The 57671-nt window shown below is 56.3% G+C and carries 43 protein-coding genes and 4 tRNA genes (1 of these 47 running past the window's edge); 32 read left to right on the top strand and 15 right to left on the bottom strand.

Annotated elements, in window-relative coordinates; genetic code table 11:
- From MARLIPOL_RS00230 to putP, 3 genes are all read left to right on the top strand, one after another.
- Positions 1-31 carry the 3' portion of a helix-turn-helix transcriptional regulator gene (locus MARLIPOL_RS00230; RefSeq protein ID WP_012136028.1) on the top strand. 749 nt of this gene lie to the left of the window's left edge, so the window shows 31 of its 780 coding nt (coding positions 750-780); its start codon lies beyond the left edge, outside the window; the stop codon is at positions 29-31.
- A 200-nt stretch (positions 32-231) separates the two neighbouring features.
- Positions 232-3411, top strand: a complete 3180-nt coding sequence (gene putA / locus MARLIPOL_RS00225) for a bifunctional proline dehydrogenase/L-glutamate gamma-semialdehyde dehydrogenase PutA (protein ID WP_012136027.1) — start codon at positions 232-234, stop codon at positions 3409-3411.
- Positions 3412-3624: 213 nt separating this feature from the next.
- On the top strand, positions 3625-5115 hold the full coding sequence (putP, locus tag MARLIPOL_RS00220) for a sodium/proline symporter PutP (RefSeq protein WP_012136026.1): 1491 nt from the start codon (positions 3625-3627) through the stop codon (positions 5113-5115).
- Between the two features lie 158 nt (positions 5116-5273).
- Here putP and MARLIPOL_RS00215 read toward each other — a convergent pair whose 3' ends face one another.
- Positions 5274-7868, bottom strand: coding sequence for a bifunctional aconitate hydratase 2/2-methylisocitrate dehydratase (locus MARLIPOL_RS00215; protein ID WP_012136025.1), 2595 nt, complete (start codon positions 7866-7868; stop codon positions 5274-5276).
- Positions 7869-8062: 194 nt separating this feature from the next.
- On the opposite strand from MARLIPOL_RS00215, the gene miaE reads away from it, so the two are divergent.
- Complete coding sequence (gene miaE / locus MARLIPOL_RS00210; protein WP_036190446.1) at positions 8063-8671, top strand: tRNA-(ms[2]io[6]A)-hydroxylase; 609 nt, start codon at positions 8063-8065, stop codon at positions 8669-8671.
- Positions 8672-8678: 7 nt separating this feature from the next.
- On the opposite strand, the gene MARLIPOL_RS00205 is transcribed toward miaE, so the two are convergent.
- Positions 8679-9560 carry a LysR family transcriptional regulator gene (locus MARLIPOL_RS00205; protein ID WP_012136023.1) on the bottom strand — a complete coding sequence of 294 codons (882 nt, stop codon included), beginning with the start codon at positions 9558-9560 and terminating at the stop codon, positions 8679-8681.
- 143 nt (positions 9561-9703) lie between these two features.
- Between MARLIPOL_RS00205 and MARLIPOL_RS00200 the strand changes: the two genes are divergently transcribed.
- The 3 genes from MARLIPOL_RS00200 (at position 9704) to MARLIPOL_RS00190 (ending at position 12950) form a co-directional block, all read left to right on the top strand.
- Positions 9704-10474, top strand: a complete 771-nt coding sequence (locus MARLIPOL_RS00200; protein WP_012136022.1) for a ferredoxin--NADP reductase — start codon at positions 9704-9706, stop codon at positions 10472-10474.
- A gap of 111 nt (positions 10475-10585) precedes the next feature.
- Positions 10586-11815, top strand: a complete 1230-nt coding sequence (locus MARLIPOL_RS00195; protein WP_012136021.1) for a nucleoside recognition domain-containing protein — start codon at positions 10586-10588, stop codon at positions 11813-11815.
- A gap of 58 nt (positions 11816-11873) precedes the next feature.
- The gene (locus MARLIPOL_RS00190) at positions 11874-12950 is read left to right on the top strand and encodes a hypothetical protein (RefSeq protein ID WP_012136020.1); all 1077 of its coding nucleotides are present in this window, start codon (positions 11874-11876) and stop codon (positions 12948-12950) included.
- On the opposite strand, the gene MARLIPOL_RS00185 is transcribed toward MARLIPOL_RS00190, so the two are convergent.
- Positions 12926-14032, bottom strand: a complete 1107-nt coding sequence (locus MARLIPOL_RS00185; protein ID WP_012136019.1) for a class I SAM-dependent methyltransferase — start codon at positions 14030-14032, stop codon at positions 12926-12928. The genes MARLIPOL_RS00190 and MARLIPOL_RS00185 overlap by 25 nt on opposite strands.
- Before the next feature lie 222 nt (positions 14033-14254).
- On the opposite strand from MARLIPOL_RS00185, the gene MARLIPOL_RS00180 reads away from it, so the two are divergent.
- From MARLIPOL_RS00180 to MARLIPOL_RS00170, 3 genes are read left to right on the top strand one after another with little or no spacing between them, the layout of a single operon-like run.
- Positions 14255-14875, top strand: coding sequence for a TetR/AcrR family transcriptional regulator (locus MARLIPOL_RS00180; RefSeq protein ID WP_012136018.1), 621 nt, complete (start codon positions 14255-14257; stop codon positions 14873-14875).
- A gap of 38 nt (positions 14876-14913) precedes the next feature.
- On the top strand, positions 14914-16488 hold the full coding sequence (locus MARLIPOL_RS00175) for a PQQ-dependent sugar dehydrogenase (protein WP_012136017.1): 1575 nt from the start codon (positions 14914-14916) through the stop codon (positions 16486-16488).
- Positions 16489-16535: 47 nt separating this feature from the next.
- Positions 16536-17327 carry a TSUP family transporter gene (locus tag MARLIPOL_RS00170; protein WP_012136016.1) on the top strand — a complete coding sequence of 264 codons (792 nt, stop codon included), beginning with the start codon at positions 16536-16538 and terminating at the stop codon, positions 17325-17327.
- A 13-nt stretch (positions 17328-17340) separates the two neighbouring features.
- Here the strand turns inward: MARLIPOL_RS00170 and MARLIPOL_RS00165 are convergent, their stop codons facing one another.
- Both MARLIPOL_RS00165 and MARLIPOL_RS00160 read right to left on the bottom strand, forming a co-directional pair.
- Positions 17341-17775: a hypothetical protein gene (locus MARLIPOL_RS00165; protein ID WP_036190214.1), complete on the bottom strand. Its 435-nt coding sequence runs from the start codon at positions 17773-17775 to the stop codon at positions 17341-17343.
- Between the two features lie 64 nt (positions 17776-17839).
- Positions 17840-18901 carry a PA0069 family radical SAM protein gene (locus tag MARLIPOL_RS00160; RefSeq protein ID WP_012136014.1) on the bottom strand — a complete coding sequence of 354 codons (1062 nt, stop codon included), beginning with the start codon at positions 18899-18901 and terminating at the stop codon, positions 17840-17842.
- Between the two features lie 219 nt (positions 18902-19120).
- Between MARLIPOL_RS00160 and MARLIPOL_RS00155 the strand changes: the two genes are divergently transcribed.
- From MARLIPOL_RS00155 to MARLIPOL_RS00145, 3 genes are read left to right on the top strand one after another with little or no spacing between them, the layout of a single operon-like run.
- Complete coding sequence (locus tag MARLIPOL_RS00155; protein WP_407638031.1) at positions 19121-19666, top strand: LemA family protein; 546 nt, start codon at positions 19121-19123, stop codon at positions 19664-19666.
- Positions 19667-19671: 5 nt separating this feature from the next.
- Positions 19672-20415 carry a TPM domain-containing protein gene (locus tag MARLIPOL_RS00150; protein ID WP_036190437.1) on the top strand — a complete coding sequence of 248 codons (744 nt, stop codon included), beginning with the start codon at positions 19672-19674 and terminating at the stop codon, positions 20413-20415.
- 34 nt (positions 20416-20449) lie between these two features.
- Positions 20450-21067: a TPM domain-containing protein gene (locus MARLIPOL_RS00145; RefSeq protein WP_012136011.1), complete on the top strand. Its 618-nt coding sequence runs from the start codon at positions 20450-20452 to the stop codon at positions 21065-21067.
- A 27-nt stretch (positions 21068-21094) separates the two neighbouring features.
- Here MARLIPOL_RS00145 and MARLIPOL_RS00140 read toward each other — a convergent pair whose 3' ends face one another.
- From MARLIPOL_RS00140 to MARLIPOL_RS00130, 3 genes are all read right to left on the bottom strand, one after another.
- A complete protein-coding gene (locus MARLIPOL_RS00140) occupies positions 21095-23701 on the bottom strand; it encodes a mechanosensitive ion channel domain-containing protein (protein ID WP_012136010.1) in 2607 nt (868 codons plus the stop codon).
- A gap of 144 nt (positions 23702-23845) precedes the next feature.
- On the bottom strand, positions 23846-25654 hold the full coding sequence (locus tag MARLIPOL_RS00135; protein WP_012136009.1) for a glycerophosphodiester phosphodiesterase family protein: 1809 nt from the start codon (positions 25652-25654) through the stop codon (positions 23846-23848).
- Between the two features lie 37 nt (positions 25655-25691).
- Positions 25692-27557, bottom strand: a complete 1866-nt coding sequence (locus MARLIPOL_RS00130; RefSeq protein ID WP_012136008.1) for an LTA synthase family protein — start codon at positions 27555-27557, stop codon at positions 25692-25694.
- A gap of 175 nt (positions 27558-27732) precedes the next feature.
- On the opposite strand from MARLIPOL_RS00130, the gene MARLIPOL_RS00125 reads away from it, so the two are divergent.
- Positions 27733-28560 (top strand): hypothetical protein, encoded by an 828-nt coding sequence (locus tag MARLIPOL_RS00125; protein ID WP_036190212.1) that lies wholly within the window; start codon positions 27733-27735, stop codon positions 28558-28560.
- A gap of 9 nt (positions 28561-28569) precedes the next feature.
- Here the strand turns inward: MARLIPOL_RS00125 and MARLIPOL_RS00120 are convergent, their stop codons facing one another.
- Together MARLIPOL_RS00120 and MARLIPOL_RS00115 are read right to left on the bottom strand one after the other, a co-directional pair.
- Complete coding sequence (locus MARLIPOL_RS00120) at positions 28570-29295, bottom strand: UDP-2,3-diacylglucosamine diphosphatase (protein WP_012136005.1); 726 nt, start codon at positions 29293-29295, stop codon at positions 28570-28572.
- Positions 29292-29801, bottom strand: a complete 510-nt coding sequence (locus tag MARLIPOL_RS00115) for a peptidylprolyl isomerase (protein ID WP_012136004.1) — start codon at positions 29799-29801, stop codon at positions 29292-29294. Before MARLIPOL_RS00115 ends, MARLIPOL_RS00120 begins: the two co-directional genes overlap by 4 nt.
- A 138-nt stretch (positions 29802-29939) precedes the next feature.
- Here MARLIPOL_RS00115 and MARLIPOL_RS00110 point away from each other — a divergent pair, with 138 nt between their 5' ends.
- The 3 genes from MARLIPOL_RS00110 (at position 29940) to MARLIPOL_RS00100 (ending at position 35275) form a co-directional block, all read left to right on the top strand.
- Positions 29940-31619, top strand: coding sequence for a glutamine--tRNA ligase/YqeY domain fusion protein (locus MARLIPOL_RS00110; RefSeq protein ID WP_012136003.1), 1680 nt, complete (start codon positions 29940-29942; stop codon positions 31617-31619).
- Positions 31616-32998 carry a cysteine--tRNA ligase gene (gene cysS / locus MARLIPOL_RS00105; RefSeq protein WP_012136002.1) on the top strand — a complete coding sequence of 461 codons (1383 nt, stop codon included), beginning with the start codon at positions 31616-31618 and terminating at the stop codon, positions 32996-32998. Before MARLIPOL_RS00110 ends, cysS begins: the two co-directional genes overlap by 4 nt.
- A gap of 96 nt (positions 32999-33094) precedes the next feature.
- Entirely contained in the window at positions 33095-35275 is a 2181-nt protein-coding gene (locus MARLIPOL_RS00100; RefSeq protein WP_012136001.1) for a malate synthase G, read from the top strand.
- A 183-nt stretch (positions 35276-35458) separates the two neighbouring features.
- Here the strand turns inward: MARLIPOL_RS00100 and folD are convergent, their stop codons facing one another.
- Complete coding sequence (folD, locus tag MARLIPOL_RS00095) at positions 35459-36316, bottom strand: bifunctional methylenetetrahydrofolate dehydrogenase/methenyltetrahydrofolate cyclohydrolase FolD (protein ID WP_012135999.1); 858 nt, start codon at positions 36314-36316, stop codon at positions 35459-35461.
- 231 nt (positions 36317-36547) lie between these two features.
- Between folD and MARLIPOL_RS00090 the strand changes: the two genes are divergently transcribed.
- The 10 genes from MARLIPOL_RS00090 to MARLIPOL_RS00045 all read left to right on the top strand — a co-directional run bounded on the left by MARLIPOL_RS00090 (position 36548) and on the right by MARLIPOL_RS00045 (position 45920).
- Positions 36548-36624, top strand: a tRNA-Pro gene (locus tag MARLIPOL_RS00090).
- 33 nt (positions 36625-36657) lie between these two features.
- Positions 36658-36734: transfer RNA gene (locus MARLIPOL_RS00085), tRNA-Arg, on the top strand.
- Positions 36735-36836: 102 nt separating this feature from the next.
- A tRNA-His gene (locus tag MARLIPOL_RS00080) sits at positions 36837-36912 on the top strand.
- 79 nt (positions 36913-36991) lie between these two features.
- A tRNA-Leu gene (locus tag MARLIPOL_RS00075) sits at positions 36992-37076 on the top strand.
- A gap of 220 nt (positions 37077-37296) precedes the next feature.
- Positions 37297-38604, top strand: a complete 1308-nt coding sequence (gene tig / locus MARLIPOL_RS00070) for a trigger factor (RefSeq protein ID WP_012135997.1) — start codon at positions 37297-37299, stop codon at positions 38602-38604.
- A gap of 170 nt (positions 38605-38774) precedes the next feature.
- Positions 38775-39410 (top strand): ATP-dependent Clp endopeptidase proteolytic subunit ClpP, encoded by a 636-nt coding sequence (clpP, locus tag MARLIPOL_RS00065; protein ID WP_012135996.1) that lies wholly within the window; start codon positions 38775-38777, stop codon positions 39408-39410.
- A gap of 76 nt (positions 39411-39486) precedes the next feature.
- On the top strand, positions 39487-40770 hold the full coding sequence (gene clpX / locus MARLIPOL_RS00060) for an ATP-dependent Clp protease ATP-binding subunit ClpX (protein ID WP_012135995.1): 1284 nt from the start codon (positions 39487-39489) through the stop codon (positions 40768-40770).
- A 167-nt stretch (positions 40771-40937) separates the two neighbouring features.
- Positions 40938-43355 (top strand): endopeptidase La, encoded by a 2418-nt coding sequence (lon, locus tag MARLIPOL_RS00055; protein ID WP_012135994.1) that lies wholly within the window; start codon positions 40938-40940, stop codon positions 43353-43355.
- Between the two features lie 238 nt (positions 43356-43593).
- Positions 43594-43866 (top strand): HU family DNA-binding protein, encoded by a 273-nt coding sequence (locus MARLIPOL_RS00050; RefSeq protein WP_012135993.1) that lies wholly within the window; start codon positions 43594-43596, stop codon positions 43864-43866.
- Between the two features lie 197 nt (positions 43867-44063).
- Complete coding sequence (locus MARLIPOL_RS00045) at positions 44064-45920, top strand: SurA N-terminal domain-containing protein (RefSeq protein ID WP_012135992.1); 1857 nt, start codon at positions 44064-44066, stop codon at positions 45918-45920.
- A 73-nt stretch (positions 45921-45993) separates the two neighbouring features.
- On the opposite strand, the gene MARLIPOL_RS00040 is transcribed toward MARLIPOL_RS00045, so the two are convergent.
- The 4 genes from MARLIPOL_RS00040 to MARLIPOL_RS00025 form a co-directional block, all read right to left on the bottom strand.
- Positions 45994-46422 (bottom strand): hypothetical protein, encoded by a 429-nt coding sequence (locus MARLIPOL_RS00040; protein WP_012135991.1) that lies wholly within the window; start codon positions 46420-46422, stop codon positions 45994-45996.
- A gap of 30 nt (positions 46423-46452) precedes the next feature.
- Positions 46453-49605 (bottom strand): pullulanase-type alpha-1,6-glucosidase, encoded by a 3153-nt coding sequence (pulA, locus tag MARLIPOL_RS00035; protein ID WP_036190428.1) that lies wholly within the window; start codon positions 49603-49605, stop codon positions 46453-46455.
- Positions 49606-49831: 226 nt separating this feature from the next.
- Positions 49832-51193: a maltoporin LamB gene (gene lamB / locus MARLIPOL_RS00030; RefSeq protein ID WP_012135989.1), complete on the bottom strand. Its 1362-nt coding sequence runs from the start codon at positions 51191-51193 to the stop codon at positions 49832-49834.
- Positions 51194-51470: 277 nt separating this feature from the next.
- Complete coding sequence (locus tag MARLIPOL_RS00025; RefSeq protein ID WP_012135988.1) at positions 51471-52343, bottom strand: MurR/RpiR family transcriptional regulator; 873 nt, start codon at positions 52341-52343, stop codon at positions 51471-51473.
- Between the two features lie 185 nt (positions 52344-52528).
- On the opposite strand from MARLIPOL_RS00025, the gene zwf reads away from it, so the two are divergent.
- From zwf to MARLIPOL_RS18490, 5 genes are all read left to right on the top strand, one after another.
- On the top strand, positions 52529-54004 hold the full coding sequence (gene zwf / locus MARLIPOL_RS00020) for a glucose-6-phosphate dehydrogenase (RefSeq protein ID WP_012135987.1): 1476 nt from the start codon (positions 52529-52531) through the stop codon (positions 54002-54004).
- Positions 53991-54710, top strand: coding sequence for a 6-phosphogluconolactonase (pgl, locus tag MARLIPOL_RS00015; RefSeq protein WP_012135986.1), 720 nt, complete (start codon positions 53991-53993; stop codon positions 54708-54710). The genes zwf and pgl overlap by 14 nt, the downstream gene beginning before the upstream one ends.
- A gap of 33 nt (positions 54711-54743) precedes the next feature.
- Positions 54744-55391 carry a bifunctional 4-hydroxy-2-oxoglutarate aldolase/2-dehydro-3-deoxy-phosphogluconate aldolase gene (locus MARLIPOL_RS00010; protein WP_012135985.1) on the top strand — a complete coding sequence of 216 codons (648 nt, stop codon included), beginning with the start codon at positions 54744-54746 and terminating at the stop codon, positions 55389-55391.
- Between the two features lie 44 nt (positions 55392-55435).
- Positions 55436-56413: a Gfo/Idh/MocA family protein gene (locus tag MARLIPOL_RS00005; protein WP_012135984.1), complete on the top strand. Its 978-nt coding sequence runs from the start codon at positions 55436-55438 to the stop codon at positions 56411-56413.
- 397 nt (positions 56414-56810) lie between these two features.
- Complete coding sequence (locus tag MARLIPOL_RS18490) at positions 56811-57176, top strand: DUF6559 family protein (protein ID WP_145768723.1); 366 nt, start codon at positions 56811-56813, stop codon at positions 57174-57176.
- Positions 57177-57671 lie beyond the last annotated feature (495 nt).

Raw genomic sequence — 57671 nt, 5'->3', positions numbered from 1 at the left:
CAAGTTACGATTAGGTGAAAAAGTCGCCTGATTTTACTAAAAATCAGCAGTTTCGGACGAATTTACAAAAGAATCGTAGGATTTTGTAAGCCTGAGATCCGTAGTAATACTAACTTACACGATGAGTTGACTATCGTCAGGGCGCTGCCGGAATCAAGGAGCCGCTTCCAGACCTGAAAACATCATGTGGGATACCGGAGGACCGTTCCGGAATCTGTAAGGGGTATGCCTATGTTCAGTGCAAGCAAGGTTCTTGAGCCGGCATTCCAGGAGCAGTCGCGATCCTGTTTCTGGGAGGGCATTACCGGAAACTATGCGGTTGATGAAACCTGCTACCTGAACGAGTTAATCCCCCTGGCCCAGAGTGATGCCGCTGAACAACGTGCGGTTACCGAAACGGCCACTGCACTCATCAAACAGGTGCGTGATCAGGATGACGCCGTCCATATGGTGGATGCGTTGCTACAGGAATACAGCCTGGACACTGAGGAAGGCATCCTGTTGATGTGTCTGGCTGAAGCCCTGATGCGAATCCCTGACAAGTACACTGCGGACGCTCTGATTGAAGACAAAATGTCAGTGGCTGACTGGCAGAAACATGTCGGTCGCAGTGAATCCACACTGGTCAATGCCTCCACCTGGGGGTTACTGCTCACCGGGCATGTGGTCAAGATGGACAAGCGCCTGGATGGATCCCCTTCCAGCATCTGGAAGCGGCTGGTCAAACGTAGCGGCGAACCTGTCATCCGCAGTGCCATGTACCGCGCCATGGCAATTATGGGGAAGCAATTCGTGTTGGGGCGGGATATTGACGAAGCCCTGAAGAATGCCTGTGAATATCGTGACATGGGCTATACCTACTCCTTCGACATGCTTGGCGAAGCAGCCTTGACCAAGGCGGATGCTGAGCGCTATTTGCAGGATTACCTGCGTGCCATTGAGTCTGTAGGCAACGATACCTATCCCCGGGACGGGGCACCGGCGCCGTCCATTTCCATCAAGTTGTCTGCATTGCATCCACGTTATGAAGTGGCCCAGGAAGAAAGGGTCCTCAAGGAGTTGGCGCAAACCGTTGGTGGATTGTTGGAAGTGGCGCGGGAAAAGGGAGTGTCCATCACCATCGATGCAGAAGAGATGGATCGACTTGAGCTCTCCCTCAAGCTGTTCGAGAAAGTATATACATCAAGGATTACAAAAGGTTGGGGTGGGTTTGGTCTGGTTATTCAGGCCTACTCCAAACGTGCATTGCCTGTGCTGTGTTGGCTGACCAGGCTGGCAAAAGAGCAGGGTGACGAAATTCCGATTCGACTGGTCAAGGGTGCTTACTGGGACACCGAGATCAAGATCTGCCAACAGCTGGGCCTCGACAGCTATCCGGTTTTTACCCGTAAGGAAGCCACGGACACATCCTATCTGGCGTGCCTTCGCTATCTTTTGAGCGATTACACCGACGGTGCCCTGTACCCCCAACTGGCCAGTCACAATGCCCATACCGTGGCTTCGGTATTGGCAATGTCAAAGAACAAAGGGCGGAAAATCGAGTTCCAGCGCCTGCATGGCATGGGGGACGCCCTTTACAACGGCATTCTCCAGAAGCATGACATTCCGGTTCGTATCTATGCCCCCGTCGGTGCCCACAAGGACCTGCTGCCCTATCTGGTGCGCCGCTTACTGGAAAATGGTGCCAACTCATCGTTCGTACATCGCCTGGTGGATGCCGCTACACCGATCGAAGCCCTGGTGCAGGACCCGGTTCAGGAGCTACAGAAGTACGATTCGCTGCCAAACGATCGCATCCCCTTGCCGACGGAAATCTACGGTGGAGAGCGCAGGAATTCAAAAGGACTGAACATTCACATCGCCGCCCACCTGAATCCACTGATGAGTCATCTGGCGGAGTGGCGTAACACCAGTTGGGACGCCGGTCCGGTTATCAACGGTACTCGCCGTCGGGATGGAGAACGCTCGGAAGTTCGGTCGCCTTACGATCAGACTCAGTCCGTAGGGTATGTGGTGTGGGCCAATGAATCTCATGCAGCAGAAGCTGTGGAGGTTGCTGCATCAGGCTTCCGGAAGTGGAGCGAACGCCCGGTAGAGGATCGCGCACGCTGCCTCGAAAAGTACGCCGATCTGATGGAAGCCCACATGGAAGAGCTCATGGCTATCTGTTGCCGTGAAGCGGGTAAAACCATGCAGGATGGCATTGACGAAGTTCGTGAAGCTGTAGACTTCTGTCGCTATTACGCCATCCAGGGGCGCGCCCGATTTGGCAAAGCCATCGCTCTGCCAGGGCCGACCGGTGAGAGCAATGAACTGTATATGGAGGGGCGGGGCGTGTTTCTCTGTATCAGCCCCTGGAATTTTCCTCTGGCCATATTCACGGGCCAAATCATGGCGGCGCTGGTTGCTGGTAATACTGTGATTGCCAAACCGGCGGAGAAAACAAGCCTGTTGGCCCACCGGGCAACGGAGCTGATGCTGGAAGCTGGATTCCCGCCGGATGTTATTCAACTGTTACCCGGTGATGGCGGAACGATTGGCGGCAAACTGACCCCGGACCCCAGGATTGCCGGCATCGCCTTCACCGGATCTACCCAGGTTGCTCACATTCTCAACCGTACTCTGGCCTTGCGTGAGGGGCCGATTGTACCCCTGATCGCGGAAACCGGCGGTCAGAATGCCATGATTGTGGACAGCAGCGCACTGCCTGAGCAGGTGGTGCAGGATGTGCTGCAGTCAGCCTTTGCCAGTGCCGGCCAACGGTGTTCAGCGCTTCGGGTGCTGTATCTGCAACAGGACGTGGCAGAGCGAATGGAAACGTTACTGGCAGGGGCGATGCGGGAATTGTCTGTTGGTAACCCGGAACTTTACAGCACGGATGTCGGCCCGGTTATTGATGAAGAGGCACAGTCCGCTCTGCAACAACATCTTCAGGAACTGGAAAGCAGTGCCAGATTCATTGCCAGGGCGCCAGTTCCCCCTGCCTGTCAGGCTGGTTACTTTATTGCCCCTTCGGCCTACGGCATTTCCGGCATCCATGAGCTGAAGACTGAGCATTTTGGTCCTATCCTTCATGTTGTGCGTTACAAAGCCGAGAAGCTCGACGAGGTCATCGATGAGATCAACAGCGCCGGTTACGGCCTGACGCTGGGCATTCACAGTCGCAGTGAAAGCACGGCGGCCTATATTGAACAACGGGTAAAGGTGGGCAACTGCTACATCAACCGCAACCAGGTCGGTGCTGTGGTTGGTGTGCAGCCATTCGGCGGGCGTGGCCTTTCCGGCACCGGCCCGAAAGCAGGTGGCCCGCATTACCTGCTGAGGTTCGCCACCGAGCGTACCCGCACCATTAATACCACGGCGGTAGGCGGCAATGCGTCGCTACTGTCCCTTGGAATCGAAAGGGTTTGAAGAGCGCTATGCTCTCAGAGTGGAGCATAATAAAAACCGAACGAAACGGAGGTAAGTATCGAGATTCAGAGGCCGGCGTTAAAGACAGCAGCGCACTATCACGGGATCAGGAAAAAGCGATAAAACAACAAAGGGTGCGACTACCGCAATCAACATGGTAAGCGCACCACACGGGCGGAACGGGTTCCGTCCCATTTGAACTGGAGGAGTTTCATGGCTATTGGTATTTGGATTAGTCTCTTTCTTTATTTTGCGCTCATGATCGCCATCGGCGTTTATGCCATGCGCAGAGCTACGTCGTCATCCGAAGATTATATGTTGGGTGGGCGAGCCCTCAGTCCAAAAGTGGCCGCTTTGTCGGCTGGTGCTTCGGATATGAGCGGTTGGTTGCTCCTGGGCTTGCCCGGGGCGCTGTTTGTATCGGGGCTGGGTTCGGCCTGGATCGGCATCGGCCTGCTCGTGGGTGCGTTCTTTAACTGGACTCTGGTAGCGCCACGCCTTCGTGAACAGACGGTTCACTATGGCAATGCGATTACCATTCCGTCCTTCTTGGCAAACCGGTTTCCGACGCAGGCACTGTCGTTGAGAACGGTATCCGCTGTCGTGATCGTTATCTTCTTCGCGGTTTACACTGCGTCCGGGCTGGTTGCCGGTGGTAAGCTATTCGAAAGTGCGTTTTCCGGAATTTTCAATTTCGGTGGCCTGAGTGACTATGCCGTTGGTATCGTGATCACGCTGGGCGTGGTACTTGCCTATACAGTGGTTGGCGGCTTCCTGGCGGTTAGCATGACGGACTTCGTGCAAGGCTGCATTATGATGCTGGCTCTGGTGATTATGCCGGCGGTTGTGCTCTTTGGCGAAGGCGGCGGCGGCTTTGCCCAGGCGTCACAAACCCTGAATGAAGTCGATCCCACACTACTATCGTGGACAGAGGGACTAACCTTTATAGGTTGGCTGTCAGCAGTTACCTGGGGCCTCGGTTATTTCGGTCAGCCGCACATCATTGTGCGATTCATGGCTATTCGCACTCTGAAAGACGTTCCGATTGCCCGTAACATCGGCATGGGCTGGATGACTATCTCCTTGATTGGCGCTGTCTCTCTGGGTGTGTTCGGTCGGGCTTACGCGATCCGCAACGGTCTGGATATCCAGGACCCTGAAACCATTTTTATCATCCTGTCGGACTTGCTGTTCCACCCTCTGATCACTGGTTTCCTATACGCTGCTTTGCTCGCTGCGGTTATGAGTACCATCTCCAGTCAGTTGCTGGTGTCATCTTCTTCGCTGACGGAGGACTTCTATCGCCTGTTCCTGCGTAAGGAAGCGGGAGACAAGGAATGTGTCAATGTAGGCCGGGTCTGCGTCATACTGGTTGGTCTGGTTGCGGCAGTGATTGCATCTGATCCGAACTCTCAGGTTCTGGCGCTGGTCAGTAACGCCTGGGCAGGCTTCGGTGCAGCCTTCGGCCCGCTGATCATCCTGTCACTGATGTGGTCGCGCACTAACGGCGCAGGCGCTATTGCAGGAATGGTTGCCGGTGCGGCTACCGTTATCATTTGGATCTCACTGGGCTGGAATGGCGAATTTATGGGTGGTCCGGGCGTATACGAGATCATTCCTGGCTTCATCGCTGCCTGGGTTGCCATCATGGTGGTTAGTCTTGCAACAGAAGATGCCGGCGAGTATCAGCACATCACCCGGTAAGAGAGCGCTTACAAGGCTCAGAGTAATGATAGGGGCTCCTTCGGGGGCCCTTTTCTTTGCCTGGGGTGGCTCGGGGGTACACAGGTTTATCTAACACTAATAAAAACGCCAGCCCGAGGGCTGGCGTTTTTGTGGAGTTGAACCTTGAAGGTCAGGTCTTAAGCAACGTTCGCTTCAGATGCCTTCTTGGTGTAGTTCTCCATCTGGTCGAAGTTGAGATACTTGTAGATCTCTTTCGACATGCTGTTCAGGTCCTTGGCGTACTCCATGTACTCCGCCGGGGAGGGGAGTTTGCCGAGTACTGCACCTACAGCCGCCAGTTCCGCAGAGGTCAGGTACACGTTGGCACCATCGCCCAGACGGTTCGGGAAGTTACGGGTGGAGGTGGACAGCACCGTGGACTTGGCAGCTACACGTGCCTGGTTACCCATGCACAGGGAGCAGCCCGGCATCTCGGTGCGTACACCGGCGGTGCCGTAGGTGTTGAAGTAGCCTTCTTCCATCAACTGGGCCTGGTCCATCTTGGTCGGCGGAGACATCCACAGGCGGGTCTTCAGCGGTTCCTTGTTCATCTCCAGCAGTTTTCCGGCTGCGCGGAAGTGACCGATGTTGGTCATGCAGGAGCCGATGAACACTTCGTCCACCTTGTCGCCAGCGACTTCGGACAGGAACTTGGCGTCGTCCGGGTCGTTCGGGCAGCATACGATCGGCTCTTTGATGTCGGCCAGATCGATTTCCACCACGTGAGCGTATTCGGCGTCTTTGTCAGCACGCATCAGCTTCGGATCGGCAATCCACTCTTCCATCTGCTTGGCGCGACGCTCCAGGGTACGCGGATCGCCGTAACCTTCGGCAATCATCCAGCGCAGCATGGTGATGTTCGAACGCAGGTACTCGGCCACAGACTCTTCAGACAGGTTGATGGTACAACCGGCTGCGGAACGCTCGGCGGAGGCGTCGGACAGCTCGAACGCCTGCTCAACGGTCAGGTGCTCAAGGCCTTCGATTTCCAGGATGCGACCGGAGAATTCGTTGATCTTGCCTTTCTTCTCAACGGTCAGCATGCCTTGCTTGATGCCGTACAGCGGAATCGCGTGTACCAGGTCACGCAGGGTGATACCCGGCTGCATTTCGCCTTTGAAGCGAACCAGAACGGATTCCGGCATATCCAGAGGCATAACGCCGGTAGCAGCAGCAAACGCCACCAGGCCGGAACCGGCCGGGAAGGAGATGCCCATCGGGAAGCGGGTGTGGGAGTCACCACCGGTACCGACGGTGTCCGGCAGCAGCATGCGGTTCAGCCAGGAGTGGATGATACCGTCACCCGGACGCAGGGCAACACCGCCACGGGTCTGGATGAAGTCCGGCATGGTGTGCTGCATTTCAACGTCAACCGGCTTCGGATACGCGGCGGTGTGACAGAACGACTGCATCACCAGGTCGGCCTGGAAGCCCAGACACGCCAGGTCTTTCAGCTCGTCACGGGTCATCGGGCCAGTGGTGTCCTGGGAACCGACGGTAGTCATGTGTGGCTCGCAGTAGGTGCCAGGACGAACGCCTTTGCCTTCTTCCAGGCCGCAGGCCTTGCCAACCATCTTCTGGCCCAGGGTGAAGCCCTTGGTGCCGGCTTCCGGATCTGTTGGCAGACGGAAAATGTCAGTCGCGCCCAGGCCCAGAGCAGCGCGCGCCTTGGCGGTCAGGCCACGGCCGATGATCAGCGGAATCCGGCCGCCGGCCTGAACTTCGTCCAGGATCACGTCGGACTTGAAGTTGAACTCGGAGAGGGTTTCGCCGGCTTCGTTCAGAATCTTGCCTTCGTACGGACGGATCTCGATGACGTCGCCCATGTTCAGATCGTCTACCGGGGCTTCGAATACCAGAGCGCCCGCGTCTTCCATGGTGTTGAAGAAGATCGGGGCAACCTTGTTACCGATACAGACACCGCCGGCACGCTTGTTCGGTACACCCGGGATGTCTTCACCGAAGAACCACAGCACGGAGTTGGTGGCAGATTTACGTGAGGAGCCGGTACCGACAACGTCACCCACGAAGGCGACAGGCAGGCCCTTGGCCTTGATTTCGTCGATCTGGCTCATCGGTCCAGTGACGCCGGGCTCTTCCGGCTTCAGGCCATCGCGTTCCATTTTGTAGGCAGCGCGGGCGTGCAGCGGGATGTCCGGGCGGGACCAGGCATCCGGAGCCGGAGACAGGTCGTCAGTGTTGGTTTCGCCAGTGACCTTGAACACCACCATCTTGGTGCTCTCGGGAACCTTCTTCTTGTTGGTGAACCACTCGGCGTTGGCCCAGGATTCAACCACAGCCTTGGCAACGGCGTTGCCGGCGTCCATCTTTTCCTTGACGTCGTTGAACGCGTCAAACATCAGCAGGGTGCGCTTGAGCTGTTCACCGGCCAGTTCGGCCAGTTCGGAATCATCCAGCAGGTCAACCAGAGTGGCGATGTTGTAGCCACCCTGCATCATACCCAGCAGTTTGACGGCTTTCTCTTTGTCCAGCAGGGGAGAGCTGGCTTCGCCTTTAACAATGGCAGTCAGGAAAGCGGCTTTTACATAAGCGGCTTCGTCGACACCTGGCGGAATGCGGTTTTCCAGAAGATAAACGAGAGTTTCTTCTTCACCGGCAGGAGGATTTTTAAGGAGCTCGACCAGTGCGGCGGTCTGCTCTGCATTCAGAGGCTTTGGGGGAATACCCAGAGCTTCACGTTCTGCAACGTGTTCACGATAGGCTTCTAACACGATATGGACCCTCATCAGTTGGAATGTCCCGCGCGGTCGGCATCATTGCCTGGCGGAAGTTTTATACGGAAAAGGTTTTAAACTGGCGCTGCATTCTATAGGAAACCCCTTACAAAGTTAAGATGGACAGAGCTCGGAGTGCTCTGTTATGTGGTGTATACTCCCCGGCCCGTTGTTCCGACCCGATGTTTGCCATGATTGAAGCCCTGCAAGACATTCATGATTTTTTGCCCTGCCGCACGCCTCAGCGCTGGATTGAGAACGCCCTGGCCAATCAGGACCTGATGCTGATTGATCACGCCCATTGTGAGAAAAAAGCCGCGTCGACTGCGTTAAGTCTGATGTACCGGTACGTGGACAATTCCGATCTGCTGAACAGGATGTCGCGACTGGCGCGGGAAGAGTTGCGTCATTTCGAGCAGGTGCTGGCTATTATGAACAGGCGGGGAGTGGAATACGGTCACCTGAGCCCGGCCCGCTATGCCGCAGGATTAAGGCAGGAAGTGCGGACCGAAGACCCCGGCCGACTGGTGGATGTCCTGATTGTCGGTGCCATTATCGAGGCCCGCTCCTGCGAGCGCTTTGCCGCGCTGGCGCTGCATCTCGATGAGAAGCTGGCCGATTTCTATACCGGCCTTTTAAAGTCTGAAGCCCGCCATTACCAGGACTACCTGACCCTGGCGGAGCAGGCCAATAATGGTCCGGTGGATGATCGGGTCAGTGTGTTTCTGGCCCTGGAGCAAAAACTGATCGAAGAGCCGGACCAGGAGTTCCGATTTCACAGTGGGCCGGTAATGGCCTGATACCGGGTTACAATTGCCGGCACAGTTCCATCCAGGCGTCGATGCCGGCACTGCGGTATTTCTGCTTGTGTAGAATAAAGTAGAACTGCCGGTCGAAACGTCGATACTCCGGGACCTTCAACGGCACCAGGCTGCCTCGCCGAAAGGCATCCGACAGGCAGACCAGTGACAGGCAGCCGATACCCAATCCAGCTTCCACCGCCCGTTTGATCGCTTCAGTGTGCTCCAGCTCCAACAGGATATTCAGATCCGGTAACAGACCGTGCACGCCCCTTTCGAAACTTTGGCGTGTACCGGAACCCTGTTCCCGCATGACCCAGGTGGCGTTACGGAGGTCGTCGTCATCCAGGCTCTTTTTCTTCGCGAGTGGGTGGCCGGGGGAGCAGAATACCACCAGCTCGTCCTCCCGCCAGGGAATCACTTCCAGTTCAGGTGCCTGTAGTTCCCCTTCTATCAATCCGATATCCAGTTCAAAGTCACTGACACGCCTGGCGATGGTGCGGGTATTGGCTACCTCCAGGGAAACCCTGGGATGGGTAGGGGTATTCATGTATTGGGCCATCACCCCGACGGCCAGATAGTTACCAATGGTGAGCGTGGCGCCGACTTTCAGCGCGCCGACTTCCGTATGTTTGCTGAATGCCTGCTCAAGCTCGCCCGCCTGGGCAAGCAATGCTTCCACTTTCGGACGGTAAAGGCGGCCAAGTTCATTCAGCTGAAGACGTTTTCCGACACGGTCGAAGAGTTGGATATCGAACTGGTTTTCCAGTTCTTTCAGCGCACTGCTGGCCGCTGATTGCGACATGGCAAGGGATTCCGCCGCGCGGGTAATATTCTGGAAATGCGCAGCGGCGAGGAAAACTTCCAGCTGCCGGAAACTGTATTTCATAAGTGAGCCACTATAATCGATTATTCCGAATAAGGTTATGAAAATATCCCATTTTGTCGATAGGTTAGCTGCGGGTTAGAATTTATTCAATTCGGATCTTCAACTTATTGCGTTCGAGCAAACAGAACAGGCGAGAGTTAACCATGAGCAACCTGATCAAAGAGAAAGTCACCAGCGTACGCCACTGGAACGACACCCTGTTCAGCTTCACTACCAGCCGTGATCCCGGGTTTCGTTTCAAGAATGGCCATTTCACCATGATTGGTCTGGAAACTGACGGCAAGCCCCTGATGCGGGCCTACAGCATTGCCAGTGCAAACTATGAGGAAGAACTGGAGTTTTTCTCTATCAAGGTACAGGACGGCCCTCTGACCTCGCGCCTGCAGAAAATCCAGGTTGGAGACGAGATTCTGGTCAGCCGTAAGCCGACCGGCACCCTGATCATGGATAACCTGCTGCCGGGTAAGAACCTGTGGCTGATCAGTACCGGTACTGGCCTGGCACCGTTTATGAGCATCATCAAGGATCCGGAAGTCTATGAGGCCTATGACAAGGTGATCGTGACTCACGGCGTGCGTTATGTTTCTGAACTGGCCTATCAGCAGGAGATCGAAGCACTGCCGGAAAACGAGTTCTTCGGCGAAATGGTGGATGGCAAGCTGCTGTACTACCCCACGGTTACCCGGGAAGACTTCCGCAACCAGGGCCGTCTGACCGACGCCATGGAAAGCGGTAAGATCACCCGCGAACTGGGCCTGCCGGATTTCGATCTGGAGAATGACCGCTTCATGATCTGCGGCAGCCCCAGCATGCTCAAGGATACCTGCAGTATCCTCAACAACATGGGCTTCAAGGAAGCCCGTGGCGGTGATATGGGCCACTACGTGATTGAACGGGCGTTTGTGGAGCAGTAACAGCCCGCCTATACTGCTGGCCAGGCCGGCCACACAAAGACCCCGGGGTGAGAGCTTCGGGGTTTTTTGTTGCGCCAGTACCCAAGGAAACCTGAGGTTGCCCGGAAACACATGCTCAATGGTATCTGGCTAAGTTTTTTCATCGCCGCGTTTGTCGCAGCGCTCTGGCAATGGTTGGGAGTCGGGGACTCCGAAGTATTCAGCCGCCTGGTGGCCGCGCTGTTCGATATGGCTGAGCTTAGTGTGGAAATCGTACTGGTGCTGGCCGGCACCATGACGTTATGGCTGGGGTTTCTCTGTATTGCCGAGAAGGCCGGGCTTATTCGGTTGATGGCGAGGGTGCTTGACCCGCTCTTTCGGCGGCTGATGCCAGAAGTGCCCAGCGGTCACCCTGCCATGGGGCTGATCAGTATGAACTTCGCCGCCAATATCCTGGGTCTGGACAACGCCGCCACACCCATTGGCATCAAGGCCATGCATTCCCTGCAGAGTCTGAATCCCAGCAAGGATACCGCCAGCAACGCCCAGATTCTTTTTCTGGTGCTGAACACATCTTCTCTGACCCTGTTGCCGGTGACTATTTTCATGTACCGCGCCCAGCAGGGAGCCGCAGACCCGACGCTGGTATTTCTGCCGATTCTGCTGGCGACGACCGCTTCCAGCCTGGTTGGATTGCTGAGTGTATCGCTGATGCAGCGGCTGAAGCTCGGGCATCCGGTGGTGCTGGCATACCTTGTGGCGGGGGCCGCGGCTTTGGGGCTGTTGCTGACCACACTGGCAGGTATGTCGGCTCAGGTGCTGGCGGCAACCTCTACGCTGGTGGGTAATCTGACGCTGTTCAGTATTGTTATTGGCTTCCTGGTCATCGGTGCTCTGCGCAAAGTGAATGTGTATGACGCCTTTATTGAGGGTGCCAGGGAAGGGCTGGGGTTCACGGTCACCCTGCTACCTTATTTGATCGCCATGCTGGTCGCTGTTGGCGTTCTGCGGGCCAGCGGTGTATTGGATGCAGGACTGGATGGCATTCGTTGGGTGGCAGAAGGACTGGGATGGGACACCCGTTTCATCGATGCCTTGCCAACAGCGTTCATCAAGCCACTGTCCGGCAGCGGTGCCAGGGCGATGATGATCGAAACCATGGACAACTTCGGTGTCGACAGTTTTCCCGCGCTGGCAGCAGCGACCATGCAGGGCAGTACGGAAACGACGTTCTATGTGCTTGCGGTTTATTTCGGGGCAGTGGGCGTCAACAAAATCCGCCACGGTCTTGGCTGTGCTTTGCTGGCGGATTTGGCAGGCATGGTGACCGCCATTGGCGTGTGCTACTGGTTCTTTGGTTAGTTATTAACCCGACCTGTGATAAAACAGCAGCTGAACAGGAAGGACCTGAGGTGGGTGTTTGAAGAAATTCATGGCGATTCTGGGTGTGGGGTTGTTGATGGCGGTGCTTGCCAGTTACGCGTCCCGACCGGTGCCGATTGAGCAGAAGCTTGTTTCTATTCAGGCTCAGGAGGCATTGCCGGGCTTTGACCGTATTGGTAATGAGCCGATTGACGTTCAGGCAGCTGTTCTGGATCTGGGAGAAGACCCCCTGCTATTGCTGAAAGCTCAGGCAGCACTACTCGCGTATCCCGACATGGCCCGCACCATTCTGCCGCTTTATGCCTCCGAGGGGGAATTCCAGGAGGTACTGCGCACCTATGGCGAGCACGCCTTGCCCCCAATTGACTTTTTCCTGCGTGAACCGGTCAGGTCCATTGAATGGATGGACAAGGCTGCCCACCAGTATCAGAAAGCAAAGGATTATATTGCCGAACTCAGGGGCGACCCCGCCGGTCCCCCTGCCAAACCAGAAACGCGTGACGCATTGACGCCTGAGGAGCGGGGCTGGTATGCCGTGAATTTCATTCGCGACGAGGGGCATGATTTCCTGGGGCAGTTTGTAGTGGATCCGAACGGTGAGACCCAATGGGTTCAGACTGAGCGGGTGACTGAGGGTGTAACCCGTTTCTTTACCAGTGGGATCCGGCAGTTGGAGGCAAACTACCGTACCGGGGAGGAGATCTCGGCCGGTGATGTCGGTTGGGCGTCGGTGGATGTGCTGGTATTCGCCAGCGCGGTCAAGGTGGTTCGGGCCGGGCGCAATGTGGCCAGAGCCACACAGGGCGCGAAACTTTCAACCCGGTCGGCTGCACTGGCGGCCCGCATAGCAGGCAGCGGCCGCTTGCTACTCAGTAGCGCCCGGTACGCTAAGTGGCCGGTTATCATCGGCGCAGCGTACCTGGTGGTACGCCACCCCAGCGTCATCAATGATTTTTTCGCGGGGGTGGCGGATGTGCTGGGTGTTTCTCCCCGGGCCATCCAGATCGCTGGCTGGTTGATCATTCTGGTTCCAGCGATGTACATCATCAGCTGGTTATTGTGGCCTGCGATTGTCCTGATTCGGGCGGCTCAGGGACGACATACATACCAGTAATTCTGGAAATCATGTTCCAGTTCATGCACGTCAATATTTCCGAAACCTGCCGCACGGAAGTACTCCAGGGCTTTTTCCCGCCCCCACATGGCCCCCAGGCCCTCTCCATCCTGCGCCAGGGAAACCGTCATGCAATGCATGCAGGAAATGGTGTAGAGCAGTGGGCCGATCGGATGGTCCCGGTCACTGTGGTGATGGCTTGATCCCTTGATGTCCTGGGCGAGATAAACGCCGTCATCAGCCAGCGTTTTCCGGATGCCCCGCAACACAGCGAGAGGGTCCTTCTGGTCGTGCACGGCATCGAACGTGGTGATCAGATCGTATGGGGCGGCTTGGTTCGTGTGCTCAAGGTTACTGACGTCAAATACCTCGAAAGTTGCGTTGTCGTTCCCGAGTGCCCTGGCCTCCTGGCCGGCGTAACTGACGGCATCCTCGGATATGTCGTATCCGGTAAACTGGCTGTGAGGGAACAATCTGGCCAGTTTGTTCAGTGCCCGCCCCCTGCCACAACCGACGTCAAGGACACGAATCCCTTTTTTCAGCCGTCCCACCAGGCCTGGTACGAGCGGCAGAATATGAGATTCGAGGGCTGGAACAACGGACTGGCCGCTATCCTCGGCCATGACATCATGGAAGCGCTCAAAACGCTCGTACGGCACCCCGCCACCGTGGCGAAAGCAGTGAATAATGTCATCCTCCACGGAGCCAAGCAGCGGGATATACTGGGCGAACACGGCTATATTGTCTGTCGGTGACTTCCGGCACAGGCTGGCAGCGTGCTCTGGTGGCAAGTGGTAGGTTTCTCTTTCGGGATAATTCTCAACAATGTTGCCGACGGTCATCGCTCCAAGCCATTCCCTGACGTAACGCTCGTCGAGGCCGGCCTTTTCCGCAATCCGGGCGCTGGTTGCTGCTGGCATATCTGCCATGGCGTCAAACAGACCGGTTCGGTGGCCGACGGAAATCATCAGTGCCAACGCACCTGAGTTGAGTGTATCCACCATGCGGTCGCCGAATGCATCTGCCACCGTTTGATCCGTTTCGGTGACGTTGTAAGTGATGGTCTCTGCGTTGCCTGTCATAGTGCTATCCTCCTTCTTATCGTTAACGGGTTGTTTCCTGTCACAGACAGCATGTGCCAGGAAGCAAATGACAACCAGAGAGCACGTGGTACGGTTTTTTCGATACGAGTTGAGTCTTTCTAAAACAATGGGATACAGTATTTCGGTGCTCCCGTGGGCACTGGCGGTCAGTGTTCCCACAAGGCAAACCATACTCGGGGTATGGTTCACCGGAGGTGGCAGATGGATAAAGGACAGGCTACCCGTGAGCGGTTGTTGGATATCACTGAAACATCCGTACTCCGGAAGGGTTTTGGTGCAACCTCGATTGAAGAGGTGATTGCGGAGGCGGGCATCACCAAAAGCGGCTTCCTGTATCATTTTTCCAACAAGAACGCGTTGGCACGTGCTCTATTGTTGCGCTATATGGCGCGTGACGACTCTCTGCTGGATGATGTGTTTGCCCGCGGCCGGGAATTGGCCGGGGACCCGCTGCAGGGGTTTCTGGTGGGGCTCAAATTGTTGGCGGAAATCATGGAAGACTTGCCCCAGGAGTATCCGGGTTGTCTGGTCGCGACCTACTGCTACCAGGAAAGTCTGTTTGATAAAGATGTTCGGGACCTGAATCGACGTATTGTCCTGAGTTGGCGGGCGCGGTTTCGCACGTTGCTGGACTCGATCTACGAACAATACCATCCGCGGGAAGTTATCGACCCGGATGCGTTGGCGGACATGGTGTCAACAGTCATCGAGGGCGGCCTTGTCCTGGGGCGGGCTACCGGAGAACGCACCATCCTGCCAAACCAGCTGATACTGCTTCGCAGTTATATCAAGCTGTTGTTCGAGCCTGGTACTTCGCAGTAACGGGGCGTTGTTCATCCGGTTGAAGGAACGGTACAAAAATGAAAAAGCCTGTTGGGTGGATGAGGGTGCCGGGCGCTTTCTTGATGGCTCTGGTGGTAGGCATAGTGGCTGGCAGTCTTGTTCAGACCCAGTTTAACCTGCTGGCTCTGCAGAATCTGGGCGTTGAGATCGGCATCGGCACGCGTTTACGAACAAGCCTTGAGGATCTGGTGAACTTTGTTCCGGTCTACGCGGCGGTATTTGGCATCAGTTTCCTGATGTCACAACTGGTGACGAGTCTGTGCATCCGGCTGCTGGATCTGCGCTGGCGGGCGTTTTTCCTGCCATTAGGTGCTGCCATTGGGCTTTGGGTAACATTCAAACTGGTGGATTCCCTGGCCCCAATGCCCACACTGATTGCGGCCACCCGGAGTGCCGGAGGAATGGTGGCCATGCTGGCAACAGCGGCGCTTTCCGGTTGGTTGTTTGCTCACTTCTCTCGACGACGGGTGGGGCTTCCTCGTCATCTTGCCATAGGCACCGCAATCATCACCCTGGGGTGGATGGCTCCGCCGGAATCGGTTCAGGCCGATGCGTCCTTGGGGTACCGGGTGGAAACCCTCGCTATCGAGTTGGAGCACCCATGGTCTCTGGCGTTCCTGCCAGATGGCCGCTTCCTGGTTACCGAGCGGCCAGGGCGATTGCGGGTGCTTTCTGCCGACGGGCAGCAGGTGTCTGCGCCCCTGACGGGTGTGCCGGAGGTATTCGCTTCCGGGCAGGCCGGGTTGTTTGATGTCCTCGTGGCTCCCGACTTTGAGGAGAGCCGCCAGATTTATCTGGCTTACGCCTGCGGCACCCGGCGCGCAAACCACACGTGTTTGGCCCGTGGAAAGCTGGTCTCGGGCGGGCTGGACAATGTCCAGGAAATTTTCCGTAGTCTGCCCGCAAAAGCAGGGGATGCCCACTATGGTGGGCGCATGGTGTGGCTACCCGACGCGACGATCATCCTGACGCTGGGAGACGGTTTTGATTATCGCGAGGAGGCACAGAAGCTGACGAGCCACATTGGCACCATTGTCAGGATAAACCGGGATGGTTCAGCGCCGGAGGATAACCCGTTTACGTCGGAGTCCAATGCGCTTCCGGAAATATACAGTTATGGGCATCGCAATGTTCAGGGCGTGGTATACGACTGGCGGAATAACCGCCTGATTACCCATGAACACGGACCCCGGGGCGGTGATGAGATCAATGTTATCGAAAGCGGCGGCAACTATGGCTGGCCAGTGGCTACCCGGGGGCGGGATTATACCGGCGCGCGGGTGTCGCCGTTCACTGACTATGATGGCATGGCAGCACCAGCGTTGCACTGGACGCCGTCCATTGCGCCGTCAGGTATGACCTTGTATGACGGCGACCTGTTCCCGGAATGGCAGGGCAGTCTGTTGGTGGGCGCTCTTGCCGAAAGACGTGTGCACCGCGTTGTCCTCAGCAACGATGGCGCCGTGGATATGGAAACCCTGTTCGACGAATTAGGCGAACGAATCCGGGATGTGCGCACCGGGCCTGATGGAGCCGTGTTCCTGCTGACTGACAGTCAGGACGGGAGGGTAATACGGGTTACCCCGTGGTAAGGTACGCCGCCACAATCATCGTCTAGACTGTTGTATGTCAGGAATCCATGTCTGATCTTGCACTCTACCAATACGCCCTCATCGCGCTGATCTTTGTCTGGAGTGGCTTTGTCCGCTCCGGGCTGGGATTTGGCGGAGCGGTATTGTCGTTACCTTTCCTGTTGCTGGTGCTCGACGAGCCACTGGTGTTCTTGCCGATCATCTCGGTTCACCTGCTGTTCTTTTCCTCTCTGACTATCTGGATGAACAATCGAAAATCGGGCAGGAAAAAGCGCGGCAGCGATGACGGTGTGGCTGCAGAGGGCACGGTAGACTGGCGTTATCTGTGGAAAATACTGGGGATCATGATTGTACCCAAGCTCATCGGTGTGGTGGGGCTGATTACCATGCCGGCTCATATCCTCAGCGCCATCATCTTTACCATCGTTGGGCTTTATTCGGTGTCCTACATTCTCAACAAGCCCTTCCGCAGTGGCAGCCGGACTGTGGATACGGTCTTCCTGATGGCGGGTGGTTATATCAGCGGCACCTCGCTGATCGGTGCGCCTTTGATTATTGCCGTTGCTGCCCAGCATCTGCCTAAAGAGAAGCTTAGGGACACCCTGTTTGCCCTGTGGTTCATTCTGGTTACGATCAAAATGGCGGCGTTCGTCTACGCCGGTGTGGACTTGCAACTGATTCACCATCTCTGGCTATTACCTGCTGCAGCTGTTGGCCACGTTATCGGCCTGAAGGTCCATAACCGGATGCTGCGCGCCGAGACACCGGTATTTTTCCGGGCCCTGGGGACGGTATTGCTGGTGGTGAGTACCCTGGGTATGGTCAGCGTCCTGCTGTAACCGGGGGTTACATTCACCCTCGCGATGACCTGGACAACGTCGGCTTGCAGCCCTTGCCATGCAGGACATCCGTGTGGGCATGGAGGTACCAGCGTATACCTGCCTTTGCAAACTGGTCATACGGAAAAACGACCGTGGTATAGATGGTGCTGTTCTCCTTCACTGTGTTGTCCTGACTGCGGTAAGTGCAGTAGACACCCAGCGAAGTCCGCGAGTTGACCGGTAACTCGATAAACCCGTCTGGTCGCGTTGCTGGTGGATGACCGTTAACGGATTGAACTGTCAGGCAGGGACCAAAATGCACACGTTTCAGATCTTCAATGTAATCGGTCAGGCAATGTTCGCGTTTCAGGAACACCACATCCTTGGCATTGCCCTCATCGCTTGATGGCAGTGACTGACAACCGGTCAGGGCGATTGCAAAGCACAACATGAGGATGGGGTTCATGGCGTTCTCTTGGCCTGTCATCAGAGAGTTTTGCAATTCCGGATAATTGGAATGACAGCCAGCCTCAGATGAGGTTCATTTGTTCCCCGCCCGGGCGGCGAAACAGATCGGTGCGCAGCGGGGCTGTCTCGTATTGATCCATGCCCAGACTCCGGACTTTTCGGTTGAAACGCTGGCGGATCAACTCGGCGTATGGGCCGGTGCCTGTCATGCGTGTTCCATAACGGGCGTCGTAACTCTTGCCGTCGCGTAAATCACGTATACGGTTCATGACGTGATCCGCACGTTGTGGAAAATGCCTTTGTAGCCAGTCGCGGAACAGTTCATCCAGCTCCAGCGGCAACCTCAGCATGATCCAGCTTGCCCGTTGGGCGCCAGCCCCGAAGGCTGTCTCCAGTATGGCCTCCAGTTCCTGATCGTTAATGAACGGGATGATGGGTGCCGCCAGAATGCCCGTTGGTACACCAGCGGCCGACAGTTCGCGGATGACCCTCAATCGTGTGGCCGGGGCGGCGGTGCGTGGTTCCATGACCCGTTTCAGACCGTTGTCCAGTGTAGTGAGGCTGACCCGAACCGAACAGAGCCCCTGGGCAGCAAGCTCAGACAGTAAATCCAGGTCGCGGAGAATCAGCGCACCCTTAGTGATAATCGACACGGGATGGCGGTATTCAGCCAGAACTTCGAGAATTTCCCGGGTGATCCGCCGCTGTTTTTCAATGGGTTGGTAGGCGTCGGTATTCACCCCCAGGGCAATGGTGGAGACTTTGTAGCCTGGTTTGTCGAGTTCTCTGCGCAGTTGTCGGGCCGCGTTCGGTTTGGCAATCAGCCGGGTCTCAAAGTCCAGGCCCGGGGACAGGTCCCAGTAGGCATGGGTTGGTCTGGCAAAGCAGTAGATGCAGGCGTGCTCGCACCCTCGATAAGGGTTGATTGATTGGTCAAACGGCAGGTCGGGGGACTGGTTGCGGCTGATAATGGTCCGCACCTGATCATCTGTTACCTCAGTGGCCAGCGAGTCGGGGTTCAGTTCGTCGTCCGGGTCCTGGTACCAGCTGCCGTTTGCCTGCCGATCAGTGGCAATGGGCTGGAACCGGTTGTGAGGGTTCAGTGCGGTGCCGCGGGTTTTCATGGTCAACCTCTGATACTGTTTATATGTACAGTATTTTATATGGTACGCCTTGGATTTGAAGGTGTCGACCCCATATCAGAGCCAATTGTGTTAACGTCCTGTCGTTACTCATCCTGGATTCACAGACGCTCAAGGAACGGATACATCATGGTGAACAGTCCTGCCATCACTCAGAATCGCAGTGGTCTGCGGTTTACAGTTCTTGCCCTGCTGGCACTCATGCTGACGGGGTGCGGTATCAACAACATTCCCACCTATGACGAGCAGGTAAAATCCGCCTGGTCCCAGGTTCAGAACCAGTACCAGCGTCGTGCCGACCTGGTCCCCAATCTGGTGGAGACTGTAAAGGGGTTTGCGACCCAGGAACGGGAGACTCTGACGGCGGTCATTGAAGCCCGCTCGCGGGCGACCTCGATCCAGGTGGATGAGAGCATCCTCAATGATCCGAAGAGATTGCAGCAATTTCAGCAGGCACAGGGCGAGTTGAGCAGTGCCCTGAGCAGGCTGATGGCGGTGTCGGAGCGGTATCCGGACCTGAAATCCAGCCAGAATTTCCTGGCATTGCAATCCCAGCTCGAGGGCACGGAAAACCGTATCGCCGTAGCGCGGCGGGATTTCATCCAGGCCGTGGAACGGTACAACACCGAGATCCGCACCTTCCCGGGCAGGCTCTGGCACAGTTTCCTGTACAGCGATATGGAGCTGCGTGCCAACTTTGAAGCCACGACGCCTGATGCAGAGGAAGCGCCGCAGGTGGAATTCTGATGACTATGCGCAGTTACCGGATGCTCGTCTTCGCCACGTTGGCGGTACTGCTGCCTCTCCATGCACTGGCGCAGTCCGGCCCTGATTTTCCCGAGCTGACGGGGCGGGTAGTGGACAACGCTGACATGTTGCCCGACCCGGTGGAATTACGTTTGGGTCGTATGCTGGAAGCCCACGAACAGGCCACCAGCGAGCAGGTTGTGGTGGTTACCCTGCCGAATCTTCAGGGGTATCCAATCGAGGATTACGGCTATCAGCTTGGTCGCCATTGGGGTATCGGTCAGGAGGGCGAGGACAATGGCGCCCTGTTGATCGTGGCGGAAGACGAACGTCGTATCCGTATTGAGGTGGGTTATGGCCTTGAGGGGCGTCTGACGGATGCGACCTCCGCCACCATCATTAACCAGATCATCACGCCTGCCTTCCGTGCCGGCGATTTCCCCACGGGTATTGCCAATGGGGCCGAAGCCATGATTCAGGTACTCGGAGGAGAGCCGCTGGCGGTCCCACAATCCCGTCCGGTGAGCAAGAATGATCGCCCCCATCCCGCGCTGGGTATCCTGTTCTTCATTATTGTGGCCCTGTCGTTCTTTGGTGGCATGGGTGGTCGTCGTGGTCGCGGTGCGCTGTTGGGTGGTCTGATAGCCGGTTCCATGATGGGCGGCCGTGGCGGCGGAGGCTTTGGTGGCGGTGGCTTCAGTGGTGGCGGTGGCGGTTTTGGAGGCGGTGGTGCCTCCGGCGGCTGGTAAAACCACTCCATGATTCAACGAGATAGATATAACCATGACACTATTGAGTGAAAGCGAACAGAAACAGGTAGCTACGGCCATATCCGAGGTGGAGCAGGAGACCGACGCCGAGTTGGTGACGGTTCTGGCAGCCAGTTCCGATGACTATACCTATATCCCGTTGCTGTGGGCGGGCATCCTGGCGTTGTTACTGCCTGGCGTCGTCAGCTATTTCACCGGCTGGTTCGGTGTAAACGGGCTGTTGCTGGCCCAGTGGAGTACGTTCATCGTGTTATGCCTGCTGTTCCGGTTTACGGGGGCAGGCCACTGGCTGGTACCCAAACCAGTGCGATTCTGGCGTGCGTCCAATATGGCCCGGCGTCAGTTTCTGGAGCAGAACCTGCACCACACCGCCGGCGGCACGGGCATGCTGATTTTTGTGTCGGAAGCCGAGCACTATGTTGAAATCCTGGTGGATCAGGGTATCTCTGGCCAGATCGACAATCAGGTATGGGAAGCGATCGTCGCTGACTTCACCAGCAAGGTGCGCCAGGGCCGGACGCTGGATGGCTTTGTTGATTGCATTCAGGCCTGCGGTGCCAAACTCAAGGCGCATATTCCTGCCACCCGTGAAAAGAACGAGTTGCCCAACCACCTGATCATCCTGGAATAATTCCAGGCAGGTGGCGGTCAGCTGAGACTACTGGTCGGATCTGGTCAGCCCCGGGATATCCGGTACCGTGCGGACATGGAGGTCACGCTGTGGAAAGGGTATCTCGATGCCGGCTTCTCGCAATGCCTTGGTGACCGAGGCGTGAATCTCATGTGACAGGGGCATGATATCGAGCAGGTCCTTGACGAAAACACGTACCTCGAAATCAATACTGCTGTCACCAAGCCCCACGCAGAACACTGCCGGCGCGGGATCGTCAACCACGCGCTCGTTGTCATCAGCTACGTCCATCAGAATCTGTTGCACCGTATCCACATCGGACCCGTAAGCCACACCCACACGAAGTATGACCCGTGTAATCGGATCGGAAAGTGTCCAGTTGGTGAGGTCCTGGGTGACAAAGGTCTTGTTGGGGATGATTTGTTCCTTGCGGTCCCAGTCAACCAGCGTCGTCGCACGGATGCGAATACGTGAAACTGTGCCGGTAATGCCGCCAATGGTCACCGTGTCACCGACGCGGATCGGGCGCTCAAAAAGCAGGATAATACCCGAGACGAAATTGGCTACAATCTCCTGCAGCCCGAACCCGAGTCCAACCCCCAAAGCGGCCACCAGCCATTGCAGCTTTGACCACTGAACACCCACCACGCCGAGGCATATAATGACGCCGACGATAACGATCAAATACGTGGCGATGGTGGTGATTGCGTAACCGGATCCCGGTTGCAGGTGCATCCGGCTCAGAACCATTACCTCCAGAGTTCCGGGCAGGTTTTTGACGGCCAGCACCGTGCCTGCCCCGACCAGCAGAGCCAGCATCAGGTCCCCCAGGGTTATTGGCAGCGGATCTCCGCCCTCAAGGTCCGTGGCGATGGTCCACAAGGTAATGTTGTCAAACAGTTGCAGGGCAGGGATGACGTTGGCCCAGAGTACCCAAAGCCCCGAGATGGCCACCACGGCGACCAGAATTTTCAGCAGTGACGTACTCTGCTGGTTAATGTCCTTGAGATCCATTTCCGGCATATCCAGAGCCGGAGGCATTCCTTCACCTGAGGATTCGGCGGACTCCCTTGCTTCTGCCATCTTACGCTCTGCGGCTCTTTGTTCTCGCAGACGTTCCAGTGTTAACCGACGTTCACGGACTGCGAGAGCGCGTAAACCGAGATAAAATAGCAGTGCGTTGAACGCCAGCCAGCAAATGCTTATGAAGAGGTTACGTTCCAGCTCCAGCGCGGTGTAGTGGTACCCCAGTACGGAGGCCACGGCCAGCACCGGGGGCGTGGCAACGGCAAGAAAGTGCAGCACACGCAGAAATCGACCGTCCGGTTTATCCGCACGTACGGCGCTCATGATGCGTTGGGCGAATATCGCCAGGGCCACCGATACCAATATGAACAAGAGCCGTCCCAGACTTTCTTCAAATTCGGAGCCACTGGGCGTTGCTGTCGTGGCGGATAGAATCGTAATGGGGATGAGTATGGCCAGCAGGATTGGAATTTCCCTGCGAATGGCTTTCAGGGAGTGCTTGTTCCAATGAAAATGCCTGTCGCCGAGACCGTCCTTGCGAGCAACTTTGTGAATGAAGTTCAACAGAAGGGTGATAAAGGCGGCAGCGGTGAACCCATTGGAGAGCGCCGAAAAGAATTCATTGCCTTCCATCAATAGCAGTGCGCCTGCCGCCAGCGCAAGTACCCCAGGGAGCGTCAGCAATACACTGTTGAACAGGGCAAGCAGGGTCATGGCAATTCGGTCCCGGCCCACATTGCCGACATGCAAGCCGTTGGCCTTGAGGTTTGCCTTGATTGTCCGACGCTTGAACAGCAGCAGTGCGAATATGACAAATAGCGCGCCCAGACGGAGGGTTCGTTCCTCAAACGATTCTTTGATTGCCAGACTGAATGGATCCAGCGCGATCTCGGAGGCAAGCCAGCTGAACGATTTCAGGAGACCTGATAACGTATCGGGGCCGACCGGTGATGCGTTGGGCAGCCAGAATAATCGTTGTTGCAGCAGTGTCTGGTAATCCAGTACCTGTTCCTGCAGTGCGGTTACGGTGTTGTAGTAATCATTGAGAACATCAATGTGTTGCGTGACCGCCGCATGGAGCTCACGAATCAATCTGGCCCGTTCGCTGCGTAACTGACCACGGGCATCATCTTCAGGATCCACAATTGCTTCATATTCTTCCAGCCTGAGTTGTTCTTCGCGAGCGGTGGATAGTTGGTCTTCAATGCCCTTGATCAGTTCGCTGGCAATGGTCTGTCGCCGAAGACGTTCCAGCCTTTGTTTCAGGAGTCCGGCATAGTCACCTGTCAGATTGAGTCCGGCTGTCTCCAGTCTGAGTTCAAAGCTTTCGTATTCGTCTTTCAGGCGATTGAGGATGGATTCCGCATAGTCAAGGCGCTCGATACTGGATTCGACACCCGTCAGGCGCTGATTCAGGGACGCCCTGAGAGCCTGTATTTGCTGCCGGATGTCCGCATTCATGGATTTCTGAAGCTCAATTTCCGGTGGCTGCTCCGTTTCGGCTTTGATCTCCGGCTGTACAGCCGGCACTGGGGCTTTTGCTTCGGACTCTGTCTCTGTCTCATCCTGGCCGTAGGTTGGCATGGCCAACGAGCAGAGCAGAGCCATGAGGACTGGCCACCGCCGCAACAAAGTTGTATGGGATGATCTGCGATAACCTCTCATGGATGATGGATCCCTGCGCTGGCCATTGATATTTCATTTTTTGCTGGAGTCACGTGAGTTTACCTCATATCGAAGGCACTGCGCCGCTTACCGCAACCAGTTGCGGAGTTTGGTCGCAAGCAGTTCGGCATTGGAGAGGGAGGCCCGTTCCTGTAGCAGTTCCGAGAGCACATCGGGGCGGTCAGTGATGATGTTGTCGACGCCCATGTCTACGAATTTTGACATGGCTGCCCGGCGATTCACTGTCCAGACGTGAAGTTCGTTGTCGTCCCGGTGCGCCCGGGCGACGGCAGCCGGGGTTGCGCGATTACTTCGCAACCCCAGGATGTCGTAATTGTCTTCCCACAACGGACCAACAACAAACTGTGCCAGCAGGGCGGTCTTGAGACCCGGCTCCAATCGCTCGACTTCCCGCAGAGTAGTCCAGTCAGCAGCGGCGATCACGGTGCCATCCACAAAGTTCATGCTCTGTAACAGTTCGACAACAGCCCGGGTCAGGTTAGGTGTGTTGCGATCCGGCTTCAGGTCCACAAACAGGCCCGCTCTTCCTCGCACTGTTTCAACGGCTTGGGAGAGGGTGGCGATCCTCTCACCAGCGAAGTCCGTGTTGAACCAGCTACCGGCATCCCGATTACGGATGTCCTCGAAGGCAACTTCGCTGATGCGTTCTCTCTGGCCGAAAATGCGGCTCATATCGGAATCGTGCCAGAGCACCGGTACTCCGTCTGCGGTTATCTGTACGTCAACCTCAATATAGTCGGCGCCGTCCCTGATCGCCTGCTCGATGGCGCTCAGCGTGTTTTCCGGGGCTTTAAAGGCGCTGCCCCGATGGGCCGTGATGGTCACTTGTTCGCGCTGGTCCAAGGAGTCCACCACAAACCAGGCCTGTCCGAGCGCCAGGATGACCACCAGGGCTTCCGCAATCCATGCTTTGGGGCCAGCATTACCTGGCGGGGTGTAGCTGAGGGAAGGCTCCGGCATGCGCGGGCTTCTGCCCGTTGCCCGGTAATACAGGCTGACGATGAAGGCGCCGTAAGCGGCTGTGCCAAAGAAGGTGACGGCGATACCGATAAGGATGTAGCCGGCAATGAACAGGAAGATGGCCGGAACCAGTATGCCCGTCCGGTCTGGCAGGATGGTCAGTAGTAGGGAGGCGATCTGGTCGAAAGCAAGGGTGACGAGGATTGGTAAAAGTATCACCGCAGTCAATCCGGACGCCAGCACGCCAGTGGCGTGTCCTTTGTGGCCGCGTGTCAGCCGGGTACTTTCCCGCAAGGCTTCCACGGGGCGCTGGCTTCGCAGCATCAGGCAGGGCACGACCAGTATCCATCGCAGGTACAGGGCGCCGTTACAGGTGATCAGCCCGAGCATGGATACGGTGGCGCAGACCGCAAACCACCACAGTTCTAATGGTAACTCCTCACGCAGAAGGTATGGATCATACGAGCTGGTCAGCCAGGCCCATGCCAGTCCGGTCGCCGCCAGAAAGGGCAGTGCAATCAACAGGTGGGTAAACACCTGTATAACAGTCAACTGGATCAGTGCCACGCATCTGCGTGCTGTTCCCCAGAGCGCTCCCATGGCGGTCTGGTAATGCCTGTATGGAGGCGAGGCAGCGATCAGCGTCATCCCCGCCTGCTGTAGCATGATAACCAGTACGGTCAGGTTGAGAGTCACCAGGACCCAGACCACGCCACCGGGAGACGTCAGATACTCGATCATCCCCCCGGTGCTGATGGCGGCCCGGCCAGTCACCGGGCGCAGGGAGGCCAATGCCCAGGTGATAGCAGGGGTGATCGCCGCCATGGCCAGACCGGAAAAAAACAGGTGGAAGGTCAGCAAGGCACGCCGACGAGTATGCAGAATTTTCAGTGTGCTGGTGATCAATGTCTTCATGGCTCACAGACGATCAGGACTCTGAAAGTGTTGTCGGTTAGCGCTGCTCCTCCACCCGGTTTGGTGCGGCCGCATCCTCGAATAGCGCCAGTCGGTCTTCCAGCGACAGGAATGGCGGCTTGTCAGACTCCTGGAAGGTGCCGAATACACGCTTTGGATTGAAAGACCAGGAAGTGCAGCGGGTGAGCATCTCTGTACAAGCCAGCAGCTGTCCGCTTTCACGTAAGAAGTATTTGAGCCCGGTGTAGGTATCGGCCAGCAGGATGTCCCTCCGCGTGCGGTCATTGGTGACCAACAGGCTGCGCCCGATCATTCCGCCGGCCTGGTCACCATACCCGGTCGCATCCAGTATGGTCATGGGAATATCGAGTTGCGCGGTAATTACGTTCCGATCTGCATAGTGGGAAAAATCACTCTGCTCGGGCGGGCGTAGAGCCAATACGCCAAGGTTGCTGTTCAGGGGCAGGGATTCGTGGTCGGATCGAACAAAACCTCCGGATTCATCGGACGTCAGGATGATCAGGGTGTTATCTAGTGTGCCAGCGGTCTCCAGCCGTTCCAGAAAGTTTCCAAGGGACTTCTCCATCACTCTCATGGCGTTGCGACGCGCTTGCTGCGGCTGCACCATGATTGTTTCTGTGGAATTCCCGTTAGTTTCAGCCTCGTCCGTGGCGATTTCCTGCTCGGCTTCCTGGCCGATATTGAAAGGGTGGTGTGTGCCGACATTGAGCAGTGTGACAAACCAGGGGGAGGTTTTCTGATCCAGCTCCTGCAGGCGCGTGGCGACATCGTTGAAGTATATTGGGTCTGGGGGGCCCCAACCGTCGATGTCCTTTGGGTTGCTCAGATGTTCGGCGCCGGTCACATCCATAAAACCCGCCCTGGGCATGAACTTGTCTTTATTCATGTAGGCAATCGGTGCTGCTTGCCAATACGCGGTGTAGTAGCCGTTATCCTTGAGTTTGCTGGGCAGGCAGTCCGGATGAGTACGCTCTTCCGCGACATCCAGCATCTTATTCGAGGGGCGACGGAAGTCCGGATAACGCCCACAGATGATGGCGAAAGTCCCGCGGTCCGTCTGACGTTCCATGCTGAGCGTGTTTCGATAAAGCCTGAATCCCCGATCCTGAAGGGTACCTTCCAGATGCTCCAGCGCGACTGCGGGTTCCAGGCCGTGGTAGCTGCTGATACTGGGTAAATATCCACCAGACAGCCCCTCGATCATGATCAGCAATACATTGGGAGGGTTGTTGTTGGGGCGTGAGGTGATCTGCTGGTGGAAGAAATTGGTTCGGGCTTCCAGGCTTTTATCTGTGTCTACGGCCTCATCGCTGATCGCGGTGCCAACGGGATTGACGATTGCTCCGGGGATCTGGGCAAAGGCACTGGCGACAATGTTGTTGGCGGGTGTTGTCAGGCTCGGGAACGACAGGCCATAAACAAGAACCACGGCAACAGCGGACGTGGTAAGGGCTGTGCAAGCCGCTGGTGGTTGAGGTATCAGCGCCCGGTGGATGCGGTGGAGTGTCCAGGCAAAGCCAATGTAGACGGGCAGGAGGATCAGGTAAACATTGATCAGGCTGCCACTGATAAACGTTGGGTTCATTCCCTTGCCAGCGAAGGCCAGCTGAAACAGCGTGCCATGGGCCATCAGGTGCATGCCTGCGACGTAGGCCGCAACGCCAAGAAGCAGCACAAGAACGGCGCGGCAGGGCCCGCTGGTGATGGTTAGTAACACTGCGAGAATAAAAGCCCCGGCCAGGTCGCCACCAAAGGTGCCGAGCGGGCTTGGCCATACCCCGCTTTGCAGAATATGGCCGGCCCGAACCAGTAGTAACCAGCCAAAGGCCAGCAATACGGTTAACAGAAAACGACGGTCGGTCAGAACGACTGGCAATCTCATCGGGGCTAGTGTCCTGTGTAAAGTACCTAACTACAGTATGCGTCAGCGATCAGGGGGTTCAACTCATGACTCGGCCAGATGGGCGTCTGTGTCTCAGAATTAATCCTGGGGAAAGGGTGTTCGGTGTTTTAATGGCATTCTGGAATAAAAAAGCACGGAGTTGAGGCGTTTAACAATGCGAATGACCGTTGCAGGATTGTTGTTGGGGTTTGCGGTTCTGTTGCTGGTGGCTGAGTTCACGGGGCAGGAGCGCTCACCGCAATGGCATCTCAGCGAAGAAGAGTTCGAGTGGATTGGCCACCAGGTATTCCTGAATGAATGCGCCGGTCGTCGGGAGTGCCTGGTGCACTGGAACGAAGGTGAAGCGTTTCCTTCCCTGGGCATTGGTCATTTCATCTGGTATCCGGAAGGTGTGAACGAACGTTTTGTTGAGAGCTTTCCCGCGCTGCTCGCGTACATGCAGGAACAGTCGGTCGACCTTCCTGAATGGCTCGGGGAGCGTGATACCCCGTGGGCGCCCTGGCCGGACAGGGAAGCTTTCCTGCAAGTCGCAGATAGCCCGCAGGTTGAGGCGTTGCGCCAACTCCTGGCTGGCACAAAGGGTGTCCAGGTGGCCTTCATTTTCGAGCGGGCCCAATCGTCCCTTGCGGCCATTGTCGCCGCGGCACCGGATGAGGAGCGGTCATTGATCCGGGAGCGGCTGGCGGCGTTAACCGCAACGCCGGGCGGTGCCTATGCGTTGATGGACTATGTGAATTTCAAGGGGGAAGGGCTGTCACCCGGCGAGCGGTATCGCGGAGAAGGGTGGGGGCTATTGCAGGTATTACGTGCGATGTCGGGGGCAGCCGAGGGGCCGGTGCTGGCGCAGTTTCGTGAGGCGGCTGCGACCGTGCTGACGCGGCGGGCCAATAATGCCAGCAACCCTATCGAGAAAGAGCGCTGGCTACCTGGCTGGCTCAAGCGGCTCGATACATACCGGGAGCCGCCGGAGTCCTTGCTATGACCGTCTTTCTCAGAGCGGCTGCTTGTCCAGTACAGGTTCTTTTTCAGGCTCGACAGTAAGCCACCAGACATGTTTGTCCCAGTCGCCCAGCACAATGCGACGGGCGGGCTTGCCATTGGCTTCCAGCTGATGCTCCGCAGGGCGGTGGGTGTGGCCATGGATCAGCCGTTGAACGCCATGCTCTTCCATGACTTTGACCACCTCTTCGGGGGTCACGTCCATGATGAACTCTTCCTTGCCCTGGTTTTTCGCCATGCTGATCTCCCGTAACTGACGGGCCATCTGCTGGCGGTCTTCCAGCGGGCGCTGGAGGATCATCTGCTGCCACTGCGGGTTACGCATGTTCTTGCGGAACTTCTGGTACTCCACGTCAGCGGTACACAGGCTGTCACCGTGCATAAGCAGGGTAGGGGTGCCGTAAAGGTCCACCACGGTGGGATCGTCCAGCAATGTGGCTCCGGCGCGAGCGCAAAAGTCCTCACCAATCAGGAAATCACGGTTACCATGCATCAGGAAAATGGCGGTGCCACTGTCGCTGAGGGCTTTCAACGCCTGGGCAACCTGCTCCTGCAGAGGGGTGCGCTCATCGTCCCCGATCCAGGCCTCAAAGAAATCACCCAGGATGTAGAGTTGATCCACACCCCGGGCGCGATTTTCCAGAAACCCAAGAAACGCGTCGGTGATGTCCGGCCTGGACTCTTCCAGGTGAAGGTCGGATATGAACAGCGTGGTCACGCTGCGCCTCCGTCCTCGACTACCTCCGCCTTTTCAATCATCACGTCTTCGGCGGGAACGTCCTGATGTCCGGAGCGCATGGTGGTGCGTACGGCGCGGATGGCATTGACCGTGTCCATGCCCTCAACGACCTTGCCAAACACGCAGTAGCCCCAGCCTTCTGCATTCTTGGCGGTGTGGTCCAGAAAACCGTTGTTTTCGACGTTGATAAAAAACTGGGCCGTCGCGGAGTGCGGGTCCATGGTGCGGGCCATGGCCACGGTACCTTGCATGTTGCTGAGCCCGTTGTCGGCCTCGTTCTGGATCGGTTCACGGGTCTTGCGTGGTGTCATGCCCGGCTCGAATCCGCCGCCCTGTACCATGAAGTTGCTGATAACACGATGAAAAATCAGCCCGTCATAAAAGCCGTCGCGCACATATTGCTCGAAATTCCTGGCGGTTTCCGGGGCTTTTTCGTAGTCCAGTTCCAGTGTGATGTCACCGTGGGAGGTTTTCAGCAGAATCATCAGGGTTTCCTGTTCAGAAGGTTGAAAATAGATACGGAGCTTATTGTACTGAAGAGTTTCAGCGTGTGCATGAGTTAGGGCAGTATTTGTGAGTATAATACGCGGTTTCAGATCCACTCCCTGTTAACTAGAGAACCTATGAGCGCCGAGTCGAAGAAAGCCCATAACTTTATTCAGAGCCTGATCGAAGACGCGATTGCCAAAGGCGAACACACCGGCCAGGTCGTGACGCGGTTCCCGCCAGAGCCGAATGGCTACCTGCACGTTGGGCATGCCAAGTCCATTTGCCTGAACTTTGGTATTGCCGAGACTTTTGGTGGTGAGTGCAACCTGCGTTTTGATGACACCAATCCCGAGAAGGAATCCCAGGAATACATTGATGCCATCAAGCAGGACGTGGAGTGGCTGGGCTACACCTGGGGCGGCGACGTCCGTTACGCCTCCGATTACTTCGATGCCATCTATGACTTCGCCGAAGAACTGATTACCAAGGGCAAGGCCTATGTCTGCGCACTGACTGCGGACCAGATGGCAGAATTCCGTGGTTCCCTGAAGACTCCTGGCAGGGACAGCCCTTATCGGGACCGCCCGATTGACGAAAGTCTCCAGCTGTTCCGTGATATGCGTGATGGTAAATATCAGAACGGTGAGTTGGTGCTGCGGGCCAAGATTGATATGGCCTCACCCAATATCAACCTGAGGGATCCGATTCTGTACCGTATCCGCTACGCGGACCATCACCAGACCGGTGACAAGTGGTGTATCTATCCGATGTACGACTTCACCCACCCGATTTCCGATGCCATGGAGGGTATTACTCACTCCCTGTGCACGCTGGAATTCGAGGATCATCGGCCACTGTACGACTGGGTGCTGGAGAATATTACCGCCCCCTGCCAGCCACGGCAGATTGAATTCGCCCGGCTTAACCTGAATTACACCATCACCTCCAAGCGCAAGCTCAAGCGTTTGGTGGATGAAGGTTTCGTAGACGGCTGGAACGACCCGCGCATGCCCACCATTTCCGGTATGCGCCGCCGCGGCTACACGCCGGAATCCATCCGCACCTTCTGCGACATGATCGGTGTCAACAAGGCCGGCGGTACCGTGGATGTGGGCATGCTGGAGCATGCCATTCGTGAGGATCTCAACACCCGTGCGCCCCGCGCCATGTGCGTGATGCGCCCGCTCAAGGTCACCTTGACAAATTATCCGGCAGACAAGACGGAAACCCTGGTGTTGCCGGTTCACCCGCAGAACCCGGACATGGGGGAGCGGGAAGTGACCTGGAGTCAGACGCTGTACATCGACCGTGAAGATTTCGTCGAGGAGCCGCCCCGAAAATGGAAGCGTCTGGCGCCGGATCAGGCGGTTCGTCTGCGTGGTGGATATGTCATGACCTGTCGCGAGGTTATCCGGGACGACAGTGGTGAGATTGTCGAACTCAAGTGCGAATACGATCCGAATACACTGGGCGTGAATCCGGAAGGCTACAAGCCGAACGGGGTTGTTCACTGGGTGTCTGCCACGGACAGCGTCGAGGTCGACATCAACCAGTACGACCGGCTGTTCAACCACGAGTCTCCGGATAGTGACAAGGACAGTGATTTCGTCGACCACATCAACCCGGAGTCCCTGGTGCGCCTTAGCGGTGCCCGAGCCGAGAAGGGCTTGGTGGCGCCCCGTACGGATCTGCCGTACCAGTTTGAGCGTGAAGGCTATTTCTTCTGTGACCAGGAACTAACTGAAAGCGCTGGTCGTCCTGTGTTCAATCGCACCGTCACGCTTCGTGATTCCTGGGGTAAGGGGGCCAAGTGATTCGTATACACAACACGCTCACGCAGCAAAAGGAAGAGTTCAAACCCATCGAGCCGGGCAAGGTGCGCATGTATGTGTGCGGCATGACCGTGTACGACTACTGCCACCTGGGCCACGCCCGGGTGCTGGTGGCTTTTGATGTGATCACCCGTTACCTGCGCCATCGTGGTTATGACGTGCACTATGTGCGCAATATTACCGATATTGATGACAAGATCCTGCGCCGGGCGGACGAGAACGGCGAGGTTTACACCGACCTGACCGAGCGCATGATTGCGGCCATGCACGAAGATGAGGCCCGCCTGGGCGTGCTCTCGCCGACGGAAGAGCCCCGAGCCACCGCTTACATCGATGAAATCATCGCCATGATCCACAAGCTCGTCGCCAGCGGCCACGCCTATGCAGCGGATAATGGCGATGTTTACTTCGCTGTCGAGTCGTACGAAGACTATGGCAAGCTCAGCAAGAAAAAACTGGAAGATCTGGTGGCCGGTGCCCGGGTGGATGTGCAGGAAGCCAAGCGCAGTCCGGCGGATTTCGCTTTGTGGAAAGCCGCGAAGACGGGTGAGGTGAGCTGGGAATCCCCCTGGGGTAATGGTCGCCCGGGTTGGCACATTGAATGTTCAGCGATGTCCAACTGCTGCCTGGGTGAAACCTTTGATATCCATGGTGGCGGGCCGGACCTGCTGTTCCCACACCACGAGAACGAGATTGCCCAGTCCGAATGCGCCAATGGCCAGACTTTCGTGAACACCTGGATGCACGCCGGTGCCATCCGGGTGAACAAGGAGAAGATGTCCAAGTCCCTGGGTAATTTCTTTACCATTCGGGAGATACTGGAGAAATACCCGCCGGAGATCGTGCGGTACTTCCTGGTTTCCAGCCATTACCGCAGCCAGGTGGATTATTCGGAAGAGAGTCTGGCGGAGGCCGGCCGTACCCTGACCAAGCTGTACCACTCATTGCGTGGGATTATTCCCGCCAAGGATGTGGCGGCAACCGAATATGACAAGCGCTTTGAAGAGGTTATGGATGATGATTTCAACACCGCGGGAGCCATAGCCGTGCTCCATGCCGTGGCTAATGAAATCAATCAGCACCGTCGTGAGGGTAAGGAAGAGGAGGCCAGGCAGGCGGCGGCTGTGCTGGTCCGTCTCGGTGGTGTGCTGGGACTCTTGCAGCAGGACCCGGAAGCCTTCTTCCAGGCGGACGCCGGTGGAGAGCTGACCGCCGAGGACATTGAGGCCATGATTCAGGCCCGGGCGGAAGCACGCAAGGCGAAAAACTTCGCCGAAGGTGATCGCATCCGCGACGAACTGGCGGAGAAAGGCATCATTCTTGACGATTCTCGTGAAGGAACGACCTGGCGCCGGGGCTGACCTTGTACGGATTTTCACGTACAATCCGGCGCTCACTTTGGAACAACTCCCCGTGTCAGAGGGAGTCGGGAAATTAACCCACTGAGGCAGACAACGATGACAGAACGCGTACAAGTCGGCGGCATTCAGGTCGCGAAGAATCTGTATGATTTCGTGAACAACGAAGCGATTCCGGGCACCGGAGTTGATGCAGACAAATTCTGGGCTGAATTCGACAAGATCGTGAACGAGCTGGCGCCGCGTAACCGCGAACTGCTGGCCAAGCGCGATGCCATTCAGGAAAAGATGGACAGCTGGAACCGTGACCACAAGGGTCAGAAGCTGGACATGGCCGAGTACAAATCCTTCCTGAAAGAGATTGGCTACCTGGTTGACGAGCCGGGCGAGTTCAAGATCTCCACATCCAATGTGGATCCGGAAGTGGCCACCATGGCTGGCCCGCAGCTGGTGGTTCCGATCATGAACGCCCGTTTTGCTCTGAACGCAGCCAACGCCCGCTGGGGTAGTCTGTACGATGCGCTGTACGGCACCGACGCGATCGCCGAAGAAGGTGGTGCGGACAAAGGCCGTGGCTACAACCCGGTTCGCGGTGCCAAGGTTATCGAGTTTGCCCGCAACCTGCTGGACAGCTCCGCTCCTCTGGCCTCCGGCAGCCACAAGGATGCTGCCAAGTATCTGGTTGAAGGTGGCAAGCTGGTGGTCAAGCTGCAGAACGGTGAAACCACTGGTCTGAAGGACGAAGCCGGCTTTGTTGGTTACACTGGTGCGGCTGATGCGCCCACGGGTGTGCTGCTGGTCAAGAACGGCATGCACTTCGAAATCCAGATTGACGCCAGCCACCCGATCGGTAAAGACGACGGCGCCAACGTGAAAGACGTGCTGATGGAGTCAGCCCTGACCACCATCATGGACTGTGAAGATTCTGTTGCAGCCGTGGATGCGGACGACAAGGCGCTGGCCTACCGCAACTGGCTCGGCCTGATGAAGGGTGATCTGCAGGAAACCTTCGAAAAGGGTGGCGAGCAGCTGACCCGTAAGATGAACGCTGACCGTGGCTACACTGCACCAGATGGCGGCGAGCTGAACCTGAAAGGTCGCAGCCTGATGTTCATCCGTAACGTAGGTCACCTGATGACCAACCCGGCGGTCCTGCTGAAAGATGGCAACGAGATTCCGGAAGGTCTGATGGATGGCCTGATCACGTCGCTGATCGCCATTCACGATCTGAAGGGCAACGGCAAGTTCCAGAACAGCACCACCGGCTCCATGTACATCGTGAAGCCGAAGATGCACGGTCCGGAAGAAGTGGCGTTCACCAACGAATTCTTCGGTCGTGTTGAAGACGCGCTCGGTCTGCCGCGCTTCACCCTGAAAGTCGGCATCATGGACGAAGAGCGTCGTACCACCGTGAACCTCAAGGCCTGCATCCACGCAGCCAAAGAGCGTGCGGTATTCATCAACACCGGCTTCCTGGATCGTACCGGTGACGAAATTCATACCTCCATGGAGCTGGGTCCGTTCATCCGTAAGGGGCCAATGAAGCAGGCCACCTGGATCAACGCCTACGAGCAGTGGAACGTGGACATTGGTCTGGAGACCGGTTTCCGTGGTGTGGCGCAGATCGGTAAAGGTATGTGGGCGATGCCAGACCTGATGGCCGGCATGCTGGAAGCCAAGATCGGTCACCCGAAAGCTGGCGCCAATACTGCCTGGGTACCGTCTCCGACTGCTGCCACCCTGCACGCGACTCACTACCATCAGGTATCCGTCGCCGATATCCAGAAAGAGCTGGAGAGCCGCACCCGCGCCAACCTGGACGACATCCTGACCGTGCCGGTCATGGACGATCCGAAGTCCCTGTCTGCGGAAGACATTCAGCAGGAGCTGGACAACAACGCCCAGGGTATTCTCGGTTACGTTGTGCGCTGGATCGACCACGGTGTTGGTTGCTCCAAGGTGCCGGACATCAATGATGTTGGCCTGATGGAAGACCGCGCCACCCTGCGGATTGCATCCCAGCTGCTGGCTAACTGGCTGCACCACGGCATCTGTTCGGAAGAGCAGGTTATGGAAACCATGAAGCGCATGGCCGCTGTGGTCGACAAGCAGAACGCCGCTGATCCGGCGTACCGTCCGATGGCGGGGAACTTCGATGACAGCATCGCCTTCCAGGCAGCGCTGGATCTGGTTCTGAAGGGCCGCGAGCAGCCGAATGGCTATACCGAGCCACTTCTGCACGCATACCGCCTGAAGGCAAAGGCCAAGTACGGCCAGTAAGCTTCAGGAATGAAAAAAGCCCCGCTTTAGAGTGGGGCTTTTTTTGTGTGGGCACCTTCAAGGAGGTGTCGGATTACGGCTACGCCTAATCCGACCTACGGGAGGGGCAATCCAGAGTCAGTGCATGTAGGTCGAATTAGTAATTGTAGGTCGGATTAGGCGAAGCCGTAATCCGACAGTGTTTCAGTCTTTGTGCAGCACATTCGCCGCATACAGGGTATTCTCCAACAGCGTCGCAATCGTCATCGGCCCCACACCGCCAGGCACTGGGGTGATATAGGCTGCTCGTTCCGCGGCGGCCTCAAAGTCCACGTCACCTCGTAATCTGCCATCCTCCATGCGGTTGATGCCCACATCGATCACCGTGGCTCCGGGCTTCACCCATTCGCCCTTAATCAGGCCGGGTTTGCCTACAGCGGCAATCAGGATGTCGGCTTCGCTCACGAACTTTTCCAGGTTCGGAGTGAAGCGGTGGCAGACAGTGATTGTGGCACCTTTGAGCAGCAGTTCCATGCTCATGGGGCGGCCTACAATGTTGGATGCGCCGACAATGACTGCGTGCTGACCCTTGTAGGGGGTTTCAATGCTGTCCAGCAGGGTGATGACACCTGCGGGTGTGCACGGGCGAAGAGCCGGCTTACGCTGCATCAGGCGACCGATGTTGTAGGGGTGGAAGCCGTCCACGTCCTTGTCGGGGCGAATCTTTACCAGGATCGGGTCGGCGTCAAGATGGTCTGGCAGTGGCAGCTGCACGAGAATGCCGTCAACGGTCGGGTTCTCGTTGAGTTCTTCTACCAGTGCCTCCAGGGATTCCTGGGAGGTATCTTCCGGAAGGTCATAGGATAGGGACAGGATGCCCGCCTCGTCGCATGCCTTACGTTTGTTGCCTACGTATACCTGCGAGGCGGCATCGTTGCCGACCAGTACCACGGCGAGCCCCGGGGCTCTCAGTCCTTGCTGTCGGCGGGCTTCCACGCCGGCGGCAACCTGCTGGCGAACCTTGGCGGCAATCTCTTTTCCATTGATCAGTTTGGCGCTCATGTCTTTGTCTTGTCGGTTGGGCATAAATGAAGGCTGCGCATTGTCTCATGCTTCCGTCGGAACTCCAATTGGAGGTATGCTTGGAGAGCAGGGCAGGGGAACTTATTCTGCTGTCGTTGGTCACTTAATCCGTTGCCGCTTAAATCAATTTTCAATTCTGTGTTGACGGCAGGGTGCGGCGCCGGTAATATGCGCGCCAACTTTGCTGAGGCACTTGTTGTTCAGTTCAGACGGGGTATAGCGCAGTCTGGTAGCGCGCCTGCTTTGGGAGCAGGATGTCGGGAGTTCGAATCTCTCTACCCCGACCACTTTTCTGGATATTCAGGTGGGCGAACGGTCAAGCGCCCGTAGCTCAGCTGGATAGAGCATCCGCCTTCTAAGCGGATGGTCGCAGGTTCGAGTCCTGCCGGGCGCGCCATAAAGTCGTGAGCTTGGTCAGCACCGGAGTCGCCGAACCAGCAAAGTTTAAGTTTAAGTTTAAGCGAACAGATGTGAGTGCCGAAAGGCATGTCCCGATGTGGTGGACGTAGCTCAGTTGGTAGAGCTCAGGATTGTGACTCCTGCGGTCGAGGGTTCGAACCCCTTCGTCCACCCCACTTTTCTTTCAGGCTTGATTTCCGCGTTTGTTGAGTTTCATGATGGCAGTTAGTCATTGGTAATTCTTCATTCTGTTGTGCGAGAGTGGCGGAACTGGTAGACGCGCTGGATTTAGGTTCCAGTGGGGCAACCCGTGAGAGTTCGAGTCTCTCCTCTCGCACCACCCCCTTTCTTTTTTCGTTTTTGCCCCCACTTCCTGAATAGCAAAGCCCCGATGTCGTCGCAATCACTGAAAGTGGCTGTGACAGGTGATTCTCTCGGTGGGGCAAACCGTGATAAACTACCGGCTTTTAATTTTCGGTCCTTCTGAGGGAAGCCTCTCTGGGACGGACTTTTAGGTTTAATTTCATTCACATACTGAACCTGTAATTTGAGGATCTTCCATGCAAGTGTCTGTTGAAACGACCTCCAACATCGAGCGTCGCATGACGATTGGTGTGCCCGCCCAGGAAATTGACCAGGCGGTCCAGAAACGCCTGCAGGAAACTGCCCGCACTGTACGCCTGAACGGTTTCCGCCCGGGTAAGGTGCCCATGAGCGTGGTTAAGCGTCGTTTCGGTGCCAGTGTTCGCCAGGAAGTCGTTGGCGAGGTTATGCGTGATACCTACATCAAGGCGCTGCAGGAGCAGGACATCAATCCGGCGGGCTGGCCGAAGCTCGAGCCGACCGTGATGGAAGAGGGCAAGGATCTGGAATTCGTTGCCACATTTGAAGTTTTGCCGGAAATCGAACTGGGTGACCTGAGCAAAATCTCCGTCGAGAAGCTGACCTCCGAGATTACCGACAAGGACATCGACAGCATGATCGATAACCTGCGTCGTCAGCAGGCCACCATGAAGGAAGTCAAGCGCAAGTCCAAGAACAAGGACATTGTAACCATCGACTTCAAGGGCTTTATTGATAGCGAGGAATTTGAAGGCGGCGCTGCTGAAGGGCATCGTCTGACCCTCGGCTCCGGCCAGATGATCCCGGGCTTCGAGAAGGGCATTGTCGGCGGCAAGGCCGGTGAAGACCTGGAAATCGAAGTAACCTTCCCTGAGGATTATCAGAATGAAGACCTGGCGGGTAAGCCGGCCAAGTTTGAAATCAAGATTCACAAGGTTGAAGAGCCGCAGCTGCCTGAGCTGAATGAAGAGTTCTTCAAGAAGTTCGGCATTGAGGCGGAAGACGAAGCCACTTTCCGCGAGGAAGTGAAGAAGAATATGGAGCGTGAGCTCAAGCAGGCGGTTTCTAACAAGGTCAAGAACGACGTGGTTGACGGCCTTCTGGAAACCACCGAGCTTGATATCCCGACTGCCCTGGTTGATCAGGAAATCGATCGCCTGCGTCAGGATGCGGTTCAGCGTTTCGGCGGCCAGGTTGATTTCCAGCAGCTGCCCAAGGAAATCTTTGAAGAGCAGGCCAAGCGCCGCGTAAAGACAGGCCTGCTGTTCCAGGAAGTGGTCAAGAAGAACGACCTGAAGGCCGATCCGGCCAAGGTTGACGAAAAGATCCAGGAAATCGCGTCAACGTATGAACAGCCTGAAGAAGTGGTTGCTCATTTCAATAGCAGCCCCGAGCAGAAGTCCCAGATTGAATCTTCCGTGCTGGAAGATCAGGTGGTTGACCATGTGCTTGAACAGGCTAAGGTCAAAGAGAAGAAGGTCAAATACGAAGAGGCCGTTCAGGCCGGTCAGCCTCAGCAGGGCTGATTGCTTCGGGACCTTGAATTGAGGTCCTGTTGGCCGAAATAGGAAAACAGCCGGCATGTCCGGCTGTTTTCATCTTGGCCCGGTGCTGGCAAAGTATGTAGGGTGTAGAAGACTGATAACGTAGTGGCTTGAAGCCACGCCCCATTGTCCAGAAGGAGTTCAGGCACATCATGATGCAAAAACCTGTTGATGGTCCCGCAATGGTAACCAGTTCCGGCCTGGTTCCGATCGTTATTGAGCAAACCGCTCGTGGTGAGCGTTCCTTTGATATCTACTCCCGGTTGCTCAAGGAACGGGTGATCTTCATGGTGGGTCAGGTTGAAGACCACATGGCGAACCTGATTGTCGCTCAGATGCTGTTCCTGGAATCCGAAAACCCGGACAAGGATATCCATCTATATATCAACAGCCCGGGTGGGTCCGTGACTGCGGGTATGTCCATCTATGACACCATGCAGTTTATCAAGCCGGATGTCGCCACGCTGTGTGTGGGGCAAGCCGCGAGCATGGGAGCGTTCCTGCTGGCCGGTGGTGCCGAAGGCAAACGCGCGTGTCTGCCGAATTCCCGCGTGATGATTCACCAGCCGTTGGGCGGTTATCAGGGCCAGGCAACCGATATCGAGATCCATACTCGTGAGATCCTGAAGATTCGTCACACCCTGAATTCGATCCTTGCGCACCACACCGGCCAGGAACTCGATACCATTGCCAAGGACACGGATCGCGACAACTTTATGGATCCTCAACAGGCGAAAGACTATGGCCTGATTGATTCTATACTTGATAAGCGCGTACCGAATAAATAATACTGAAGGTAATCGCATCATCCTTGGCCGGCGTATTAGCCAGTAACGCCGGCAAACCAAGATCAGAGGTATTTCAATGGCAGATGAAAGAAACGGCAGGGGCGACGATAACGGCAAGTTGCTCTACTGCTCGTTTTGTGGAAAGAGCCAGCATGAAGTCCGTAAGCTCATTGCAGGGCCCTCGGTGTTCATCTGCGACGAGTGCGTTGACCTGTGCAATGACATTATCCGCGAAGAGATTCAGGAAAATACGCAGGAAGAGGCCAGTGATCGTCTCCCGACACCTGCTGAAATCCGCGACACTCTGAACGAGTATGTTATTGGTCAGGATCGCGCCAAGGTTGTGCTTTCGGTAGCGGTCTACAACCACTACAAGCGCTTGCGTTACGGCGAGGGCAAGGCAGAGGTAGAGCTGGGCAAGAGTAATATCCTGCTGATTGGTCCTACCGGTAGCGGTAAGACCCTGCTTGCCGAGACCCTGGCACGCATGCTCAATGTGCCATTCACCATTGCGGATGCGACCACGCTGACAGAGGCGGGTTACGTCGGTGAAGACGTTGAGAACATCATCCAGAAACTGCTTCAGAAGTGCGATTATGATGTGGACAAGGCCCAGCGCGGCATTGTTTACATCGATGAGATCGATAAGATCTCCCGCAAGTCTGATAACCCGTCCATTACCCGGGATGTATCTGGTGAGGGCGTGCAGCAGGCGTTGCTGAAACTGATCGAGGGTACGGTTGCCTCAGTGCCGCCACAGGGTGGCCGGAAGCATCCCCAGCAGGAGTTCCTGCAGGTAGACACCGGTAACATGCTGTTTATCTGTGGTGGTGCGTTTGCTGGTCTGGACAAGGTGATTCAGGAACGTTCCGAGCGCAGCAGCATCGGCTTCTCTGCAACGGTCAAGAGCCCGGACGACACCAAGAACACCGGCGACATTATCAAGGATGTCGAAACGGAAGACCTGGTGAAGTACGGCCTGATTCCGGAATTTGTCGGTCGTCTGCCAGTGGTGGCAACGCTGACTGAGCTGGATGAAGAGGCGCTGGTTCAGATCCTGACAGAGCCGAAGAATGCGCTGACCAAGCAGTACCAGAAGCTGTTCGATATGGAAGGTGTGGAGCTGGATTTCCGTGAGGATGCGCTGAGGGCGGTTGCTCGTAAGGCCATGGAACGGAAAACCGGTGCCCGCGGGCTGCGCTCCATCATGGAGGCAACCCTGCTGGATACCATGTACCAGATTCCGTCCGAGCACGATGTCACCAAGGTTGTCATTGACGAGAGTGTTATCAGCGGTGATTCCGAGCCGTTCAAGATATACGCTGGTAATGACCACGCCAAAGCAGTTCCCGAGGACTGAACCAGTCCCGGAGTTCCGTAAGTAATAAAAAGGGGCGGCGACGCCCCTTTTTATTCGTCTGTAACTCGTCTTTCCCGCCCTGTTTCGTTTCGTAAAAAGATTGCAATTTTCGCCGACGCCCCAATGATGGGTGGTATGCTGAAAGAAACATCGTCAGAGGATTCCTTATGACCCGGATACCCGAAGAATCTGTGCACGAATACCCGCTGCTCCCTCTCCGTGATGTGGTGGTGTTTCCGCACATGGTCGTTCCACTGTTTGTGGGGCGCGAAAAATCCATCCAGGCGCTGGAAGCCGCAATGGAGGGCAGTAAGGAGATTCTGCTGGTCGCACAGCGGGATGCCTCTACTGACGAGCCCGGTCCGGACGACGTGTTCGATATGGGCACATTGGCGACCGTATTGCAGATGCTGCGCCTTCCGGACGGAACCGTGAAAGTCCTGGTTGAAGGTAATGCCCGCGCCACGCTCAGCGGTATTGTCGAGGGTGATTACCTGTCTGGCAAAGCGGTGATGATGGACGAGGATACGCTGCCGGGTCGTGAAGAGGACGTTCTGGTCAAAACCCTGATGGATGAGTTTGAAAAGTACGTCAAACTGTCCAAGAAAGTACCTTCCGAGGTCTCCAACGCGCTGACGGGGATTACCGATGTCGAACGCCTGGCGGACGCCATGGCGGCACACCTGGAAATGCGCATCCCGGAGAAGCAGGAGTTGCTGGAGGCATTGGATGTCCGCAAGCGTGTTGACCTGCTGCTGGGGAAACTGGACGGTGAGATCGACCTGATTGAAGTCGAGAAGCGCATTCGCGGGCGCGTGAAGAAGCAGATGGAGCGCAGCCAGCGTGAGTACTATCTGAACGAGCAAATGAAGGCTATCCAGAAAGAAATGGGTAACCTGGGTGAAGGCAATAACGACTTCGAAGAGCTCGAACAGAAGCTGGAAGAAGCCGGTCTGCCGGAAGAGGCCTTCAAGAAGACCGAGGCCGAGCTGAACAAGCTGAAAATGATGTCACCGATGTCTGCCGAGGCAACGGTGGTACGTGGCTACATCGATTGGATGTTGGCGGTGCCCTGGAAGAAGCGCAGCCGCGTGCGTCACGACATCGAGAAGGCCCGTGAGATCCTCGATAAGGACCATTACGGCCTGGATGAGGTCAAGAAGCGCATCCTCGAATACCTGGCGGTACAGAGCCGGGTGAAGAAAGTGAAAGGGCCGGTGTTGTGCCTTGTGGGGCCTCCTGGTGTGGGTAAGACCTCTCTGGGGCAGTCCATTGCCCGTGCGACTAACCGAAAGTACACTCGCATGGCCCTCGGTGGTGTGCGTGATGAGGCGGAAATCCGCGGTCACCGCAAGACCTATATTGGCGCGCTTCCGGGTAAACTGCTCCAGAAGTTATCCAAGGTCGGAGTGAAAAACCCGCTGTTCCTGTTTGATGAGATCGACAAGATGGGCATGGACCATCGCGGCGATCCTGCGTCGGCATTGCTGGAAGTGCTGGACCCGGAACAGAACCACACCTTCAACGACCACTATCTGGAAGTAGACTACGATCTGTCAGATGTGATGTTCGTGTGTACCTCCAACTCCATGGACATCCCGTCGGCATTGCTGGATCGCATGGAGATTATCCGTATTCCGGGGTACACCGAGGACGAAAAGGTGAATATTGCCTTGCGCTACCTGCTACCCAAGCAGGTCAAGGCCAACGGCCTGCGCAAGGACGAGCTGACTATCCCTGAAGACACGCTGCGGGACCTGATCCGTTATTACACCCGTGAAGCCGGTGTACGGGGTCTGGAACGCGAGATCGCCAAGATCTGCCGCAAAGTGGTACGTCAACACGTAGAAAGCGGCGAAAAGGCCTCTGTGACGCTTACCCCAGAGATGCTGGAGGACTATTCCGGCGTCAAGCGGTTCAAGTACGGGCTGGCCGAGGAAACCAATCAGGTTGGCCAGGTGACCGGTCTGGCCTGGACTCAGGTCGGTGGTGAGCTGTTGACCATCGAGTGTGCCCTGACCAAGGGTAAAGGACGTGTCGTGAAAACCGGTTCCCTGGGTGATGTCATGCAGGAGTCTATTCAGACTGCCCTTACGGTGGTCAGAAGCCGGGCGCCGGGACTTGGAATCGCCGAGGATTTTCATGAGAAACACGATCTCCACGTGCACGTTCCCGAGGGTGCAACCCCAAAAGATGGTCCAAGTGCCGGTATTGGCATGTGCACCGCACTGGTTTCTTCATTGACTCAAATTCCGGTGCGGGCGGATGTCGCCATGACCGGTGAGATCACGCTGCGCGGTCGTGTTTTGCCGATCGGCGGGCTCAAGGAAAAGCTGCTTGCGGCCCATCGCGGAGGCATCAAGACCGTTATAATCCCCGATGAAAATGTCCGTGATCTCAAGGAGATACCAGATAATATCAAGGAATCCCTTGAGATCATTCCGGCGAAGTGGATTGATGAGGTCCTGGACGTTGCGCTGGCGTATGCGCCGGAGCCAAGGGCTGTGGATTCGTCCTCCGAAGCGGGTTCCGGGAAGCGCCGGGATGATGATCCCGATGCCGCTGAGCGCATAAATACACATTAAAGACTTGATGAGTTGTTGACATGCCGGAGAGCCCATTGGTATAACTGTTTCGCCGTGAAGCAGCCAATACCAAGGGCTCCCGCGCAGTAAGTGCCTATTCCGAACACCGGTTAAAAACCGCAAGGAATAAGAAAACTGAAGAATGGAATTCTCTGACCGCTTATGCGATAGTCGAGAACGTCCGAGAAAAAACAAACCAACCTATAACATCTTCAACCTGAAATCGAAGGGGTTTAGTGTGAACAAGTCCGAACTAATCGATGCAATTGCAGAGTCCGCAGATATCTCCAAAGCCGCCGCTGGCCGTGCTCTGGACGCAATGACCAACTCCATTACCGGTGCCCTGAAAAAAGGCGATCAGGTTACTCTGATCGGTTTTGGTACTTTCTCCGTGAAAGAGCGTGCTGCCCGCACTGGTCGTAACCCGCAGACTGGTGCCGAGATCAAGATTCCGGCCTCCAAAGTGCCTGGGTTCAAGGCAGGTAAGGCCCTGAAAGACTCCGTTAAGTAAACGGTTCTTTCTCTGGCAGCACCGGTCATACGGTTGCTGTCGGAGCGGTTGGCCCGGGGTCAACTCCGATGCCAGCCCGCTCCAGATGAATTCAAGGCGCATTCCGGACAGGATGCGCCTTTTTACGTTAGGCCTCTTAAACTTCACTATCTCACGACAAGAATCATCTCGACTTTGATCAGGGATCCGGGAGAAACATGCTTCAAGATATTCGGGAAAATGCCCAGGGCACCATTGCCAAAATCATCATCGGTCTATTGATCGTTTCACTCTCCATCTGGGGGATGGATGCAATCGTTGGTGGATTTTCCGGCGAGCCTGAAGTGGCTACCGTTAACGGGGAAGACATCACAGAGCGGGAGTTCCTGCGGGTGGTGCAGATGGAAAGTCAGCGCCGCTTGTCTGAAATGGATACCCCGGATCCCTCTCTGCTTAATGAAGATCTGATTCGCCGGGAGGTGCTCGAAGCCCTGATCCGGGAGCAGGTTCTGATTCAGGACGCCAACGCCCAGGGGCTGGAGTTGTCAGACGCGGATATCGACTCACTTATTACCCAGATGCCGCAGTTCCAGGTTGACGGCACCTTTAATCGTGACCGGTTCGTCGCGACTGTCCGCAACATGGGCATGGGTGTCGGTGAATTCCGTGAGGCCATGCGCAAACAGTACGTCGTGAACCAGATCCGCGCAGGCATTGCCCAGAGTGCCGTGGTGACCGAGGAAAATGTGGCTCAATTGCTACGCATCCAGAACCAGAGTCGTGATTTCCGTGTGCTGATGCTGTCTGCCGATGAGGTTCGCGAAGGCGTTGATGTGAGCGATGCCGAGATCGAAGCCTACTATCAGGAAAATATCGAGGATTATCGCCTTCCTGAGCGTGTGGACGCAGAGTACATTGCGCTTTCCCTTGAGGCACTGGCGGAAACCGTCGAGGTCAGTGACGAGGAGCTCAAGGCCTATTACGAGGAGAGGGCTTCAGAACTGGCGAGTGAAGAACGCCGCGCGGCCCATATCCTGATTGAGAGTGGTGACGATGCCTCAGAAACGGTATCGACCATTCAGGACCGGCTCGAGTCTGGCGAAGCGTTTGCGGATCTGGCTGAGGAGTTTTCTGTAGACACCATGTCGGCGAGCGAAGGTGGTGAATTGGGTTTTGCCGGGCGTGGCATCTATGACGAAGCCTTTGAGGAGACGCTGTTTGCCCTTGAAGAGGGTGAAGTCTCAGAGCCGGTGGAGACTGGCTTCGGTATTCACCTGATCAAGCTTCTGGACGTGCGTAAGGCCGACGTTCCGCCACTTGATGATATGGAGGATCAGTTACGTCGTGAACTGGCGCAGCGTCAGGCTCAGGAGCGTTTCGCGGAGGTGCGTACCCAATTGGCGGATTCTGCCTATGCGGCGGATGATCTCAACGCACCGGCGGAAGAGCTCGGGCTGGAAATCCGTGAAACCGAGGGCGTTACCCGGGATGGCGGGGAGGCACCTTTTGATCATGCGGGTCTGGTTCGCCAACTGTTTTCGGAGGATGTGCTACAGGACCGCTTCAACACTGAGCTGATTGATGTAGGGGACAACGTATCCGTGGTTGCCCGAGTCAAGACGTTCCATGAGGCTGAGGAGCAGCCGCTGGACGCGGTACGTGAAAACATTCGCACCGTGTTGCTGGAGCAGAAGACTCGTGAGGCGCTGAGAGAGCAGGCGGACACACTGATTGCCCAGCTTGAGTCCGGTGCTTCGGTCGAGGAGCTGGATGCCGGTGAATGGGTCGAGTATACCGGGCAGTCTCGCAGTGTATCCGGCGATCTTGGTCGACAGCTGATTGCCACGGCGTTCTCGCTGGAGCGTCCTCAGGAAGGCGGTGTGACCTACGGAAAGACTTTGTCGGGTAATGGTATTGCCATTATCGCGTTGGATCAGGTCAATGAAGGCGAGATTACGGAAGGTAGTGGTGAGCTGTCACAGCTACGCCAATTCCTGTCTTCGATGGAAGGGCAGCGTGAGTACGCGGCGTACCAGCAATACCTGCGAGAGCAGGCGGAAGTGTCACGGCCCTGATGGGGCTGAAGTCCAGAGCGCGCCAAGGCGCCCTGGATAGTTGAGAAAGCCCGGGCATGCCCGGGCTTTTTTCTTAGTTCGCTTTCTTGATATATACCTGAGGTACCTCACCTCGGGTATCAAAATAGAAGCCATAAACGCCATTTTCCGGCGGTGTGAACCGGAAGTTCTCGAACACGGCAGAGCAATTGGCATTCACCGGTTTGTCCAGTGTCACCACCTTATCCTCCTTCTCGGACAGGTACCCGCAGTTGGTGCCGGTACTCCAGTTGGCGTCACCAAACTTGAATTCGTAGGGCTGGCCATCTGCTTTGAGTTCTACCTCCGTCCGGTAAAGGCCGGAATCGACTTTGTTAACCTTGTACTCGGGCAGTGCGTCCCACCAGGCAAATTGTCCTCGCAGGTACAGGGAGTCGCTGTAGTCCCTGCTGCCTGAAGTGGCGCAGCCGGCGGTGATGGTCAGCACAGATACCATTGCCAGTGTTGTAAGCTTCTTGTTCATGGTGTTCTCCTTATTGACGCAATAGTGCGATTATTTGCTGAACACAGCGACGGACAGCCCGGGTACTGTGAAGGTGCCGCTCGCAGAGGCTGCATTTTCGGCGGGTGAGGTGTCAGCCATGACGGTGAAAGTGCCACTCAGGCTGGTGCTCAGGGATTGCTCTGAACCGGTGCCGTTGATGACCACCACAATCTGGTTGATATCGCTGTCCAGATCGGCAAGCCCGTTATCGGGGCCGTCGTCCAGGCTGAACAGGATCACGCCGGGTAGCTGATCCGCCCCGGTGTTGTGGAAGTTCAGTCGGGCATTGACCTGTTCAGCCGTTTGCAGCCGGAACAGCTCGCTCTGGTTGCGAACTGACAGGAGTTCTTCCACCTGTTCGCGGGTGTAGTTGATCTCGGTTGGAGTGGGGCCGGTCTCAAACTGGCTGATGATCTCGGTGATCAGGTCCCAGTTGGCGCCGTCCTTGTCCTGACGGGGCAGGCCGCGGTTCCAGGCGGTTTCCTGGTAGCTGAAGTCGACCTCGTTGTACCAGTCACCGGAATCGTAACTGTCCCGCTCCATGGATTTGGAGCGCAGCAGCTCCGAGCCCATGTGGATGAATGGAATGCCCTGGCTGAGAATCGGCAGTGACAGGCCAATCACCTGCATCTGGGCACGCTGCTGGCGCGTGGTGGCAAAATCAGCCTTGTACTGGTTGTTGTCCCAGAGTGTCTGATTGTCGTGCTTTGATACGTAGTTGATGATTTCCTGGGGGTCGCTGGTGTAACCAGCATTCTGGCCGTTGTAGTCGATTTCCGCACCAGTTCTGGTGGTCCCGTCCGCTGTTACCAGGGCGTAGTCTTTCAGGCTGCCGGCGATACCGATCCGGATCCAGTCGCTGATGTGCAGCAGGCGTTCTTTCTCGGCATCACTGCCGCTGTTGCGGTCGTTGGGAATGGTGAACAGGCCGTTGGCATAACCCTGATTGGCTCGCAGGGCATCGCCACCGTCGAATGGGCCGCCGCCACGCACGGCGTCGCGCAGCCGATCGTTGAAAGAGCCAATACCGGTGCCAGCCATATTGGGCTGAATGGCATTGGTGCCGCGGGCGTTATTGGCCACTTCACCAAAGTTCCAGGCTTCGCCGTAGAAATAGGTGTCCGGATCAACCGCTTTTACGGCGGTCAGGGCCTTTTCCATATTCGACAGCATATGGTGGCCCATCAGGTCGAATCGGAAACCGGAGATGTTGTACTCGGAAGCCCAGGTTACCAGCGAGTCAATCATCAGTTTCTCCATCATCCGGTGCTCGGATGCGGTATTTTCACAGCAGGTGGACTGCTCAACCGCGCCGGTTTCCGGGTTCTGGCGGTGGTAGTAACCGGGTACCAGCTTGTCGAGGACAGACTTGTCGGCAAGGCCGGAGGAATTGGTGTGGTTGTATACCACGTCCATCACCACATTCAGCCCCAGATTGGTGGCCGCCTGGACCATCTCGCGGAACTCCCGTATCCGGGTCACACCATGGGCATCGGAGGCGTAGCTGCCTTCGGGTACGGTGTAGTGCACCGGATCATAGCCCCAATTGAAGCTGTCCAGACCACGGAACGTGCCGTACAGGGCCTGGGCGTCGCCGGTTGTCGGGTCAAATGACTCCAGCACCGTGCGGATCGTGTTGCCGCTGCCGCAGTGGCTGGCGTAAGTTTCCGCTGCTTCGTCGGACAAGTCGCAAAGCTTGCTGAAGTCGTCATCGATATTGACGACATGGGCCGGATTTTCGTTGACCGTGGCAATATCAAAGGCTGGCAGCAGGTGGAGATGGGTGATGCCGGCGTTTGCCAGGGCGCTCAGATGGGCAAGACTATCGCTGGTGGTTTCCGTGAAGGCGGCGTACTTGCCACGGTTTGATGCAGTCACCGTTTCATCCGTGGTGCTGAAATCCCGAATATGGGTTTCGTACACTACGACGTCTTCCGGGGCAGACACGGGCGGCGTGCTCAAACTGTCCCAGTCAGCCGGTTTCAGGTCGCTGTCATCAAGATTGACCACCTGCGCATAGACCCCGTTTTCGGACAGGCTCAGAGCATAGGGATCAGACGTCATGGTGGTTTCGATGGCCTTGGTGCGCGGATGGTATACCGTCACCTCGTACTGGTAGAACTTGCGGTCAACATCCGCGGTGTTGCCAGTGTGCTCCCACACGCCATTGTTGTGCGCCATGTCAACGGGATAGCCGCTGATCAAAGTGCCGTCGGCATTGAATACGTGCAGGCGCATGTTTTGTGCTGTTGGTGCCCACACAGCAAAGTCTGTAACGGCACCATTAATCCTGGCGCCCAAGGTGCCATCGTAGGCATAGAGGTCATCCAGTACACCGGGAATCTGAACCTGCGTGGCTAACCGCAAATCATCACTGCTGTTGTAGGCTGCTGCGACCAGTTGGCCTTTCAGTGCCTGCCTGATCGTTGCTGTATCCGCATTGACTTCGTAGGCGGGCCAATCTTTAAGATGGGGAAACTGATCTTTCAGTGCCGGTGACAGCGTGGTCGGGCTCAGGGAAATGACTTTTCCACCCATAAGCTTTTCGTTGTTCGGATTGATGTTGATCGCAGCGCGATCATCGTAACGAAGTTCGACGCGATTGAAGGCTCCGGTGTCCTTGAAAACGATGGTTGTCTCATCCAGCCAGTGAGCCTGGGCTCCGTTGATTGCAAGAGCGTCCGTCTCGATCGGAGTCGGGGAGAGTTCCGAGCTGCCGCTGAGAGTAAAGATACGATTGCCAAGATCATCAAAGTGCCAGCGATGGTCCAGGCCGCCAATATCCTTCTCATCACCATTGTGCATAATGAAGTTCAGGCAGTTTCCGGCTTCCCGCATCGGGATAAAGTAGTAGGCACCGTAGGTATCGCTGACACCATCGGGCAGTCGTGGAGACGACCATTCGGTGGCAACGCCTTCGGCCAGGCCGTCGCACCCTGCCGCGGCATCATTCCAGAGATGCAGCCCCCAGCCAGAATAGTTCTCGTCAGTGCGTTTGTAGTAGAGCAGTGCTTCGTTTTCACCTGGCTCCAACAGCTCTTCGGACTGCTTGTTGCCGTTGTCTTTGTCGGGTGAGTTTGGGTCGTTCTCGATGTTGCAGCCGGCCAGTATCAGCGACAAGGCTAATACCCAGCTGCCCGCAACCAGTTTTTTCTCAGGCATGAGGAAATCCTCTTTTCCATTGTTTTTGTTTGGAATAAAGCCCGAAAGGGCCATGGTCATCGTTGCGCGGCAGAGGTGGAATCACATCCTTCAGCAGGCAAATTTTCGGGGCGTAGATGAAAAGGCGTGGGGGAAGTAGAAACCTTGGAGAATCGGGGAGGCAACAAAAAAGGGCCGGCAAAAGCCGGCCCAAGAGGTCCAACAAGAGAGTGTGGTGTTTAGAGCCTTACCACCAGGCTTCAACCTGGGCGCCGACACGGATATTGCCGTCGTCGTCCCGATCCTCGGCACGGTCACCGAAGAATGAACCTGCGTAAACTCGAATGGTCGGGCGCGCCCAGAAGCTGGGGCCTGCGGACCATTCCTGGGCGACAATGACTTTCTGCAGGTCTTTGTCGTTATCTTCTGACCAGACCGAACCGTCGTAGAAGCCGGAGTCGTACCCCACTTCAAGCGTGGTCTTCATGAAATTGGTCCAGTTGTACTCCGGACGAAGAACAACGCTCATCAGGTGCGGACTATCCTCGGCTGTGTTGCCATGGGTTTTGCCCTGCTGATAAATGGCGGAGTAGCCCAGTTCGATCTTGTCGGAAAGCTTGATGACACCCCAGTCCAGGACTCGCCAGCTTTCTTTGATCGTGCCATCCCACCAGGTACTGTTCAGGGATTCGCCGCCACCGTGGGCAACGTAGGCCTGATGTCCCATAGAGCCTTCAGCGTATTGCACGACGAATTTATTGAAACCACCCATCACGCCCTGTGAGTATTCAGCGGTAAAGAAATAACCGTCTCGATCGATTTCTTTGGCCAGGTTCGCCTGGGCCTCGTCCTGTGCGTCGGTGAGGTCGGCATAGCCGTAGATGCCAATCAGTTCCAGATTGCCCGGTCCGACCGGAAAGGCATAGCGCAGGTCGAGCTTGTTGTTCTGGACATAGAGGCCGTCATCGCTGTCGCCGCTATGGCGAGACGGTGTATCAAAATTCGTGACGGCGAAAGATGCCTTGCCCGGACCTACATCCACGCCTTCCAGGCCTGCGCCATAACCGGAGTTGTTCACATAATACAGGTCCAGGATGTGCACATCTTTACGTTGATAAAAGCGTTTGCCCGCCCAGAGTGTTGCCTCAGGAGCCCAGCCGATAACGCCTTTGGCAGAGCCGTAAGCCTGGCGCAGTGCAATGTCTCCTCCTGCCCAGGGTTCACTGGAACCAAGAGTGGTTTGCTCATTTTCAAAATCAACGCCAATGACTTCATTGGGGCCGCTCAGTGACTGGTAGTCGTTACCCTGGTTGGTCGCCTGATAAGCAACCATTGTGTCAAACCGGAAAACCTTACCATCCTGGTTGAAAAGCTCGTCCCCGAGACTGAGTTCACCGTAGGTATCGCACTCGTCTCCCAGGCGACCAACAGTGTGAGCGTTAGCGCCGCTGCCGTAACAGAGCTGTTCTCCGCCGTCGGAAGTGGTGCTGAGACCAGCGCGGGCGTAGCCGTGGAAATCAACGGCAAGGGCTGGGGTGGCCATTACTGCTGCGGTTATAGCAGCAGCAAGCGGAAGCTTATTTGCAAGGAAGCGCTTTTTGTTCTGCATGATCTGAGTCCTGTGCTTTTTGTCATTTTATATGTCAGGGAAGCGGAATCTCCGGTTAACGCTGCTGTGAACTGCTGTGTCGTCCGGATCTGACTTCCGGTTCCCGCGATTGCAGCTTCTGCCAATCGGACATTGGGAAACCGGGTTTAATACTCCGGTAACACAGTGATGGGTGCATCCTCCGTGCTTGAGAAAATGGGGGGTGAGTTTTCAGGGGGAGGAGGGGCGTAGAAGGATGAGCCCCTCATTCAATAGCTCTGCTACCTTATTGGCAGGGTTACTCGGAAGGGAATCGTGTTGGCTTCAGGCTTTCCTTGATTTTTTTCAGATGGCCAAGAAAGTCTGCACCACGTTTGAGTGTGACTCCGGTTGCCAGGATGTCGATAACGGTCAGGTGAATGATTCTCGAAGACATCGGCATATAAACCTCGGTGTCTTCAGGGGCGGTGACCTCCAGCGCGACGGTGCAAGCCTCGCCGAGGGGGGAGTCCGGATTGGTGATGCCGATGACCGTTGCGCCGTTGGCCCTGGCGATCCGCGCAATGTCCACGGTTTCCTTGGTGCGACCGGTGTAGGAGATCATCACGATCACGTCGCCGGTGGCAGAACCGGCGGCCACCATGCGTTGCATGAGTGCGTCATCGTAGGACATGACCGGAATGTTGAAGCGGAAGAACTTGTGTTGTGCATCCAGGGCGACCGGGGCGGAGCCCCCCATGCCAAAGAAGTTGATCTGTTTTGCCTGAATCAGGTAATCAATGGCGGTCGCCAGGGCTTTCGGGTCCAGTGCCTGGCGAGCCTTGTCCAGGCTGGCAATGGTACTGAGCATGATCTTGTCGGCGAACTCGGCAACACTGTCATCCGGCTCTACATTCTGACCAATATAAGGGGTACCGGTTGCGATGCTCTGGGCCAGCCGAATCTTGAAATCCGGAAAGCCGGTTGCCGAAAAGCCGCGGCAAAACCGGTTAACGGTGGGTTCGCTGACATCCGCTGCGCGGGCAAGCGCGGCAATGCTGTAGCGGGTTGCCGCACTGGGATCGCGGAGGATGGCCTCGGCCACCTTGCGTTCGGACTTGTTAAGACTGTCCAGCCGGGACTGGATGTCTTCAATCAGATTATCGTCTCGGTTCGCCTGGTTCGCAGCCATTGAAGGGTACTCCCTGAATCATCGGCGTTCGTTGTGACATTTTGGGCTTGATTATACCGTGTTTTTATCGAATTTGCGGTAGTAAAAATATCACAAAATGGATTTTATTCTTGGAATTCCCACGTTTCAGTGTCATTATTTGTTTAATATTACTACATTGTGGTTTGATATGAGAGAAGGAACCAATGGCCGATAACAACAGTACCCGTTGTGACCTGATGATGTTTGGAGCGCTGGGTGATCTGGCGCAACGTAAGCTTTTTCCGGCACTGTATCAGCTGGAGCGTTCCGGCCTGCTGGATTCGGGGAGTCGGATTCTGGCAATCGCCCGTAATAAGGTCGATACCGCAGAAGCCCGCAAGCTACTTCAGGACAAGCTCAGGGAGCATGTAAAACCCCATGAATTTGACGACGCTCTGGTCGAAACCTTCCTGCAACGGGTGGATTACCTGTACCTGGACTTTACCGATCCGGATGGTTACGGCGCCCTTAACGAGTGGCGGGGAACACCTGAGGGCAACCTCATTGTATATATGGCGACGCCACCGGCCATGTACGGTGTTATCGCGCGTAACCTGAAAGGTGCCAACTGTTGCACGGATCAAACCCGCGTGGTGGTCGAGAAGCCGATCGGTCACGATCTGGCGTCATCCAAGGTTATTAACGATGAGCTCGGGGAGGTTTACCGGGAAGATCAGCTGTTCCGCATTGACCATTATCTGGGTAAGGAAACGGTCCAGAACCTGATCGCACTGAGGTTCGCCAACAACCTGTTCGCCTCCCAATGGGATCAGAACCACATTTCCCACGTTGAGATCACCGTGGCTGAGAGCGTTGGCATTGAGGGCCGCTGGGGCTACTTCGACAAGGCCGGCCAAATCCGGGACATGATCCAGAACCACCTCCTGCAACTGCTCTGCCTGATCGCCATGGACCCGCCGTCGGATCTTTCAGCGGACAGCATTCGTGATGAAAAGGTCAAGGTGCTCAAGGCGTTGAGAGAGATTACGCCTGAGCTGATGGACAGTCATGTGGTGCGCGGTCAGTACACCGCCGGCACCAGCGATGGCAAGCCGGTGCCCGGATACCTTGGCGAGGAGGGAGCCAACAAGGGCAGTTCCACGGAAACGTTCGTGGCCCTCAAGGCCGAGATCGAAAACTGGCGCTGGTCCGGTGTGCCTTTCTACATCCGCACCGGCAAGCGCCTGCCGGAAAAGCTCTCGCAGATCATCATTCATTTCAAACCCGCGCCTCACTATATCTTTGACCCGGATCAGAAGCACCTGGCCAATAACAAGCTGATTATTCGCCTGCAGCCTGATGAGGGAATGTCCCTGAAAATCCTGACCAAGGATCAGGGACTGGACAAGGGGATGAGGCTGCGTCAGGGCCCACTGGAACTGACGTTCTCTGAAACCTTCGATGCGGACCGTATTCCGGATGCCTACGAGCGTCTTTTGTGGGAGGTAATGAAAGGAAACCAGTACCTGTTTGTGCGCCGGGATGAAGTCGAGCATGCCTGGCGTTGGGTGGATCAGGTTATCCGCAACTGGAATGACAGCGGTGAGCCGCCCAAGCGATACGCCGCCGGAACCTGGGGGCCGGTTGCCTCTATTGCCATGATCACCAGGGATGGAAGGAGCTGGTATGAAGACGCCTGATATTCAGTTTCCCCCGGGGGTGAAGCCCCGGTTTGGCGATACGCCGGATGAGGTTGCCCTTGAACTGGCGCAGGCGGTATCGGATTTTCTCAGGAAACGTCTCGCGGAGGCCGAACGAGTGAGCCTGGTGGTGTCCGGCGGCTCGACGCCTCTGCCGTTTTTCACGGCGTTGTCCCGCAAGGAACTGGATTGGAGTCGGGTGGATGTCTTGCTGGCGGACGAGCGTTGGGTCGACGAAACCGATTCAGCCAGCAATACCCGCCTGGTGAAGGAATCCCTGCTGCAGCATAAAGCCACCGCTGCCCATTTCCTGTCCCTGAAGCAGGCCGGTGCAACGCCGGCAGACGGGCTCGACGCTGCCAAAGCCGAGCTTGCTGGATTGTTACTGCCGCTGGATGTGGTGATTCTTGGCATGGGTAACGACGGTCATACAGCCTCGCTGTTCCCGGACGCCGAAGAGTTGTCTCATGCAATGGATCCGGAATGCCGGGATATCGTTGCTGCCATGACGCCAGCATCTCAACCGCAAAAACGAATCACTCTGACCAGGCCGGCCCTGTGTAGCGCCCGCTTTATTGCCCTACACTTCAGGGGCACGGATAAGCTGGATACCCTGAAGAAAGCGCTTGGCGCTCCAGATGATGTCATGGCCATGCCCATCCGCGCCTTCCTCAAGCCCGACTTGCAAGTGTTCTGGAGTCCCTGAGCCCGCCCACGAATCTCAATATGGAGTAGAACCATGAGCCAACTATCCGATTTTCACCGTGAGCGCGTCAGGGCAGTGCTGGCGTCCTCCCCCCTGATCCCGGTGATCGCCATTAACGATCCTGATGACGCCGTGCCCCTGTGCCAGGCATTGGTGGATGGTGGTATCAATGTGCTGGAAATTACCCTGCGCACCGAGCACGGTGTCAAAGCCATTGAGCAAGTCCGTAAAGCCATACCTGATGCCTGGGTTGGTGCCGGAACCGTTACCAGCATCGCTCAATACCGTCAGGTAGAGGCGGCCGGTGCCCAGTTTGTGATCACTCCGGGCGTTACCGAAGCCATCCTGGAATTCGGCCTGACCTCCGAGGTTCCGCTGTTGCCCGGAATCTCTACAATCTCCGAATTGATGCTGGGGTATAACCTCGGCTATCGGGAATTCAAATTCTTCCCCGCCGAGGTTGCTGGCGGCATCCCGGCATTGAAAGCTTTCAGCGGCCCGTTCCCGGACGTGACCTTCTGCCCGACAGGCGGAATCCGTCGCGATACCGCCAAGGATTACCTGGCCCAGGGCAACGTCCAGTCCGTTGGCGGTAGCTGGCTGACACCAGCTGACGCAATTGCTTCAAAAGATTGGGCTAAAATTACCGAGATTGCCCGTGGAAGTTTGGGCGATCTTTGAGTTTCTGACTTTGGAAGCAGAAAAATCTGCATAAGGGGCTCAGGTTGGCAACAGTCGATTTCAATTGGGGATTGGTAGGGCCGGGGCGGATCGCTGAGACATTTGCCCAGGCAATGCAAGCGCAGGGTGTTGGCAAGCTTAAAGCCGTTGCCAGCCGCAATGCCCGGCGTGGCCGCGCTTTTGCCGATAAATACCAGATAGAAACGGTCTATGAGAATTACGACCTGCTCTATAAGGATGACAGCCTGGATGCCATCTATATTGCCACCCCGCACAACTTCCACCTCGAGCAGGCGCTGGCAGCGATAGCCCGCGGTAAGCACCTCCTGGTGGAAAAGCCGTTGACCGTCACCGCCGCCGACTCCGAGCGCTTGTTCGCGGCTGCCAGGGCTAAGGGCGTGTTCGTGATGGAGGCCATGTGGTCGCTGTTTCTGCCCGCGTATCAACAGGCCAATGCCTGGCTGGCCGAGGGGAGAATAGGGGAGATCAACAGCCTGCGCTCCTCGTTCGGTTTTGTCGTACCGCGCGAGCCTGATGATCGCCTGCTTAACCCCAAATTGGCCGGCGGTGTCTTGCTGGATATGGGAATCTATCCTGTGGCCACCTCACAGTGGTTTATGCAGGCCGAACCTGAAGGCATCATCTCCCAGGTACATATGGGGCCGACTGGCGTCGATGAAACCTGCGCCATCCAGTTGCATTACCCTGATCGCAAGGCCAGCCAACTGCTTTGCAGCTTTGAATGCCAATACGACAACGAATTAACCCTCTTCGGCAGTCAGGGCCGTATCGTTCTTCACAACATGTTTTGGGGTGCGGAAAGAATCAGCCTGGTTGACGCCGATGAGGATACGCACACGCTGGATTGCCCGTTTGAGGTCAACGGCTTTGAATACCAGATCCGGCATGTGATCAGCTGTATTGCCGAGGGCAAGCCCGAAAGCGAGCTCATGACCCATGAGCGCACCCTGTCCTGCCAACGCATCATGGATGCCGTTCGCCGCCAAGCCGGTCTGTTATAACGCAACGCCACTCCTGACCCGCATAACAGCACCGAATTCATGTCGGTGTCTTCCATAATTCTTAACAATTTGGATTCGCCCAAGGTAAAAGTCTAGCGCGAGTAGAGTGACGGCGGGCTTATAAATGGAAAAATGATCATTGCGACCATGAACTGGGTGAGTTTGTAGAAACCTGTAAGTTTCCTTTTTTAATCAGTGGCATGGAAGGGTGGTTGGAAAAGTGGATAGTGGTCTTTGTGATCATTTTTGTTTGGGGCGGGGTCCAGGAAATCGCTCGGAACTTATTGACCTGATGGGGTTTTTTGCCTAGTTTTGAAGGATTGTTGAATTGAGATATGAGTCGCTGGAAAAGTGATCATTGAGACTCATATACAAATGTTAAGGCAAAAGGTACCACGTGAATATTTTCAGCTGGTTCTTTAGAAAACGAGCGATCAAAAAGCATGTCAGAGTGCTTGGTCCCGCGCTGAGAGAAAGGTTTGGCTATAAGAGGACTTACACGGCGACGCAAGTTACGGATACAGCAACTTCACTGAACCTGCCTGACAAGTATCTTTGTTATGCCATCGCGCTTTATTGTACTAAAGAGGAATACGAGCGGAGCACAACTTATCCTCAATCAATGGTTATGGATTATGCAACGGCCAGAGCAGTGAGCTTCAATGTAGCGATTGTTACCGCTGTCGGTGGTGTTTCAGGCGAGAGCGGAATTTCATCAGGCGGCGATGCTGGAGATGGATTTGGCGGTGGTGATGGCATCTAGGGAAACTGCCTCGGTGCGAGTCTAGCCTTAACAAATCGCTGTAGTACGCGGCCGATGGCCGCCGGACGCCCTTTTCATTGCGGCTTCGCCTCCATTACAAGGTCGCCGCTAAGCTTCGCGTTAAATGGCTCTGCTTTTCTATTTATCGAAGCGCAGAGCCAATTTATAAATCGGTGCCAATAGTTGGCGTCGCAGCATCAGGCTCTTTGCCGGTCCACATATCCGGCAGCTTCGTTCCTGGTGCCATTGTTGGGTAAGGTGGTTGTGGCTGGGCTTTCCCGTTCGTTGCGGGCGGCCACAATCCAAGTTGGGGGTAGCTGCAAAGTTTAGGTTCTTGCGGGTGCCATAAATTCAGTCTGGTTCGCAGGCTCACACCGTGCCAGTAGTGGTGTTGGTGTGTCGCCACTTAACCAGGCAAGGCAGCGGACGCGGAAACCGCGCCGCTGCTCGCAGCGTTAGAAGGTATGGCATGGGATGACAAAATTAGATTTAACG

The sequence above is a fragment of the Marinobacter lipolyticus SM19 genome (assembly GCF_000397065.2).
Lineage (GTDB): Bacteria > Pseudomonadota > Gammaproteobacteria > Pseudomonadales > Oleiphilaceae > Marinobacter > Marinobacter lipolyticus.
The sequence above is the reverse complement of the archived record's forward strand: the minus strand, read 5'-3'. Positions and strand labels throughout refer to the sequence as shown.

Excerpts from the sequence above, each read along its gene's own strand:
- MARLIPOL_RS00140 (WP_012136010.1), bottom strand. The coding sequence starts at position 23,701 with ATGGCTCTGCTCTGCTCGTTGGCCATGCCAACCTACGGCCAGGATGAG.
- MARLIPOL_RS00200 (WP_012136022.1), top strand. The coding sequence starts at position 9,704 with ATGAGCAACCTGATCAAAGAGAAAGTCACCAGCGTACGCCACTGGAAC.
- MARLIPOL_RS00010 (WP_012135985.1), top strand. The coding sequence starts at position 54,744 with ATGAGCCAACTATCCGATTTTCACCGTGAGCGCGTCAGGGCAGTGCTG.
- MARLIPOL_RS00110 (WP_012136003.1), top strand. The coding sequence starts at position 29,940 with ATGAGCGCCGAGTCGAAGAAAGCCCATAACTTTATTCAGAGCCTGATC.
- MARLIPOL_RS00170 (WP_012136016.1), top strand. The coding sequence starts at position 16,536 with ATGTCTGATCTTGCACTCTACCAATACGCCCTCATCGCGCTGATCTTT.
- zwf (WP_012135987.1), top strand. The coding sequence starts at position 52,529 with ATGGCCGATAACAACAGTACCCGTTGTGACCTGATGATGTTTGGAGCG.
- MARLIPOL_RS00165 (WP_036190214.1), bottom strand. The coding sequence starts at position 17,775 with ATGAACCCCATCCTCATGTTGTGCTTTGCAATCGCCCTGACCGGTTGT.
- clpP (WP_012135996.1), top strand. The coding sequence starts at position 38,775 with ATGATGCAAAAACCTGTTGATGGTCCCGCAATGGTAACCAGTTCCGGC.
- MARLIPOL_RS00145 (WP_012136011.1), top strand. The coding sequence starts at position 20,450 with ATGACACTATTGAGTGAAAGCGAACAGAAACAGGTAGCTACGGCCATA.
- lon (WP_012135994.1), top strand. The coding sequence starts at position 40,938 with ATGACCCGGATACCCGAAGAATCTGTGCACGAATACCCGCTGCTCCCT.
- MARLIPOL_RS00125 (WP_036190212.1), top strand. The coding sequence starts at position 27,733 with ATGCGAATGACCGTTGCAGGATTGTTGTTGGGGTTTGCGGTTCTGTTG.
- pulA (WP_036190428.1), bottom strand. The coding sequence starts at position 49,605 with ATGCCTGAGAAAAAACTGGTTGCGGGCAGCTGGGTATTAGCCTTGTCG.
- pgl (WP_012135986.1), top strand. The coding sequence starts at position 53,991 with ATGAAGACGCCTGATATTCAGTTTCCCCCGGGGGTGAAGCCCCGGTTT.
- MARLIPOL_RS00195 (WP_012136021.1), top strand. The coding sequence starts at position 10,586 with ATGCTCAATGGTATCTGGCTAAGTTTTTTCATCGCCGCGTTTGTCGCA.
- MARLIPOL_RS00150 (WP_036190437.1), top strand. The coding sequence starts at position 19,672 with ATGCGCAGTTACCGGATGCTCGTCTTCGCCACGTTGGCGGTACTGCTG.
- MARLIPOL_RS00205 (WP_012136023.1), bottom strand. The coding sequence starts at position 9,560 with ATGAAATACAGTTTCCGGCAGCTGGAAGTTTTCCTCGCCGCTGCGCAT.
- MARLIPOL_RS00130 (WP_012136008.1), bottom strand. The coding sequence starts at position 27,557 with ATGAGATTGCCAGTCGTTCTGACCGACCGTCGTTTTCTGTTAACCGTA.
- MARLIPOL_RS00155 (WP_407638031.1), top strand. The coding sequence starts at position 19,121 with ATGCTGACGGGGTGCGGTATCAACAACATTCCCACCTATGACGAGCAG.
- clpX (WP_012135995.1), top strand. The coding sequence starts at position 39,487 with ATGGCAGATGAAAGAAACGGCAGGGGCGACGATAACGGCAAGTTGCTC.
- MARLIPOL_RS00100 (WP_012136001.1), top strand. The coding sequence starts at position 33,095 with ATGACAGAACGCGTACAAGTCGGCGGCATTCAGGTCGCGAAGAATCTG.
- MARLIPOL_RS00175 (WP_012136017.1), top strand. The coding sequence starts at position 14,914 with ATGAAAAAGCCTGTTGGGTGGATGAGGGTGCCGGGCGCTTTCTTGATG.
- tig (WP_012135997.1), top strand. The coding sequence starts at position 37,297 with ATGCAAGTGTCTGTTGAAACGACCTCCAACATCGAGCGTCGCATGACG.
- folD (WP_012135999.1), bottom strand. The coding sequence starts at position 36,316 with ATGAGCGCCAAACTGATCAATGGAAAAGAGATTGCCGCCAAGGTTCGC.
- MARLIPOL_RS00180 (WP_012136018.1), top strand. The coding sequence starts at position 14,255 with ATGGATAAAGGACAGGCTACCCGTGAGCGGTTGTTGGATATCACTGAA.
- putP (WP_012136026.1), top strand. The coding sequence starts at position 3,625 with ATGGCTATTGGTATTTGGATTAGTCTCTTTCTTTATTTTGCGCTCATG.
- MARLIPOL_RS00185 (WP_012136019.1), bottom strand. The coding sequence starts at position 14,032 with ATGACAGGCAACGCAGAGACCATCACTTACAACGTCACCGAAACGGAT.
- MARLIPOL_RS00160 (WP_012136014.1), bottom strand. The coding sequence starts at position 18,901 with ATGAAAACCCGCGGCACCGCACTGAACCCTCACAACCGGTTCCAGCCC.
- MARLIPOL_RS00040 (WP_012135991.1), bottom strand. The coding sequence starts at position 46,422 with ATGAACAAGAAGCTTACAACACTGGCAATGGTATCTGTGCTGACCATC.
- MARLIPOL_RS00045 (WP_012135992.1), top strand. The coding sequence starts at position 44,064 with ATGCTTCAAGATATTCGGGAAAATGCCCAGGGCACCATTGCCAAAATC.
- MARLIPOL_RS00135 (WP_012136009.1), bottom strand. The coding sequence starts at position 25,654 with ATGAAGACATTGATCACCAGCACACTGAAAATTCTGCATACTCGTCGG.
- miaE (WP_036190446.1), top strand. The coding sequence starts at position 8,063 with ATGATTGAAGCCCTGCAAGACATTCATGATTTTTTGCCCTGCCGCACG.
- MARLIPOL_RS00025 (WP_012135988.1), bottom strand. The coding sequence starts at position 52,343 with ATGGCTGCGAACCAGGCGAACCGAGACGATAATCTGATTGAAGACATC.
- lamB (WP_012135989.1), bottom strand. The coding sequence starts at position 51,193 with ATGCAGAACAAAAAGCGCTTCCTTGCAAATAAGCTTCCGCTTGCTGCT.
- putA (WP_012136027.1), top strand. The coding sequence starts at position 232 with ATGTTCAGTGCAAGCAAGGTTCTTGAGCCGGCATTCCAGGAGCAGTCG.
- MARLIPOL_RS00115 (WP_012136004.1), bottom strand. The coding sequence starts at position 29,801 with ATGATTCTGCTGAAAACCTCCCACGGTGACATCACACTGGAACTGGAC.